Annotated in this window: 47 protein-coding genes (1 of these 47 running past the window's edge); 23 read left to right on the top strand and 24 right to left on the bottom strand. The window is 65.2% G+C overall.

All coding sequences use genetic code 11. The features are described 5' to 3' along the window. From GX414_13760 to GX414_13750, 3 genes are all read right to left on the bottom strand, one after another. On the bottom strand, positions 1 to 642 hold the 5' portion of the coding sequence (locus GX414_13760) for a potassium transporter KefB (protein ID NLI48167.1). Its footprint begins 1,341 nt before the window's first position; 642 of the gene's 1,983 nt are visible here — the first part of the coding sequence; it begins with the start codon at positions 640 to 642; the stop codon falls past the left edge of the window. Positions 643 to 852: 210 nt separating this feature from the next. Continuing rightward, a complete protein-coding gene (locus tag GX414_13755; GenBank protein NLI48166.1) occupies positions 853 to 1,950 on the bottom strand; it encodes a hypothetical protein in 1,098 nt (365 codons plus the stop codon). Beyond that, positions 1,947 to 3,440, bottom strand: a complete 1,494-nt coding sequence (locus tag GX414_13750) for a hypothetical protein (protein NLI48165.1) — start codon at positions 3,438 to 3,440, stop codon at positions 1,947 to 1,949. The genes GX414_13755 and GX414_13750 overlap by 4 nt, the downstream gene beginning before the upstream one ends. 224 nt (positions 3,441 to 3,664) lie before the next feature. On the opposite strand from GX414_13750, the gene GX414_13745 reads away from it, so the two are divergent. From GX414_13745 to katG, 3 genes are all read left to right on the top strand, one after another. Next, positions 3,665 to 4,123 carry a transcriptional repressor gene (locus GX414_13745; protein ID NLI48164.1) on the top strand — a complete coding sequence of 153 codons (459 nt, stop codon included), beginning with the start codon at positions 3,665 to 3,667 and terminating at the stop codon, positions 4,121 to 4,123. Between the two features lie 58 nt (positions 4,124 to 4,181). Continuing rightward, on the top strand, positions 4,182 to 4,853 hold the full coding sequence (locus tag GX414_13740; GenBank protein ID NLI48163.1) for a peroxiredoxin: 672 nt from the start codon (positions 4,182 to 4,184) through the stop codon (positions 4,851 to 4,853). Between the two features lie 118 nt (positions 4,854 to 4,971). After that, positions 4,972 to 7,155, top strand: a complete 2,184-nt coding sequence (katG, locus tag GX414_13735) for a catalase/peroxidase HPI (GenBank protein ID NLI48162.1) — start codon at positions 4,972 to 4,974, stop codon at positions 7,153 to 7,155. 236 nt (positions 7,156 to 7,391) lie between these two features. Here the strand turns inward: katG and GX414_13730 are convergent, their stop codons facing one another. The 10 genes from GX414_13730 to GX414_13685 form a co-directional block, all read right to left on the bottom strand. Then, positions 7,392 to 8,465, bottom strand: coding sequence for a biotin/lipoyl-binding protein (locus GX414_13730; GenBank protein ID NLI48161.1), 1,074 nt, complete (start codon positions 8,463 to 8,465; stop codon positions 7,392 to 7,394). Positions 8,466 to 8,476: 11 nt separating this feature from the next. Next, positions 8,477 to 9,178: an ABC transporter ATP-binding protein gene (locus GX414_13725; protein ID NLI48160.1), complete on the bottom strand. Its 702-nt coding sequence runs from the start codon at positions 9,176 to 9,178 to the stop codon at positions 8,477 to 8,479. Positions 9,179 to 9,194: 16 nt separating this feature from the next. Continuing rightward, entirely contained in the window at positions 9,195 to 10,316 is a 1,122-nt protein-coding gene (locus GX414_13720) for an FtsX-like permease family protein (GenBank protein ID NLI48159.1), read from the bottom strand. Beyond that, a complete protein-coding gene (locus tag GX414_13715) occupies positions 10,309 to 11,364 on the bottom strand; it encodes a cobalamin B12-binding domain-containing protein (protein ID NLI48158.1) in 1,056 nt (351 codons plus the stop codon). Before GX414_13715 ends, GX414_13720 begins: the two co-directional genes overlap by 8 nt. Before the next feature lie 326 nt (positions 11,365 to 11,690). Continuing rightward, positions 11,691 to 12,260 carry a DMP19 family protein gene (locus tag GX414_13710; protein ID NLI48157.1) on the bottom strand — a complete coding sequence of 190 codons (570 nt, stop codon included), beginning with the start codon at positions 12,258 to 12,260 and terminating at the stop codon, positions 11,691 to 11,693. A 590-nt stretch (positions 12,261 to 12,850) separates the two neighbouring features. Further along, a complete protein-coding gene (locus GX414_13705) occupies positions 12,851 to 13,381 on the bottom strand; it encodes a hypothetical protein (GenBank protein ID NLI48156.1) in 531 nt (176 codons plus the stop codon). A 1,215-nt stretch (positions 13,382 to 14,596) separates the two neighbouring features. Further along, complete coding sequence (locus GX414_13700; protein NLI48155.1) at positions 14,597 to 15,712, bottom strand: PQQ-binding-like beta-propeller repeat protein; 1,116 nt, start codon at positions 15,710 to 15,712, stop codon at positions 14,597 to 14,599. 404 nt (positions 15,713 to 16,116) lie between these two features. After that, positions 16,117 to 18,252 (bottom strand): S9 family peptidase, encoded by a 2,136-nt coding sequence (locus tag GX414_13695; GenBank protein NLI48154.1) that lies wholly within the window; start codon positions 18,250 to 18,252, stop codon positions 16,117 to 16,119. A gap of 117 nt (positions 18,253 to 18,369) precedes the next feature. Continuing rightward, positions 18,370 to 19,809, bottom strand: coding sequence for a peptide MFS transporter (locus GX414_13690; GenBank protein ID NLI48153.1), 1,440 nt, complete (start codon positions 19,807 to 19,809; stop codon positions 18,370 to 18,372). Positions 19,810 to 19,813: 4 nt separating this feature from the next. After that, entirely contained in the window at positions 19,814 to 21,058 is a 1,245-nt protein-coding gene (locus tag GX414_13685) for an MFS transporter (protein NLI48152.1), read from the bottom strand. Positions 21,059 to 21,361: 303 nt separating this feature from the next. On the opposite strand from GX414_13685, the gene GX414_13680 reads away from it, so the two are divergent. From GX414_13680 to GX414_13665, 4 genes are all read left to right on the top strand, one after another. Beyond that, complete coding sequence (locus tag GX414_13680; GenBank protein ID NLI48151.1) at positions 21,362 to 22,495, top strand: hypothetical protein; 1,134 nt, start codon at positions 21,362 to 21,364, stop codon at positions 22,493 to 22,495. A gap of 301 nt (positions 22,496 to 22,796) precedes the next feature. After that, positions 22,797 to 25,214 (top strand): transglycosylase SLT domain-containing protein, encoded by a 2,418-nt coding sequence (locus tag GX414_13675; protein NLI48150.1) that lies wholly within the window; start codon positions 22,797 to 22,799, stop codon positions 25,212 to 25,214. A gap of 69 nt (positions 25,215 to 25,283) precedes the next feature. Continuing rightward, the gene (gene asnS / locus GX414_13670; GenBank protein ID NLI48149.1) at positions 25,284 to 26,576 is read left to right on the top strand and encodes an asparagine--tRNA ligase; all 1,293 of its coding nucleotides are present in this window, start codon (positions 25,284 to 25,286) and stop codon (positions 26,574 to 26,576) included. 27 nt (positions 26,577 to 26,603) lie between these two features. Beyond that, positions 26,604 to 29,213 carry a YncE family protein gene (locus tag GX414_13665; GenBank protein ID NLI48148.1) on the top strand — a complete coding sequence of 870 codons (2,610 nt, stop codon included), beginning with the start codon at positions 26,604 to 26,606 and terminating at the stop codon, positions 29,211 to 29,213. On the opposite strand, the gene GX414_13660 is transcribed toward GX414_13665, so the two are convergent. The 4 genes from GX414_13660 to GX414_13645 all read right to left on the bottom strand — a co-directional run bounded on the left by GX414_13660 (position 29,210) and on the right by GX414_13645 (position 33,782). Further along, positions 29,210 to 29,971: a glycerophosphodiester phosphodiesterase gene (locus GX414_13660; protein NLI48147.1), complete on the bottom strand. Its 762-nt coding sequence runs from the start codon at positions 29,969 to 29,971 to the stop codon at positions 29,210 to 29,212. The two genes, GX414_13665 and GX414_13660, sit on opposite strands and share 4 nt — an antisense overlap. Before the next feature lie 77 nt (positions 29,972 to 30,048). Next, on the bottom strand, positions 30,049 to 31,110 hold the full coding sequence (locus GX414_13655; protein ID NLI48146.1) for a DUF481 domain-containing protein: 1,062 nt from the start codon (positions 31,108 to 31,110) through the stop codon (positions 30,049 to 30,051). Between the two features lie 64 nt (positions 31,111 to 31,174). Next, entirely contained in the window at positions 31,175 to 32,224 is a 1,050-nt protein-coding gene (locus GX414_13650; protein NLI48145.1) for an NDP-sugar synthase, read from the bottom strand. 97 nt (positions 32,225 to 32,321) lie between these two features. Next, complete coding sequence (locus GX414_13645) at positions 32,322 to 33,782, bottom strand: radical SAM protein (protein ID NLI48144.1); 1,461 nt, start codon at positions 33,780 to 33,782, stop codon at positions 32,322 to 32,324. Between the two features lie 174 nt (positions 33,783 to 33,956). Here GX414_13645 and GX414_13640 point away from each other — a divergent pair, with 174 nt between their 5' ends. Continuing rightward, entirely contained in the window at positions 33,957 to 35,771 is a 1,815-nt protein-coding gene (locus GX414_13640) for a tetratricopeptide repeat protein (GenBank protein NLI48143.1), read from the top strand. 55 nt (positions 35,772 to 35,826) lie between these two features. Here the strand turns inward: GX414_13640 and thiS are convergent, their stop codons facing one another. Continuing rightward, positions 35,827 to 36,030, bottom strand: coding sequence for a sulfur carrier protein ThiS (thiS, locus tag GX414_13635; protein NLI48142.1), 204 nt, complete (start codon positions 36,028 to 36,030; stop codon positions 35,827 to 35,829). A gap of 147 nt (positions 36,031 to 36,177) precedes the next feature. Between thiS and GX414_13630 the strand changes: the two genes are divergently transcribed. Both GX414_13630 and GX414_13625 read left to right on the top strand, forming a co-directional pair. Beyond that, positions 36,178 to 36,570: a 4Fe-4S binding protein gene (locus tag GX414_13630; protein NLI48141.1), complete on the top strand. Its 393-nt coding sequence runs from the start codon at positions 36,178 to 36,180 to the stop codon at positions 36,568 to 36,570. Positions 36,571 to 36,575: 5 nt separating this feature from the next. Continuing rightward, a complete protein-coding gene (locus GX414_13625; protein NLI48140.1) occupies positions 36,576 to 38,753 on the top strand; it encodes an aldehyde:ferredoxin oxidoreductase in 2,178 nt (725 codons plus the stop codon). Between the two features lie 113 nt (positions 38,754 to 38,866). On the opposite strand, the gene GX414_13620 is transcribed toward GX414_13625, so the two are convergent. Then, positions 38,867 to 39,694 (bottom strand): hypothetical protein, encoded by an 828-nt coding sequence (locus GX414_13620; GenBank protein ID NLI48139.1) that lies wholly within the window; start codon positions 39,692 to 39,694, stop codon positions 38,867 to 38,869. A gap of 132 nt (positions 39,695 to 39,826) precedes the next feature. On the opposite strand from GX414_13620, the gene GX414_13615 reads away from it, so the two are divergent. Then, positions 39,827 to 41,650, top strand: coding sequence for a 4Fe-4S binding protein (locus tag GX414_13615; protein NLI48138.1), 1,824 nt, complete (start codon positions 39,827 to 39,829; stop codon positions 41,648 to 41,650). Beyond that, positions 41,647 to 42,243, top strand: a complete 597-nt coding sequence (locus tag GX414_13610) for a hypothetical protein (GenBank protein ID NLI48137.1) — start codon at positions 41,647 to 41,649, stop codon at positions 42,241 to 42,243. The genes GX414_13615 and GX414_13610 overlap by 4 nt, the downstream gene beginning before the upstream one ends. A gap of 24 nt (positions 42,244 to 42,267) precedes the next feature. Here the strand turns inward: GX414_13610 and GX414_13605 are convergent, their stop codons facing one another. Beyond that, positions 42,268 to 42,438, bottom strand: a complete 171-nt coding sequence (locus tag GX414_13605) for a 4Fe-4S binding protein (GenBank protein NLI48136.1) — start codon at positions 42,436 to 42,438, stop codon at positions 42,268 to 42,270. Between the two features lie 294 nt (positions 42,439 to 42,732). Here GX414_13605 and GX414_13600 point away from each other — a divergent pair, with 294 nt between their 5' ends. Both GX414_13600 and GX414_13595 read left to right on the top strand, forming a co-directional pair. Beyond that, positions 42,733 to 43,326: a sigma-70 family RNA polymerase sigma factor gene (locus tag GX414_13600; protein NLI48135.1), complete on the top strand. Its 594-nt coding sequence runs from the start codon at positions 42,733 to 42,735 to the stop codon at positions 43,324 to 43,326. Positions 43,327 to 43,528: 202 nt separating this feature from the next. Next, positions 43,529 to 44,131 carry a hypothetical protein gene (locus tag GX414_13595; protein ID NLI48134.1) on the top strand — a complete coding sequence of 201 codons (603 nt, stop codon included), beginning with the start codon at positions 43,529 to 43,531 and terminating at the stop codon, positions 44,129 to 44,131. Positions 44,132 to 44,213: 82 nt separating this feature from the next. On the opposite strand, the gene GX414_13590 is transcribed toward GX414_13595, so the two are convergent. The 3 genes from GX414_13590 to GX414_13580 form a co-directional block, all read right to left on the bottom strand. Then, a complete protein-coding gene (locus GX414_13590; protein ID NLI48133.1) occupies positions 44,214 to 44,804 on the bottom strand; it encodes a gliding-motility protein MglA in 591 nt (196 codons plus the stop codon). A 24-nt stretch (positions 44,805 to 44,828) separates the two neighbouring features. After that, positions 44,829 to 45,329: a roadblock/LC7 domain-containing protein gene (locus tag GX414_13585; protein ID NLI48132.1), complete on the bottom strand. Its 501-nt coding sequence runs from the start codon at positions 45,327 to 45,329 to the stop codon at positions 44,829 to 44,831. A gap of 112 nt (positions 45,330 to 45,441) precedes the next feature. Further along, positions 45,442 to 46,491, bottom strand: coding sequence for an FHA domain-containing protein (locus tag GX414_13580; GenBank protein ID NLI48131.1), 1,050 nt, complete (start codon positions 46,489 to 46,491; stop codon positions 45,442 to 45,444). Positions 46,492 to 46,852: 361 nt separating this feature from the next. Here GX414_13580 and GX414_13575 point away from each other — a divergent pair, with 361 nt between their 5' ends. The 9 genes from GX414_13575 to GX414_13535 all read left to right on the top strand — a co-directional run bounded on the left by GX414_13575 (position 46,853) and on the right by GX414_13535 (position 56,195). Next, entirely contained in the window at positions 46,853 to 48,256 is a 1,404-nt protein-coding gene (locus GX414_13575; GenBank protein ID NLI48130.1) for a VWA domain-containing protein, read from the top strand. A gap of 8 nt (positions 48,257 to 48,264) precedes the next feature. Continuing rightward, complete coding sequence (locus GX414_13570) at positions 48,265 to 50,070, top strand: protein BatD (GenBank protein ID NLI48129.1); 1,806 nt, start codon at positions 48,265 to 48,267, stop codon at positions 50,068 to 50,070. Beyond that, complete coding sequence (locus tag GX414_13565; protein NLI48128.1) at positions 50,067 to 50,867, top strand: undecaprenyl-diphosphate phosphatase; 801 nt, start codon at positions 50,067 to 50,069, stop codon at positions 50,865 to 50,867. The genes GX414_13570 and GX414_13565 overlap by 4 nt, the downstream gene beginning before the upstream one ends. Positions 50,868 to 50,873: 6 nt before the next feature. After that, on the top strand, positions 50,874 to 51,626 hold the full coding sequence (locus GX414_13560) for a hypothetical protein (protein ID NLI48127.1): 753 nt from the start codon (positions 50,874 to 50,876) through the stop codon (positions 51,624 to 51,626). A gap of 33 nt (positions 51,627 to 51,659) precedes the next feature. Beyond that, positions 51,660 to 52,364 carry a tRNA (adenosine(37)-N6)-threonylcarbamoyltransferase complex dimerization subunit type 1 TsaB gene (tsaB, locus tag GX414_13555; protein ID NLI48126.1) on the top strand — a complete coding sequence of 235 codons (705 nt, stop codon included), beginning with the start codon at positions 51,660 to 51,662 and terminating at the stop codon, positions 52,362 to 52,364. 7 nt (positions 52,365 to 52,371) lie between these two features. Further along, positions 52,372 to 52,857, top strand: coding sequence for a GNAT family N-acetyltransferase (locus GX414_13550; protein NLI48125.1), 486 nt, complete (start codon positions 52,372 to 52,374; stop codon positions 52,855 to 52,857). A gap of 70 nt (positions 52,858 to 52,927) precedes the next feature. Continuing rightward, a complete protein-coding gene (locus GX414_13545) occupies positions 52,928 to 53,752 on the top strand; it encodes an amino acid ABC transporter substrate-binding protein (GenBank protein NLI48124.1) in 825 nt (274 codons plus the stop codon). Positions 53,753 to 53,821: 69 nt separating this feature from the next. Further along, positions 53,822 to 54,985 (top strand): trypsin-like serine protease, encoded by a 1,164-nt coding sequence (locus tag GX414_13540; protein NLI48123.1) that lies wholly within the window; start codon positions 53,822 to 53,824, stop codon positions 54,983 to 54,985. A gap of 133 nt (positions 54,986 to 55,118) precedes the next feature. Next, positions 55,119 to 56,195: a M48 family metalloprotease gene (locus GX414_13535; protein NLI48122.1), complete on the top strand. Its 1,077-nt coding sequence runs from the start codon at positions 55,119 to 55,121 to the stop codon at positions 56,193 to 56,195. Between the two features lie 88 nt (positions 56,196 to 56,283). On the opposite strand, the gene GX414_13530 is transcribed toward GX414_13535, so the two are convergent. Then, positions 56,284 to 57,579: a M23 family metallopeptidase gene (locus GX414_13530; protein ID NLI48121.1), complete on the bottom strand. Its 1,296-nt coding sequence runs from the start codon at positions 57,577 to 57,579 to the stop codon at positions 56,284 to 56,286. Positions 57,580 to 57,671: the final 92 nt, after the last annotated feature.

Genomic DNA, 57,671 nt, shown 5'->3' with positions numbered 1-57,671 from the left:
TTCGCGGTTTCGGGTGCGCGCCACGAGGTGTAACAACCGGGGCACCGCCCAGCGGGCCGCCAGGCCGGTGACGGCGATGATGGCGGCCCCCTTGGCCAGGAGGGGGGCGATTGCGCCGACGCCGCCGGCATGGCTGGCGGACAGCAACGGCGCGACCAGCATCATGGGCACCGCGATGATGTCCTGGAAGATCAGGATGCCGAGGATCATTCGACCGTGGGGCGTGTCCACTTCGGCCCGTTCCTGCATCAGCTTCAGGACCACCGCGGTGCTGCTCAGCGACACCAGCCAGCCGATGAACACCGCCTCCCCCCAGGGCCGGCCCAGGCCGAGCGCCAGAGCGGCGGCCACGGCGGCGGTCAGCCCCACCTGGAGGGTGCCCCCGAGCAGGACGTAGCGGCGGATGGCCAGCAGCTGGGTCAGGGAAAACTCGACCCCGATGGTGAACAGCAGCAGGATCACGCCCAGCTCGGCGAGATGGTCCACCTCGGTCGTAGTGGGCACCAGCGCCAGACCGCAGGGACCGGCGATCACCCCGGTCATGAGGAAACCCACCACCGCCGGAATGCGCAGACGGTGGCAGATGACTGCCACTGCGATCGCCAGCCCCAGGACGATGAGGCCATCGGCCAAGATGCTCATCCGACAAACTCCAAATCAAACGGATCCAGCCAACCTCAGATTGTGCCTGCAGCATAGCGGCAAACGGCTGCTTTGTCCGCACAAATTTTTGCTTGTCCGCACGGAGCGGCACCCGGGGCCGCCACAGGGTGCGGCGCCCGCACCCCGCCCGGTGGCGCGACGACGAAACGATCCTGTCAGTCAGTTCCGGTCTGGCGCTGGGCGCGCCCGTCACGCTGGATGTGGGGCGGAAAAAAACCGCCGCAGCATCCAGTACAGCACCACCAGGCCGATGACGAACGTCACGAGGAACATGGCGAGCGGGCCCCACTGCGGAATCACGGCCAGGACCGCCGGATCGAATGCGTCGCGCAGGTACACCAGCCGCAGGTGATGCCGCGCCGCCACCATGCATGCCACGCCGAGAAAGACAAGTCCCGAGGCGGCCAGCACGTGTCCGAGCGGGCGCGCCGCGTGCCGGACCCGCCACGCGAGCACTCCCGCCGCGACGTTAAGGACGATGGCGGTGACAAGCGCGTGCAGCGCGGGCGATTCGAGGTACCGGCCCAAAACGGTCCGGTCGATGAGTGCCAGGTAGATCAGGCTCAGGATGGTCGCCTTCACCGCGGCGACCACGAACACCCGGCCGCCCAGCGCCAGCAGGTCGGTCCGCCCCTTCAGCTGCGGATGGAAGAGCGCGAACCAGAGGATCATGATCCCGGCCACCGCGACGGCGCCGGCGATCGAGTGGCCCCAGCGGCAGATGGTCTCCGCCACGTGCGGATTGAGGCTGCCGCCTTCCGGCGACGACCGGTAGAGCCCTGCCCACAGGGCCGGCTTCTCCGCCAGGTCCGAGATCATGGTGAACGTGTAGGAGATGTACACGAAGCCCACCGCCACCGCCGCCAGCAGGCCGCGCCGGACGCCGGCCGACAGGTTTTTCCGCAGCGCCACGATGTAGAGCAGGTAGTATACGACCATCACCACCGGGATCTGGAGGAACCAGTTCCAGCCCGAGATGATGGTGGCGGCGTAGAAGAACTCGCCGTACACCACCTGGGTGAACAGCAGCGGCGCCACCCCCAGGGTGATGGTGGCGGCCATCGCCACCGGGAATATTTTGATGGCGGTCTCTTCCAGGAGCCGCACGGTCGCATGCCGGCGGGCCAGCAGCAGCACCAGCAGCAGGCCGAACAGCAGGTTCATCGCCACCAGGTGCAGGGTGAAGGTGAGCCAGTGGAGCGCGGTGAGCAGCCAGTAGGGCGCCGGCTGGACCAGGGCCGGTCCGGCGGTGGCCAACACCGGTCCGAACGATTGCAGGACGTTCATTGTGCACCTCCGGTCAGGTGGCGGGCCACCTGTTCCTTTTCCTCGTCGGTTCCCGTGAAGGGAGGCATGGAATCGGACATGTCGCCGATGCCGGCAACGATGTCGGCCGCGTCCGCGGGCGTCAGGCCGGTAAAGGCGTCCGCCAGCGGACGGAAATTGCCGGCGAGGGTGTGACAGCCGCCGCAGCGCCGCCTGAATGCAAGCGCATCCTGCGCCGCGGCGCTCAGCCGTCCGTCAACCAGCGGATCGGGTCCGGCCACGGACTTCAGGTAGCGCCCCAGGGCTTCGGCGTCGGCCGTGTTGCCCGGGAACGGCGGCATCTTCTCGCGGTAGAGATGGAGTCGTGGGATGATGCCGGCGATCCAGGCTTCATCGAGACCGGCCACATACTCCCGCAGCGGGTGATAGCTGTCGATGGTGTGGCAGGAGCGGCAGCCGTGGAGATACAGGTCGCGGCCCCGGTCCCCGGTGGAAAAGGTCACCGGCAGCGGGTCGGCGGCCGGCAGCGCGGCCGCGTCGCGCGCCAGCAGATTGTTGCTGTAGAGGAATTCGTGAATGACGTACGGCTTGCGGATGGCCTCGCGGGCCCACTCGAAGCCGCCCATGGAAACAAGCGCCAGTGCCAGCATCACGCCGGCGGCGACGGCGCCGGTTCGTCGGGGGATGAGCAGCAGCAGAACCAGGACCGCCGGTGCCAGCACTCCGGCGGCCGCGAGCATCACCTGCACCGCCAGCGCCGGTACCCGCGCCGACACCAGTTGCTCGGCCGCGACCGGCGGCAGCGTGAGGAAATACCAGTAGCCCGACGGCACGCCCACCGCCAGCGCCCCCAGCGTCAGGGAGCCGTTGAAGCGGAGAATCCGCGTCTTGAGCTCCGCGTTCTGCTCCCGGGCCGCCGAGAGCGAGGCGTAGAGGCCGGCCAGGGCCAGGCAGATGCCGGTGCGGAAAACCATCCCCGGCAGAAAACCGGGGTTGAAGAATCCTTCCCAGAAGCTGCCCGAAGCCAGCCAGCCGCCGGGGGTCAGCATGAAGGTGAGGATGCCGTTGATGATCACCAGCGACAGCCAGGCGGTGACGAAGTAGATCCAGCCGATGGCCAGGTGCAGTTTCGGCGACAGCCGCCGCCAGCCGTACAGGTAAAGCATGGCGGCGGTGATCTCCAGGAAGAACATCACCCACTCCGTGGCCCAGCCCCAGACGAAGTGGTTGATCAGCCACTTGGTGCCCACCGGGTGGATCAGCCCGATGGTCACCCAGATGGCGACGCCGGTCACGGCGCCGAACACCAGGGTGAGCAGAACGAAGAACCGGGAGTACCGTTCCAGGTACGCCAGGTGGGCGGCGTCGTTCCGGCGCCGCGCCCAGATCTCGGCGAGCACCAGGTACAGCCCGCCGCCGATGGCGAAGTGGGACACGAACACGTGGACGATGGCGATCACGCCAATGAGCACGCCGTTGGCGATGTACGGTTCCCAGACGGGGTAATTCATGGTCACCTCATCGAGATCCGGCAATGTTCTTTTTCGATGGGCAGATTAACATAAACCGCCCGGGACGGCATCGGATTTCACCGCCATCGGATCGGTTGCTAGTTCTTATCAGCAATTATTATTTATTGATAATATTTATTGACAAAATCATACTACTACGATAATGTATCTACGTGCTAAAACATACGAAAACGGCTACCGAAGCGACGTCACGGGTTGGACAAATGCTGGCCAGGTTGCGGAGCCGCGGGTTCCGCATCACCCCCCAGCGCCTGGCGGTGATCGAGGCGCTGGCCGCCAGCGAGTGGCACCCCAACGTCGAGATGGTCTACGACGAGGTCCGGGTGCGCTTTCCTACCATCAGCCTGGCCACGATCTACAAGACCATCGGTGTCCTGAAGGAGATCGGCGAGGTGCTGGAACTAGGTTTTGCCGACAGCGGGAATCGCTACGATGGCCACCAGCCGCACCCGCATCCACACCTGATCTGCACGCGGTGCGGGGCCATTCTCGATCCGAACCTGGACAGCCTGGAGGCGCTCACCCGCGAAGTCGCCTGCGAAACCGGTTTTGAGATCGTCACCCATCGGTTGGATTTCTTCGGAATCTGCCTCAACTGCCGGCAATCGACGGCCGGCCGAGTGGGACCACATTCCCCGGTCAAGACTGGATGCCGGCATTGAGCCGCACGTCCAATTATTGATCTGTATACGCCATATATCACAATTTTTGGAGGATGAGATGGAACAAACTGTCAGACTGCCATTGATCGGCGAGAAGGCGCCCGCTTTCAAGGCGGAAACGACCCAGGGTCCCATCAATTTCCCTGACGACTACGCGGGGAAATGGGTGGTGTTTTTTTCCCACCCGGCGGATTTCACGCCGGTGTGCACCACCGAGTTCATGACGTTCGCACACATGCAGCCGGAGTTTGAGAAGTTGAACTGCAAACTCATCGGGCTGTCCATTGACAGCACGTACAGCCACATCGCCTGGCTGCGCACTATCAAGGAGAAAATCGAATATAAGGGCATGAAGGACATCGAAGTCAACTTCCCGGTGATCAGCGATTTGACCATGGAAGTCTCCAAGGCCTTCGGGATGCTGCAGCCGGCGGCCAGCACCACCCAAGCGGTCCGGGCGGTCTTCATCATCGATCCGAACGCCGTGGTCCGGGCTATCCTGTACTACCCGCTCAGCAACGGCCGCAACATGGAAGAAGTCAAGCGGCTGCTGATGGCCATGCAACTGTCGGACCAGCACAAGGTGGCCACTCCGGCAAACTGGCAGCCGGGCGAGGATGTGATCGTTCCACCGCCCGGTTCCTGCGGCGTGGCCAAGCAGCGCGTGGACAAGCCGGACAAGGACATGAAGGTTCTCGACTGGTTCATGGTATTCAAGAAGTGCCCGTGAAGCACCGCCGGACGCGCGTAACGGAACCGCCGGTCCCGGCGGCGCGTGCTGACCAAACCGGTGACATGGAGGGTTGGGGCGAGTCCAGACGGCACATCAACAATGGAGGTACAATCAAATGACTGTAGATAACGATGCACGCGTCCCCCCCCACATGGCTGGCGGCGGGACGACGAACCGGGACTGGTGGCCGAACCAGCTGCGACTTGACATCCTGCACCAGCACTCGTCCAAGTCCAACCCGATGGGCGGGGATTTCAACTACGCGAAGGAGTTTAAAAGCCTCGACCTGGCGGCCGTAAAACAAGATCTCCGCGAGCTGATGACGCAGTCACAGGAGTGGTGGCCCGCGGACTTCGGCCACTACGGCCCCCTGTTCATCCGCATGGCGTGGCATAGCGCCGGCACTTACCGCGTCGGCGACGGCCGCGGCGGCGGCGGCCGGGGCAACCAGCGCTTCGCCCCCCTCAACAGCTGGCCCGACAACGTCAACCTCGACAAGGCGCGCCGGCTGCTCTGGCCCATCAAGCAGAAGTACGGCCGCAAGATCTCCTGGGCCGACCTGATGATCCTCGCCGGTAACGTCGCGCTGGAATCCATGGGGTTCAAGACGTTCGGATTCGCCGGCGGGCGCGAGGACATCTGGGAACCGGAAAAAGATGTTTACTGGGGCGCCGAGACCAAGTGGCTGGACGACCAGCGCTACTCCGGGGACCGGGATCTCGACAATCCCCTCGCCGCCGTGCAGATGGGCCTCATCTATGTCAACCCCGAGGGCCCGAACGGCAAGCCGGACCCGGTCGCCGCGGCGAAGGACATCCGGGACACCTTTGCCCGCATGGCCATGAACGACGAGGAGACGGTGGCCCTCATCGCGGGCGGCCACACCTTCGGCAAGACCCACGGCGCCGGCCCGGCGTCACATCTGGGGCCGGAGCCCGAGGCCGCGGGCATCGAGGAACAGGGCCTCGGCTGGAAGAGCAGCTTCGGCACGGGCAAGGGCGGCGACACCATCACCAGCGGCCTGGAAGTGACCTGGACCACCACGCCGACGAAGTGGACCGGCAACTTCTTCTGGAACCTGTTCGGCTACGAGTGGGAACTGACCAAGAGCCCGGCCGGCGCCTACCAGTGGACGCCGAAGGGCGGCGCGGGCGCCGGCACTGTGCCGGACGCGCACGACCCGACGAAGCGTCATGCGCCCGCCATGCTGACCACCGACCTGTCGCTGCGGTTTGATCCCGCCTATGAAAAAATCTCGCGGCGCTTCATGGAAAACCCGGACGAGTTCGCCGACGCCTTCGCCCGCGCGTGGTTCAAGCTGACCCACCGCGACATGGGACCCCGCGCGCGTTATCTCGGGCCCGAGGTGCCGGCCGAGGAGCTCATCTGGCAGGATCCCATCCCGGCCGTCAATCACAAGCTGATCGACGCCACGGACATCGCCGCCCTGAAGAGCCGGATCCTGGCCGTCGGCCTGTCCGTCTCGGAGCTGGTCTCCACCGCCTGGGCGGCCGCCTCCACCTTCCGCGGCTCCGACAAGCGCGGCGGCGCCAACGGCGCGCGCATCCGCCTGGCGCCGCAAAAGGACTGGGAGGTCAACCAGCCGAAACAGCTGGCGAAAGTGCTCCTGGCGCTGGAGGGCATCCAGAGTGCGTTCAACGCGGCGCGGTCCGACGGCAAGAAGGTTTCGCTGGCCGACCTGATCGTCCTGGCCGGTTGTGCCGGCATCGAGCAGGCGGCTAAGAACGCCGGCCACGCGGTGACGATGCCGTTTGCGCCGGGGCGTATGGACGCCTCTCAAGAGCAGACCGATGCGGCTTCGTTTGCCGTGCTCGAACCGGTTGCAGACGGATTCCGCAACTACCAGAAAGCCCGCTATGCCGCCACCGCCGAAGAGCTGCTGGTGGACAAGGCGCAGCTCCTGACCTTGACCGCGCCCGAAATGACAGTGCTTGTGGGCGGGATGCGCGTGCTGAACACCAACGTCGGCGGGACCCGGCACGGCGTCTTCACTCAGCGGCCGGAGACGCTCACCAACGACTTCTTCGTGAACCTGCTCGACATGGGCACGGAGTGGAAGGCCGTCTCGGACGCCAAGGACCTGTTCGAAGGTCGCGATCGCCAGACGGGCGAATTGAAGTGGACCGCCACGCGGGTGGACCTGGTTTTCGGCTCCAATTCCCAGCTCCGGGCGCTGGCGGAAGTGTACGCCTGTGCCGACTCTGGGGAGAAGTTCCTCCACGACTTCGTGGCGGCGTGGAACAAGGTGATGAACCTGGACCGGTTCGACCTTGCCTGATCGCGGCGGAGTCTCGGCGGCCCGCTCACCGGGAAGCGCCGCTATTGCTGACCAAAACAATGCGGGGCCTGGATACCAGGCCCCGCGCGCTGTTCATGACGACCGGCGGGTTTTCATGAATGGCCGATTCTCGGCCCCGGACCGGCCGAACCAATCAGAGTCCACGCCAACCTGCGCCACCCGCAGAGATCGAGCCGGTCGTCGCAGATGCCGCTGCAGGCGCACGGCGCACGGTATCATTGTCCCGAAAGTGTGCGATCGCACAGCACCAGTTTGCCGAGAGGGATGTCCGTGCTGTTGTCCACGCTCAGAATCGCCTGCGCGTATTTTGTATCCAGGCGTTCCATGGAATCCTCCGTCCGAAAATCCCGGACGCCCACATACTGGGAAACCTCGGTGACGGTTCCCTCGCCGATCCGTTCCAGAGTTTCGCCATCTCGAATCTGAAACCGATCCCCCTGGCGGATCTTGCCAAACCAGTAGCTCTCGACATACATCCGGATCTGTTTCCGCCTTTCGCCCAGCACGATGCGGGCGTAATCCTGGGCGGTCAGCAGCTCGCCGATGCGAACGTCCAGTTTGTACACCATCCCTTCGATGGGTGAAACCAGAGTCAGCTTGTCCAGCTCACGGCGTTTCAATTCCACTTCGGCTTTGGCAGTGGCGATCTGCCGGCGGATGCTTTCGGCCTGCAACTGTTTCTGCTGGAAATCCAATTCCGCTTCCGCTGTCGCGGTGGCGATCTGGCTGCGGATGCTTTTCGCTTCCAGAATCTTCTGGCTGAAATCCTGCTCCGACACCGCTCCGATTTGGGACAACGGCTCCTTGCGTTTCAGCTCATCCAGAACGAGATCCAGCCGGGATTCCAGCTCCCGAACCCGCAGTACCAAAACCTGCAGGGCGTTCTGCATTTCACCGGGGCGGATCTCGGTCAGCGGAACCTCGCGCCTGAGTTCGTCAAGGAGCCTGTCCAGTTGGGATTCCAATTCCAGGACCCGCAAGCGGGCAAGCTGGGCCGCCTGTTGCTCCACATCCGAATCCAACTCCACCAGCACCTGCCCCGGATGGACTTCCATTCCCTCTTTGACCAGGATCTTCGTCACGCGGCGGGGTTGCAGCGGCCCGAGGAACACCTCCCGGTGCAGGGGTTCCACGCGGCCATACAGCCGGACCGGGGCGTTGTCCAGCGAAGGTGTTTTGGCCGGCTCCGGCGGCGCCGCCGCCCGGCGGAGGGATACAACCGTGTAGTAGGATCCGGCGATCACCACAATTACGAAGATCAACCAAATGATCCATTTCGGCAATTTCATGGCGTCATATCCTATTGTCTGACATAATGTTCCATCGTATCTGAGACCACACGGCCATTCTCGATTTTGATGAGGCGGTCGGCGTAGGGGAACACCCGGGCGTCATGCGAGACCACGGCGACGATCCGCTGCTCCTCGATGGCGATGCGCTTGAGAACGCCCATCACCCCTTGTCCGCTCTCGGCATCGAGTGCCGATGTCGGTTCATCGCACAGCAGAACAGCCGGGTCCTTGACCAGGGCCCGAGCGATGGAGGCCCGCTGTTTCATTCCACCGGACAGCAAGCGCGGTTGAAAATGGCCCACGTCATCGAGACCGAGGTTCTTCAGGAGACCGCGGGCCTTCGCCCGCGCGGTTGCCGGCGGACGTCCACCCTGCACCGCCATGGCCAACAAGATATTGTCCATCACGCTGAGACCTTCGATCAGCATCGGCTGCTGAAACACAAAACCATAGTTCCGCAAACGGATATCCGCCGACTGGTTGTCGGACAGGCTCGTGATGTTTTGATCGTTGAGAAACAGCCGGCCTTCGGACGGTCGGAGCACAAGCCCCATGATGGAAAGCAGCGTGGTTTTGCCGCTGCCCGAAGGGCCGGAGACAACCATCAGTTTCCCCGACAACAGCGTCAAATCCGTCGGGAACAGCACCCGGCGGATCTGACGCCCGTCCGAAAAATCCTTCGCGATCCCCTCCAATCGCAACGTCACCATGAGACTGCCCCGTTCATCAGTGGAATACCGCCGCCGGATCGGCCTTGAGCGCCGTGCGCAGAGCGATGGCGGAACCCAGCAGGCTGACGATCAAGGTCCCCGCCGCCAGGACGGGCGGCACAACACCGGGCAGATAGCTGGGGATGGAGGAATTTCCGGTGGTGTTGAGCAAAGCGGCCAGCATCAGGAAACCGGCGAACAGACCGACACCGGTGATGATGAGCGCCTCGACGAACACCACCACGGCGATGTCCCATTTGCGGCCGCCGATGGCGCGCATCACCGCGAAATCCTGCGTTCGGCCCAGCACACTGGTGTACATGGTCAGGGAAATGATCACCACGCCGATCAGGACCGCGATCACCGTGGAGAAGCCGAAGCTGCCGCCGATACCGGTGTTGGTAAAATAATACAGCCGGGTCCGGTGCGCGAGTTCAGCGGTGCTGTACACGCTCGCGAACGACATGATCGTCCGCAACTTGGCCAGTGTGGCCGCAGCGTTGGAACCGTCGACGAAGCGCACCAGAATGACGGAGGCCATCCCCGCCGGCGTGCGGGCGATTTCCCTGACTTTCTCGATGGAGGCAAAGACCAGTGTCCCCTGAAAGCCCCGGGCTCCCTCCGTGACCGCCCGCACGCGGACGCGGCGTTCGCCGATTTCCGTTATCTCCTCGAGACCCGGATTGCCCAGCTTGTCCAGATCCAGGCGGTCCACGGTGACGGATTCCAGGTCCAGCAACGCATCCTCATTCGACTGGGCGAATCGCCACGGCCCGCCTGCAAATCGCGGCCGGCGGCTGCCCACCACCCGAACCGACTCATACGAACCATCCGTGGTTCGGAACAGCCCGTTCCCGATCAGGACCGGCTCGGCCCAGGCGACTTCCGGCAATCCGATGATCCGATCGATGTAGCGATCCGAGATTAAAAACCCGGCATCGGCATTGCGCGCGTTCCGGCTCATGATCCATGCGTCCGCGCCGCTGTGATCCACCAGAACGGACATGTAATTCAACAGCCCGAACAGAATGGACAGCTGCTGCCCGACCAAAAACACGATGGCCACCACGCCGAGAAGCGAACCCGCCGTGGACGACCGATCGTGGATGACCATCCGCAGAGCGGTCAGACTACGCATGATGGCTCACCTGCAGAGCCAGGCGGTGTCCGTGATCAAAATCCCGGGCCACGAAGGCCCCGCGACTTTCCAGCAAGGCCTGTGCGGCCACAGTTCCGCGGCCTCCCACGATCACCTTGCCGTCCGGGTAGTCCCGGCGCAATCCATCCAGAACCGCGAGCAGCTCATCGATCAGAAACAGCATCGTCAGGGTGATGAACAGCACGTCCGGTTCCAGGGCTGTCGCGGCGGCGACAATCTGCCCGACCGGCAGGCTGCCGCCGAGGTTTTTCACCTGCCAGCCTTTCGTCTCGAGATACGCGCTCATGGCCATCGGGATCAGGTCGTGTTCGTCGCCGGGGGCGCACGTGACCAGCGCCGTCCGTCCGATCAGTGGCGCGGCAGCGGCCGGCAGCGCCGGCAGCCGGATCAGGAGGCTTTTGATCGCCTGGGAGGCGAGGTGTTCCTCGTAAATTTCAATCTGGTGTCGCTCCCACCGACTGCCAACCTCGGCCATGGCCGGGAGCAGCATGTCCACGATCCAGCGGTCCGGCGTCGCGACGGATGCTGTGCTCGACAGGAGGCGCTGCTGCGCGTGTTGGACGTCGCCCCGCAACAGATCGTCCATCAGCCGCGGGTCGAAGGCCGGCCGGCCGGTCCCGTCCCCGGCCTCGGCCGTCGCGAACAGGTGGGACAAGTCGTCCCGGAGGGCTTGCAGCGGTGCGGCCAGTTGGTTGCACTCCGGCGTCGGAATCAGCCCTTGAATGCCGACGATCCAGCTGTCAAGAACCAAGGATAACGCATCGTGCCCCCAACCGTGAGCGGCGAACAGATGGACATACCACATGAACTCGTCGCGGAGAGCGTCCAGCAGTCGGTGGCGATAGATGACCCGGAGCAATCGGCCCAGATGACGGGCCGCTTCGATCAGATGCCCGCCGGCTGCATCCAGATGCTGTTCCGGGTGGGCACGCCATTCCAGGTGAATGCGCTGGTCCACAACCGCCAGAATCGACGCATACTCGGAGTCAAAAACAGGAGCCGCCGAATCGGACCATTCGTCACTCATCGTTCACTCCCGTGCCCCGCTGGACTTTTCTGCGGCGCCGCCATTCTGCACGTTCCGTTCTTGCTTGGATCTCATTTTGGGACATCTGCAGACGGAAAAGCAACCGGATTTCGGCCGGTGACGGCCGTGTGCGCGTGCCGCGTTCAGGGGTGGCCGGCCACACGCCAGGCAGGACGGAGGAGCGGATGGAGCCGGTTGGCCGCCGGATGGAACGCGCCGCTGTTGAGCGGGGGATCGCCAGACGCCATTGCGTCCTCCGCCTCCCGCTTCTGCGGTTGACCTCTATCGCTCCCTTCCGGAAGGAAGCTGATTCGTCCAGGGCGCCGTCACGTTCTGCGTTTGATGTACGCCATGGCCAACGCTGCCAGGTCCTCCGCCCCCTCGTAAAACTCCTGGTCGAGGCGCGACAGGTCCTCCGCGCCGCTGCCTTCAAGCGCTGCTTGCAGCCACCCGGCCGTTTGCCCGGCACCGATGGCGAACAGGCACGCGAGAGCTTCCCGGGCACGTGCCGCGCCCTTGTTGCCGAGATACTGGCCAAAGCCGCCGTTGTTCACGTCGGCCTCGAGCTCGCCCACGAGCTGAACCAGACGGTCGTCCGTCGCCAGCTCGCCGCCGTCCGGCGCCAGCCGCTCGTAGCGCCGATAGAACTCGGCCTGCAGTTTGGCGGCCCGTCGCTGCGCCGGGCTGCCCCACGGTTTGCCGACCCGGTAGGACACCGCGGCCACCACCGGCGCCTCGCCCCCCGTGAACCAGATCTCCAGCACCCGCGGCGAGGGGAGCGCCACCCGCCACATGCAGGGGAGCGCGTCGAGCCGCTGGACCGTGTAGCCGTGCGCGGCGAGCGACTCCACCAGCCCCTCACCTGCCGGACGCCTGCCGTTTCGCAGCGCGTCCATCAGCCGGCTCTCGATGGCGTGCTGGATGGGCTCCGCCTCCGGGCTGCCCGGTGTCAGCGCCACCAACGCATCCACCAGGGCCGCAAGGGTTTGCGGTGTCATGCGCTTCCTCCTTTGCCCGACAACCAGCAGCTCAGCCGCGGGCGGGCGAACCGACGCGCTCGGCATATGCCGAAGCGACGTCCGGTGAAAGCCGGCAACCATTGATGCCGCGATCCGCATGTCGGCGGCAGCCGCCGGTGAAATGGCCTGGGTTGAGCATTTACTTTCTTCTCGAGATCGCAATGCTTACCAGGCCGATGATGCCGATCCCAATCGCCCCGGGGGTCGAGTAGTCCCCCTTGACGAATAGAAAAATCAGAATGCAAAAACGATCAGCATCATGCCGACAATGAACCGAGACGCGTTCAACCGGAAACTTGGCATGGTGACCTTCTGAACTAGCCGGCTAACAACCGCTCGCAACGGCGACACCGGCTCGTAGCCGAATGGACATTCGGTACCGCACATTGTCAGTCGTGTATATGTGTGACGTCAGCACTTCGCCTCAGCAGCGGGGTGCGCGGCGCGCGTCCGCCGGGAACGCCCGCTCAGCCGCCCTCGCCCCTCGACCGCACGAACTCGGACAGATAGGGGAGGCCGTATTCAATCACCTTGTCGATGGACTCCTGCACGCGGGGGATCACTTTCTCCTCGGCCGCCGGCGCCGGGATGGGCGCCATCCGGGCCGTCATCTGCTCCACGGTGAGCGCCGGCTCGAACTCCTGGATGACCCACCATTCGTCCTGCCGGGTCCAGAGCTGCGGGAGTCGCGTGAGGTACTCCGGCTGGCTGAATTCCACCCGGTCCGGCGACGGCGATTGGGGAGAAGGGATCACCGAGAGCTCCGGGTACCGCCCCAGCGTCGACCATCCGATCAGGACGGTGAACTCGTCGAAGTCCTTGGGACTGGGGCTGAGCACGATCCAGCACTTCAGCGAGCCGGAGAGCGGCCGGCTGAACGCCCGCTGCCCGGGCCACAGGTACACGGACTGCACCTTTTCCTCTTTGAACTCCGGCAGTCGCTCCTTCATCTGCTTTGAGAAATACTGCCGGAGCGCTTTTCCGTACTCCTTGCGCATGTCATGTCTCCGTCACGTCATTAGCTCGTCCTCAGCCAGTTTGCCTTCAGGAGCGAGCGTATCGGACGCCTCACGGCTGGTGTGATCTTTCCCGTCCGCACAGAACACAAGACGTGATTGCATCGCGCTCCGGAAATCAGATATGGCCATATCGTTATCGTCCTTTACCATCCGAACCCATCCGTGTCAACCCGCTCTGCAGCATCCAAAACATGGCGGCGATAACATGGATAGCGGGAGATCAGAATGGGGGTGGCAGTGGCAGTGTTATTTGGAATGTATCGCCAGGTTAAAGCTGGGGTCTGTTCCGCTCCGGCGTGAGCCGGAGCGACCCGCAGGGCGGGTCGGATATGGGTAGCCCCGGGCGCGAGCCCGGGGTGTGCCGGGTCGGTGGGGGAAGGGTCCGACCCGCAACGCGGGTCGAACATGCGACGGACATCCGCGCCCGTCGTACCCCCGTCACCGACGGACCGGATCCACATTCGACCCGCCTCGCGGGTCATCGCCCTCAATCGGCCGGCCGCCAGCCCACCCCAGGTTTCACTCGGGGCTACCCACATTGGACCGGCCTCGCCGGTCCTCGGCGTCCGGCCCCTCGCCGGATCGTGAGGGGCAGGACGTCTGCCGATCATTTCGTCATGGAACGCACGCATCCGGCCCGGAGGGACGGCGGTCAATAGCCTGGGCCGCAGGCCCAGGGGGGGCGACGCATCGCGAGCCGGCCCGCGCCCTGCAGGGGCGCGAGAAAACACGGGGAGGGCGGTTGCGTCGCAACCGGCAGCGGCATGCAGCCCGGACCCACAGGTCCGGGTCGGCGGAGGGGTGGAGCAATCAGCGCTCCGCGGGAGCGACGGAGACGGGTGAATGGGTTGGACCCTTTCAAATCCGTTCGAACATATTAGCAACGCGTGAATCATCGGGCACTGATCCCGATCCATTCCTGTCGCCGCTGGCGCGGCTCGCCCACGCCGTACGGGATCCGCCCCACCCGGGCCTTTCGGCCCGGGCTACACGCCGCAGTTACTGCGCAGCCGGGCCGCCGGCGCCGCCCGACGCGGAAATCAGTGTCATAAGTCTTAAGTCTTAAGTCTGACGTTTGACGTCTCCCGATTCACCGATTCACCGACTCACCGATTCACCAATTTTCCTCACTGTTCACCGTTCACTGTTCACCGTTCACTGTTCTTGGTAGCCAGGGGCTCGCCGTCACGACCATTATTCCAGGGCATAGACGCTGCCACCGCTTCCAAAAAACACCATGCCGCCATGACAACTCGGGTAATTGACCGCCGCATCAGCCTCAAACCGCCACAGCATCTTGCCGCTCGAAGCGCTGAGCGCATAGAGATGATGATCGCCACCGCCCCAGTAGACCACATCGCCGGCGACGATCGCTTTGGAATACGCTTTACCCTCCTTCCGGACGTCCCAGATCAATCGGCCGCTCTTTGCGTCCAGCGCGTAGAGGTGGCTGAAGAGGGTGGTGAAATACACACATCCGTTGTGAATCGCGGGCTCCTTGCTGATCACGCCGTCGGCCTCAAATCTCCATATCTCCTTGCCGGTGGTTGCGTCCACCGCGTAGGCGAAGTGGTCCTGGCTGCAGAAATACGCAATCCCGTCGGCTATGGCCGGCGCATGATAGACATTCTTCGCGGCTTTGAATCGCCAGATCACGGCACGCGCGCTCACGTCAATCGCAGAGACGTATCCGCTCGCGTTGGCCAGATAGATGACATTGCCGCACCGGGAAGGGCTGCAGCACATGGAGTTCTCGGTCTGGAGCTTGAACTTGATCTCGAGGGAGTCGACATCCAACGCATAGAGACTGTGGTCATGACTGGTAAAGAAAACCATCCCGTCATGAACCAGCGGCGGGAAACAAATCGCCCCATCTCGGTTCTCGAGGCGACCATCAGTCTGAAATCGGCGGAGTTCCTTGCCCGAACGCGGATCCAGCACGTAGAGAATGCCCGCTCCGCAGCCCCAGTAGGCCTTGTCGTTGAAGACGGTGGGGCAGCCGGCGACAGTCTGGCCGGCATTGAATCGCCACCTCTCTTTTCCTGATTGAATATCGACGGCGTGAAACCACCCGGCTCCATCCCCAAAAAACAGACAGCCGCCATAGGCCAGCAGCGGCGACGTGACCAGGTCGGCGCCGGTGTCGTATTTCCATTTCAACCCTTTCAGTTCATGCAGCGGCGGCTCGTCGTAGTAGCCCGTATGCGTGACGCCGCCGTTGTAAGTCACCATCTGGGCTACAGCCGCAGATCCTCCAATTCCGAGGAAGAAAGCCACGATGACTGGTATGTACCGGGTACCGAGCTTCATGCTGTCACCCTCCTGTCGCTCTGCTGGATTCGAACCGCTGCTCCAACGTGTGCGCTGGGCGGCCGTCCGTCAGGGCCGTCCGCTCGAGCGAATGGTATTGAACGCCCGTCTCGCAGGCGGGAGGCCGGCGCTATCGATTATTCGAGATTTGCAGGGTCCAGGTTTGCAGGCGCGAGAAAAATATCGGGCAGAGCGTCCCGGCGGAGCCCTCTGCCCGATTCACCGATTCATTCTAATACAACCGACAGCACGTCCCGCCGGCGGCGGGCCAATCATCTCGACTGTCTGGAAATCGGGAGCATCCCAACTCCCATCTCCTAACTCCTACCTGCCACCTCCTATCTCCTCACTGTTTACTGTTCACTGTTCACCGTTCACTTCCGCAGGCGGGACGCCTGCGCCACCTATTCCCCGACCTTCGGCTTCACCCCCATGTTCCAGAACGTGAACGCCCAGGTGTCCGCCTGAAGGTCGAGGCCCTTGGTGAGCGAAGAGGCGCCGTGGCCGGAGCGCGTCTCGATGCGGATGAGCACCGGGTCCGGGCCGGCCTGGCACGCCTGCAGCGTGGCGATGAACTTGAACGAGTGGGCCGGCACCACGCGGTCGTCGTGATCGGCGGTGGTGACCAGGGTGGCCGGATAGCGCACGCCCGGCTTCAGGTTGTGGAGCGGCGAGTACGCCTTCAGGTAGTTGAACTGGTCGGGGTCGTCGCTGGTGCCATACTCCACGGTCCAGCCCCACCCCACCGTGAACTTGTGGAAGCGGAGCATGTCCATCACGCCCACCGCCGGCAGGGCGACTTTGTACAGCTCGGGGCGCTGGGTCATGCAGGCGCCCACGAGCAGCCCGCCGTTGGAGCCGCCGGCGATGGCCAGCCGCTCCGACGAGGTGTACTTTTCGCGGATCAGGTACTCGGCCGCGGCGATGAAGTCGTCGAACACGTTCTGCTTCTTTTCGCGCATGCCGGCCTGGTGCCAGCTCTCGCCGTACTCGCCGCCGCCCCGCAGGTTGGCCATGGCGTAGACGCCGCCGCTTTCCAGCCAGAGCATCAGCGTGGCGCTGAACGACGGTGTCATGCTGGCGTTGAAGCCACCGTAGCCGTACAAGTAGGTGGGGTTGTCGCCGGTGAGCGCCAGCCCCTTCCTGTGCACGATGAACATGGGGATCTTCGTGCCGTCCTTCGAGGGGTAGAACACCTGCTTCGCCTCGAAGCCGGCCGGGTCGAAGGGGAGCTCGGTGCGGCGGAACAGCTCGCTCCGGCCCGTCTTCAGGTCATACTTGAAGATCACCGGTGGATAGGTGAAGTTGGTGAAGGTATAGAACAGGGTCGTGTCCTTCTTCTTGCCGTAGAATCCGCCCGCCGATCCCAGGCCGGGGAGTTCGATCTCTTTTTCCAGCCTGCCGTTGAGGGCGTGCTGGTAGACGCGGGTGGACACGTCCACGAGGTAGGTGCAGAACAGCTTGCCGCCGGCGGTCGAGGCGCCGCGCAGCACGTCCTTCTTCTCGGCGACGACGGTCTGCCAGTTCTCCGGTTCGGGCCGGCGCGGGTCGATCAGCACCACCCGATAGTTGGGCGCCCCGTGGTCCGTGTGGACGAGGAAGCGATCGCCCACGTTGTCGATGATCGAGTAGTTGTACCGGAAGCCCGGGCAGAGCACCTGGAACTGGCTGCCCTTGCGCTTCAGGTCGCGGACGCGCACCTCGTTGCCGTGGGTCCCCTCGGAGCTGGAGATGATCAGGTAACGCCCGTCCTCGGTCACGCTGGCGCCGTGGTAGCGCAGCGGATGCTCGGGGTCCTCGAAGACGAGGCGGTCCTTGTCCTGGGGGTCGCCCAGCTTGTGGTAGTAAATCTTCTGGTTCTCGTTGCGGGCGGTGAGCTCCTCGCCCGACTTGGGAGCGTCATAGCGGCTGTAGTAGAAGCCGTTGCCCCGCCAGGCCGCGCCGGAAAACTTGACCCACTTCAGGTGGTCCGACAGTTCGCGGCGGCTGGCCACGCCCATGACCTTCAACTCGCCCCAGTCGGAGCCGGCCGCCGAGTAGCGGACCACGACGTAGCGGTCGTCCTCGGAGAAACCGGCCAGGCCGGCCCGCGTGGTGCCGTCCTTCGAGAGCGCATTGGGGTCGAGGAAGACCCGGGGCTCGCCGGTCAGGCCCTTCTGGTAATAGGTCACGCTCTGGTTCTGGAGGCCGTCGTTCTTGCTGAAGAAGTAGTAATCGCCCGCCCGGAACGGCGCGCTGTAGCGGGGATAGTTCATCAGCGTCTCCAGTCGCTTGCGGATGGCGTCGCGGTAAGGGATCTTGTCCAGGTAGCCGAAGGTGAGGGCGTTCTGCTCCTGCACCCAAGCGGCCACGGCCGGGGCCTTGTCGTCTTCGAGCCAGCGGTACGGGTCGGCCACCTTCGTGCCGTGGTAGTCGTCCGTCTGGTCCACCGTGGCCGTCTTGGGATACTGGATCGCCGGCGGATCCGCCGCCGGCACGCCCAGGATGCCGGCGGCCGTCAGGATCGCCGTCAGCAGGATGCCGATGGTCGCGTTGCGCATGTCGCCTCCTCAGTCGGAATAAGGTTCGCGGGCCCGACCAGGCCTCGCGGATATTGTCCCACGTATCTCAAGGTGCGCCGGCGGCCGGGTGTCTGCACCGCCGCCGCGCCCGTCGCGTCAGCCCTTCTCCTCCAGCTTGCCGCTGACCCGCCGGCGGGCCAGGAACAGCGCCACCGGCGTGATCATGGCGACGCCGCCGTACACCAGCCACAAGGTCTGGGGATGGCGCAAGCCATCGATGGGCACGAAGCGGGCCAGGAAGAAGCCGGCGTACAGGCTGGTGAGGATCTTGGTCAGGAACCAGGGGAACTGCCCCACGCCCACGTATTCGCCGGTGCGCCCCGCGGGTGCGATCTGGGTGATGAACTGCAGAAAGCGGGGCGACCACATGGCCTCGCCCACCGACATGATCACGATGTACGCGACCAGCAGATAGACGTTGGTGCCGAGCGACAGCAGGAACGTGGGGGCGGCCATCACCAGCGTGCCCAGCATCATCATGCGGTACACCGGCACCTTCGTGGTGAGCGCGGCCACCAGCGGCGTCAGCACAAAGATGAGCAGCGGGCTGAAGTTGACGAAGAACTCCATGTTGTCCCGGACGCCCTGGCCGAAGCAGCGGTCCACGTACTGGGGCAGGGTCAGCCAGTTGTGGGCGAACAGCGTCTGCACCGGGATCAGGACGAAAACAAAAAAGGTGAACTTGCCGTCCCGCAGCGGATGTTGGCGCAGATACTCGCCCAGCGTGCGCCGGGGCCGGCCGGTCCCCTCCGCCGCGGGGGGCGCGCCGGCGGCCGAGTCGCCGGCCAGGATCCGGCGGGCCCGCTCCACCGCGCGCCGGTTCAGCAGGAGCGCCACCACCAGCAGGCCCACCACGGTCAGGGCCACATATACCCAGTACACCCCGAGGATGCCGTAATGGATCTCGCCGCGGGGTCCGGGGCCGGCGGTGGGCGCGTGGGCCTCGAAGAACGCGTTAGTGGCGGCGCGCACCCGGGGCGACAGCAGCCCGGGGAGGAAGCCGCCCAGGTTGTTCACCGCGTACAGCATGGCGAAGCCCATCGCCGCGGTCTTCTCGTCCGTGAAATGCTTGACGGCGGAGAAAATCGCCGGCTGGTACATCCCCCAGCCCACCACTACGCACAGGATCCCCGCCAGCGACACCAGGAACAGCGGCGATGTCGCGCCGCCGAACCACGGCAGGAACGTGGGACCGGCCGCGAGCAGCGCCCGGCCCACCAGGACGAACGCCATCGCCGCCACCAGCGCCCGGCGGACGCCCCAACGGTCGGGGATGCTGCCGAGGAACAGCATGCCCAGGGTGATGCCGCCTGTGAGCACACCCACCATCCAGTCGGCGGCGTGGTCGTCGAAGCCGAGGAAGTCGTTGTAGTAGATCGCCAGCAGGGCCAGTGTTCCGAAGTAGGCCAGCCCCTCGAGGCAGTAGCTCAGATTGGCCGCCCAGAGGGCCATCGGCGCCTGCACCAGGTTTACGAACGGTTCCACGATCTCGCGCCAGGGGCTCTTCTTCTCGGTGGTCCCGGGGGTTTCCGTCATACCGCTACTCCTTGGGTTGATTGTACGTGGATTTCGGCGCCTGGTTCAGCCCATCGGCCGCGATTGCCTCCTCGGCGCTCACACGCACGAGCAGGGCGGCCGCCGCGGCGGCCAGGGCGGCACCCAAACCGAATGCGGCCGGAGCGCCCCAGGCCTGCCAGACCAGGCCAAAGACGAGGCTGGCGGGCAGCGCGCCCAGCCCCACCACCGCGTGGTACGACCCGAATGCCGCGCCGCGCAGCGCCGTCGGGGCCAGGTCGGCGACCCACGCCTTCTCCACCGGCTCGGTGAGGCCGAAGTAGATTCCGTACACCATGAACGCGGCGACGAGCCCGGGCATGGACGGACCGGCGGCGAAGACCAGGTAGACCGCCGCGTAGACCGCCCAGCCGGCCAGCACCATGCGCCGCCGGCCCAGCCGGTCGGACAGGCGCCCGCCGACATACGTGGCGGCCATCTTCACCACATGGTGGAGCGACCAGAGCACCGCCACCCACGCCTCGGGCACGCCCGACTGCGCCAGTCGCAGCAGCAGGAATGCGTCGGCCGAGTTGCCCAGCGTGAACACCAGCATGGCCAGCAGGAACCGGTGGAACGGGCGCCCGAGGCCACGCCAGTCGCGGCGCACGTCCCATGCGGGCGGCGCGGCGGGCGCGGCGCGCGCCGGCTCCCGAACCCCCGCGACGAGGACGACAAGCACCGCCACGCCGGGGATCGCCGCGAGCAGGAACACCTGGCCCAGCTCCAGTCCGGCGCCCACCAGCAGCGCCGCGGCCGCGAGCGGCCCCACCACTGCGCCGGCGTGGTCCATGGCGCGGTGGAAGCCGAAGGCAGCACCGCGGATTTCCGGCGCGGTCACGTCGGCGATGAGCGCGTCGCGGGGCGAGGTGCGGACGCCCTTGCCCACCCGGTCGGCGAAGCGCATGGCCAGAACAAACGGCCAGGCGCCGGCCAGGCCGATGAGGGGCCGGGCCGCCGCGGAGATCCCGTAGCCGGCCAGCAGCATGGGCTTACGCCGCCGCACCCGGTCGGCCAGGAGGCCGGCGACCAGCTTCAGCGCCGCGGCGGTGGACTCGGCCACCCCCTCGATGAGCCCGATCACCCACGCCCCCGCTCCCATGGTCGTGGCGAGAAACAGCGGCAGCAGCGGGTAGATCATCTCGCTGGACAGGTCGTTGCAGAAGCTCACCACGCCCAGTGCCACCACGGCCGCCGGCAGCCGCTTCAGGTTGGGCGAGGGCTTGTTCATGCGGGACGGGGGCTCCGTAACACGGATTGCAAGATCATCCTCGCGAAGATAATGTCCGGCCGCGGCAAAGTCAAGGCACATCAGAATCGAGGCTAGAGGCTCGAGGCCGGAGGCTCGTTCCCGGCATCGGAACTCGGACTTCGGACTTCGGAAATCGGATTTCTGAGATCGGACCTGGGTCCCGGATTCCAGCATCGCCGGACTCGTATCCAAATGGCCGATCAACCGCTGATTGACATCGGCCGGGTTTTACCATACTTTGAAATGTAAGAAGAAGAATCGCCAACCAGCGGAGGTGACAGGATGAGAATCACGAAAGTGTTGTTCGTCGTGCCCTGTCTGCTGCTCTGGCTGGGCGGCCAGCAACTGAAAGCCAACGAGCGCCAGCGCCTGGTGTTCAACGCGGCGGGCAACATCGGCATGACCGCACTGATCGTCGAATACCAGGGAATCACCTCCGAAAATTCCAACACCATCAACGGCTACATCAACACGGCCATCACCATGCTGAACCAGCTCGCCGACCGGTACTTCGATCCACCCTTCGATTCCGGCCAGATCCGCCGGATCACCGAGTTGCTGCAGCGCTTCCCCCAGGCGACGGAACGCATGAACAACCGGCAGAAGATGGCGTATCTGGAGGGATGCCACTCCAATTTAAAGACGGCGATGTCGACCATCTTCAGGTCCGATCAGGGCTTGCAATCGTTCGCCACCTGCGACACCTACGTCGCCGATCTCGGGTTCCACAGCGGCCAGGCCGTTGCCGCCACCCGGGTAGGGAACAGCTTTCGCCTCGAAATGGCAAGAAGCGGAATCAATCAGGCCCTCACGATGGGACTCACGGTGCGCAACACGCTCGGCTGTTCCTTTCTCACCGAGGATCAGGCGAACAATCTGAATGTTCCAAACCTGAAAACCACTGGGGACTTCAACGCAATGATCAGGACCCTGGAAAACGACGTCCGGCTGGCCAACCTGAACCTGGAACCGGGCTTCGATTCGCCGGCGACAAAGGGAACTTTGGCCGCAAACCAGCGCGTCGATCCGCCGCCGCCGAATCCGCCGACCAATCCAAATGACCTGACCGGCGGCTGGCGGGAGGGCCTGACCGTCATCTCCAGGGAAGGGGGCTATTACGTCGCCCGAAAATATGACGATCACGTTCCGGATTATTACGTGGGGTACCAGAAGGGGATGGTCTTTCTGAAATTCGCCGACCAGCGCAATGCTTCGGGCAATTATTACGGCCAGTTCTTCTGTTTCCGTTACCGCGAACCGGGAATATGGGTCGATGCCGTCATCGAGCACACCTTCAAGCCCGAGAGAGGCCAGGAAACGTTGAAAGTTCATTATCAGCTGGATGGGAAAAAAGCGTGGATCGCCTTCTCGCGTGATCACCGACGAGAAGGGTCGACGCTGGGGAACGCCCCTTAACCGGACATCGGACTTCGGCTATCGAACATCGGAAATCGGAATTCGGACCTGGGTCTCGGGTTCTGAGTCCTGGATCCTGGATTACAGAAACCGGATCTACGTGCCCATCACCAATCCACCCGTTCACCTATTCACCCAGCCATCCATTCACCGATTCAACTGTCCATCGATTCCACCGGTCGCACGACTGGAGGTGGTTGAAGTCCGTGCAAAAAGGGTTGGGCGAAACCGCCGCTTCCATTACAATGAGCGGTTGATCCGGGCGGCTGGTTACAGGCCCGGATCGGTTGATCAATCAATCATGAAAGCACCGGCCGTCCGCTCGTGGATACATTGCCTGTTGTTCCTCGCCCTGCCTTTGGGTGCGGGTGCGTTGCCGCTGCGCGCGTCCATCGGGATTCCCGAAGTGGAGCCGCATGTCCAGGCCGGACGCTGGCCGGAGGCGCTGGCCGAGGTGGCCACCCTGCAGCAGACCGATCCGACTGCGTACCGGCGCGACCGCCTCTACCTGCTGCAGGCCTGGCTGCACGAATCGTCCGGCCAACGCGCGGAGGCAATCGCTCTCTACGCCGCCTGGATCCCCCGCGACTCTCTCTTCGCCGACTACATGCTCGCGGAGCAGGCTCGTCTGCACGACGCGGCGGGGAACCCCGTCGCGGCCCGCAAGTGCTGGTACGCGCTGGTCAAGAGCCAACCGAAGAGCCCCTACAACCCGGACGCCCACTTTCTGCTGGCGGCAAGTTACCGCGACAGCGGCAAGCTCAGCCTGGCGCTGCAGACCTTCCTGAACTGCGCCCACAAGTACAAGTCCCGCCGCGACGAGGCTCGGCTGGCGGCGGCCGGCATCCACGCCCGGCTCAAGCAGTGGGACGCCGCCTGGGGGCTGCTCTGGCCGGCGCTGGCGTCCGGCCGGGCGCGCACCGAGGCGGCCGCGGCGCTGGGTCTGCTCGACAGCGAACCGCTCATGAACCGGGTCCGCCAGTCGGAGGACCGCCTGGCCCGGCTGACGGCGGTGCTGGTGCAGAACCGCGAAGCACGACGGGCGCTCCCGCTGGCCGAGGCGCTCCGCCAACGCTTCCCCCAGTCGGCCAAGCGGCCGCTCTACACCTTCTGGGTGGGCCGCTGTCGCTTTCTCCAGGGCGATTACGCCGCCGCCGCGCAATTCTACGATGAAGCGGGACGCTCCGGCGGCAAGGACCTCCAGGTCCAGAGCCGGCTTGCCCTGGGCCGGACGCTGCTGCTGGCCGGCCGGGAGGCCGAGGCCCTGCCGGTGTACACCGACGGGCTGGAGCTGGCCGACGATGAGGCCACGCGGTCGGATGTCTATGCCGCCCTCTACAACGTCACCCGCCTCACGGGCCCGAGCACGGCGCCGCTCGGCTGGCTGCAGCGGGCTGCCGCCGAATTCAACGGGCGGGAGCGCCGGCGCTTCGAATATCTGGAAGCGCTGTTCCACCTGCGACTAGGGATGCCCAAACAGGCCGTCCCCATCCTCGAGACGCTGCTGCCGCAACTCCCATCCCCCGCCTCCGGCAATCTGCCGGACCGGCTCGAGGCCCGGTTCTTTCTCGGCCTCGCCCTGGAGGGCGCAGGCGATCCGCAGCGGGCGGTGGAGACGTGGACCGCCGAACTGAACCACCGCCACAGCCAGTACGCGTTCCTGTCCATGGACCGGGCGGACGCCGTCCTGGCCAGCCGGCCGGACCTGCGGACGGCGCTCGCCGCCGCGGCCCGCACCCGGGCGGCCGACCTCGCCGCGCAAGGCGACCAGACGGCCGCCTATGAGGAATACGGCCGGCTGTATTTCTTGACCGGCGACGCCGCCGCGTGGCACCGGGGTCTTCAGCAGCTGCCTCGGTACCGGGCGGTGATCACTGCGCTGGCGGACATCCCGTCGCTTCCGACCGATGCCATGACCCCGCCCGCCCCTTCGGCCGTCGACACGCCGGCAGGACGGCTGTTCCGCGCGCGGACCTTCCAACGGCTGGGGCTGGCAGAGCCGGCCGCCCTCGAGTACAGCCGCACGCCGCTGGTGCTCGTGGCGCGGCATACCGGCGACTCCGAACACGACCCGGCCATCCGGCGCGCTGTGACGCTGGCCCGCCTGTTTGAGCGGGCCGGCGCCCCACACCAGGCGTACCGCTGGTCCTACCTGGCTCTGGAGCGCTATCCCGAGGGCACGCCGCTGGCGATGATCAACCCGGAGCTGCTCCGCCTCAGCTACCCGGCGCCCTACCAGGAGGACGTCCGCGCCGCCAACCGCGAGGCGGGTGTCGACCCCAGCCTCATCTACAGCATCATCCACCAGGAGAGCCGGTTCAACCCCCGCGCCCACTCTCCGGTCTCCGCCCGCGGGCTCATGCAGCTCATGCCCGACACGGCCCGTACGGTGGCGGCTCAGAGCGGCATCGAGCTGCCCGACGCCGGTGCCGCCCTGTACCAGCCGGGGCTGAACATCCGGCTCGGCGTCCGCTACCTGCGCCAGCTGCTGGACCGCCTCCAGTCCCCCGCCGCCGCGGCCGCCGCTTACAACGCCGGCCTCGGCCAGGCGGCGTACTGGACGCGCCTGGCCGGCCAGCCGGCCGACCTGTACCTGCCGCCGGAGATCCACTTCCACCAGACCCGCGGCTACGTGAACCACGTGATGGCCAATATGCGGCTCTACCGCCTGGTCCACCCCGAGCTCGCCCGCCTCGCGGAACCCGCCGCCGAGCGCTGATCGGCCATTGTCTTTTGGCGCGTCTTTGATTATCATCGGTGAAATCAGTCACCCCTGCCGGAGGTACCCATGTCCGCGTTCACCATCGAAACCGCCGCCCGGTTCGTCGACCAGACGGTTACTCTCAAGGGCTGGCTGTACAATCGCCGTTCCAGCGGCAAGATCCTGTTCCTGATCGTGCGTGACGGTACAGGCATCATGCAGTGCGTGATGGCCAAAAACAACGTCGCCCCGGACGTGTTCGCGCAGGCTGAGGCGATCGGCCTGGAATCAAGCTTGATCGTCACCGGTCGCGTCCGCGCCGAGGCCCGCGCCGCCGGCGGACACGAGATGGACGTCACCGGCTTGGAGGTGGTCCAGGCGGTCGCCGACTACCCCATCACCAAGAAGGAGCACGGAACCGCGTTCCTCATGGAGAACCGCCACCTCTGGCTGCGTTCTCGCCGCCAGCACGCGGTGATCCGGGTCCGCCACGCCATCATCAAGGCCTGCCGCGACTACCTGGACGCCAACGGCTTCACCCTGGTGGACACGCCCATCTTCACGCCCAACGCCTGCGAGGGCACCACCACCCTGTTCGAAACCCAGTACTTCGACGACACGGCCTATCTCACCCAGAGCGGCCAGCTCTACAACGAGGCGACGGCCATGGCGTTCGGCAAGGTGTACTGTTTCGGCCCCACCTTCCGGGCCGAAAAATCGAAGACCCGCCGCCACCTGATGGAGTTTTGGATGATCGAGCCGGAGATGGCCTGGGCCACCCTCGACGACGTGATGGAACTGGCTGAGAACTTCATCAGCCACATCGTCGCCTTCGTCTTGGACACACGCCGTGAGGAGCTCAAGGTGCTGGAACGAGACACCTCCAAGCTGGAGAACGTCCGGACGCCGTTTCCCCGCCTGGCGTACGACGACGCCGCCAAGATGCTCGAGGGGAAAGGCACCGAATTTGTGTACGGCGGTGACTTCGGCGGCACCGACGAGACCCTGGTCAGCGAGGGGTTCGACCGGCCGGTGATGGTCCACCGCTATCCGGCCGCGGTCAAGGCGTTCTACATGGAGACCGACCCGGCCGACCCCGGCAAGGCCCTCTGCGTGGACGTGCTGGCCCCCGAGGGCTACGGCGAGGTGATCGGCGGCGGCCAGCGCCTGGCGGATCTGGACAAGCTGCGGGCGCGCATCCGCGAGCACGGCCTGCCCGAGGCGGCGTTCCAGTGGTACCTGGACCTGCGCCGCTACGGCACCTGTCCCCACGGCGGCTTCGGCATGGGCATCGAGCGGTGCGTCGCCTGGTTGTGCGGCCTGGAGCACATCCGGGAAACCATCGCCTTCCCCCGCATGCTGTACAAGATCTATCCCTGACGTCGAGACAACCGGGAGGTCAGCGCCATGAACCGTCAACGTGCCCTGATCGGACTGATTCTCATCGCCGGTCTCACCGCCGCGGCGGCGGCCCAGATCCTGATGGGCGAAGTCGTCGCCGGCGACGAGGATTTCGGCTTCTACAACAACGCCGTGTTCACAGCCGACGGGCTGCTGGGGCTGGTCACCGATCCCCAGAACTCGCGGGTGATCGTTTTCGATCCCTACCGCTGGACCGACAACATCATCGCCTACGTCGCCACCGGCCAGGAGCCGGCCGGCATCTACCTGACTCCCGACGGCCTGCACGCCTGCGTGCTGAACATCGACAGCGACACGGTGACCATCATCCGCCTCGCCGACTTCCAGACCGCCACCTACACGCCGCCGGTCCTCTCCGACTTCGCCTACTACAACAACATCGCCTTCAGCTCGACCGGCCTCTACGGCTTCGTCTGCGACGCCCGGACCACCGTCAACCAGCTCTACGTGTTCCGGGTGACCACCACGCCGGGTGATCTGCATCACGCGACGCTGTGGGCCAACATGGGCACCGGTCCCGCCCGGACCTATGTCACCCCCGACGGCCAGCGCGCGTTCGTGCTCTGCAACGGACGGACCGACGACGACCAGATCAGCGTCATCGACCTGTTCAATGAGCCCACCTTCGCCGTCCAGCACACGTTCGTGGTGGTGGATGCCGACTTCGACCGCACGGGCTCCGACTTCCTCTGCCTCAACAACATCGTCTTCTCCCCCGACAGCCGGTGGGGGTACGTCTGCGACCCCCAGTACAACGACGTGGTCGCCTTCGAGATCGGCAACTACGCCAACCAGCCGTACCTGGACATCCCGGGCGAGGCCACGCCGGATGCCAGCCTCAGCCGGATCGCCATCACGCCCGACGGCGCCCGCCTGGTCGCGTCGTCGATCGTGCTCAACCGCCTCTACGTGGTCGACGCCGGCTCGCTGGAACTCCTCCGCACCATTACCGACGCCATGGGCTTCGCCGACTTCGACGGGTACAACAACATCGCCGTGCTGTCGGACAACCGGACGGGCCTGATCCACTCGGTGGGCAGCGACGAACTGATGATCTTCGACTGCCTGACCGGCGGGTACGCCTTCCGCGACACCGGTCCGGCGCCGGAGGATCTGGCCGTCTCACCCGACGAACAGTTCCTGGCCGGGCTCAACGTGGGCCGCGCCCTGGGCGAGGACAGCACCTCCATCTTCTGCCTGACGCCCGCCATCATCGACTTTCCGTTCTTCCGCACCGGCACCGGCGAGTTCACCGGCTACGGGGTGAGCAATCCCGTGAACGGCTCGCAGAGCCTGCTGATCTACGGCTACGACAACGACGGCGACCTGCTCGCCGGCACCAACAACGGCGCCGCCCAGCTCATGGAGCCCCTGACCCAGTTCTCGTTCATCGGCGACATCCAGCTCGGCCTGCCGGCCGGCACCCACACCGGCTGGCTCCGATTGGTCAGCAACAGCCTCACCGCCCGGGCGTTCTTCCTGAACACCAATCTGACCGGTGATTACATGGACGGCACGATCGCCACCGACGGCGTGTTCGAGGACTACACCGTCACCCACGTCCAGGAGCATTTCAGCGGCGGCGTCTACACCGTGCAGACCGAGCTGTTCATCCTCAACCCATACGACGACACGATCCACGTGGAGCTCTCGCTCCGGAACGCCGCCGGGACGCAGATCGGCTTCATGGAAACGGATCTGGAAGGCCGGCACATGCTGACGGGCACGATGCACGATCTCTTCTTCCGCAACGAGAGCTTCCTGAACCTGCCCGACGGCTATCTCGTGGGGACCACCGACGACGGATACGGCGTGGTGGGCTTCGCCATGATCCGCCACCTGAACGCCGAGGGCGGGGTCGTCACCGTCCATTCGGTCCCGCTGCAGTGGGATCCGAACGTGAACACGCTGTACAGCGCCCACGTGGCCAGCGGCGGGGAGCAGCCGGGGTTCATCAATCCGTACGATACCGTTTTCCACGTGATCAACACGGCGGCGGAGACGGCCGAGGTGACCCTTGCCTTCACCGACGACGCCCACGTCGCCAGCACCACGGCCAACTACACGCTCACTGCCGGGCAGCAGCTCGTCGTCCCCGCCTGGCAGGCCTTCGGCCTGACGGACCCCGCGACCCGGCCGCCCTACGTGACCGGCAACGTGAAAATCACGTCCGACCGCACCGGCCTCCTCGGCGACGTGGTGTTCGGCGACGGCCTGAATGCCCTGCCGGCCTTCGAATCCTGTCTGGCCCTGGAGACCGCCCCGGCGCGGCAGGCCGTCTTCAGCCACGTGGCGCACGGCCCGGTGGGCGACGGAACGCTGATGTACTTCAACGGCATCAGCGTGTGCAATTTCAACACCTACCCCGTGGACGCCACCGTCTGGATCTACCGTCAGGACGGCACGCTCACCGGCACGCACGTCCTGCACCTGGAGGCCGACAGCCGCTACCTCGGGCTGCTCAGCAACATCATCCCGGCGGCGTGGCCGCAACTGGGCGGCTACGTGGTCCTGGATGCCACGGGACCCGTCGTGGCGTTTGAGCTGTTCCTGGATAACAATTCCCGGCTGCTGTCGGCCGTGCCGCGGAATTAGCGGTCCGCCCCCCGGCGCTCCCGGCGCCACGCCAGCAGAGCGTCCGGGACGTCGGTGATGAGCGCCCAGGCGCCGAGATCGGCCAGACGGCCGGCTTCGGCCGGATCGTTGACCGTCCAGGCCAGCCAGGGCAACGACGGGGCGCCCCCTCCCCCGGCCGTGCCGGCAACGACCAGGCGGTGGTTGACGATCAGGCACGCCGGACGGCCAAACAGCCCGGCCAGCGGTCCGGCCGTCAGCCCCGCCAGCGTCCGCCATCCGCCTGGGACCGCGCGTCCCACGATCCAGCCGCGCGGCAGCGCGGGAAACATCCGCCGCACGATCCGCAGCGCCCGACGGGAAAACGAGGAGAGCAGGAAGGAGTCCGGCGGCAGCAGCCGGGCAGCCGTCGCGGCGGCGGCGGCGGCTGCGACCGGGTCCTTGATCTCGATGTCCACCAGGATCCGGCCGGCACAGATGCCCAGCGCCTCGTCCAGCGTCGGGATGTCGATGCCCTGGCGCGCCGCCGCGCCGCGGGCTTCGGCCGCGGTCACCGCCGCGACCGCCCGACCGCCGATGGCGGCGTCATGGAACACGAGGAGCTCGCCGTCCGCGGTGCGGCGGACGTCGAGCTCCACGAGGTCACACCCCAGCTCGATGGCCCGCCGGAAGGCCGCCGGCGTGTTCTCGGGGCGCCCGCCGTCGTGGGCGCCCCGGTGGGCGCCGATCAGCGGTGACGTATCCGGCTGGCGCCGGAACAGCGGCGGTGGCTGCGTCATCCGTTCCCTCCGCCCGACGGCGCGGTGTTACGGCCGGACCCGGTCCGGACCGCGGCCCGCGGTGCACCCGCCCGCCGTCAGAAGATCCAGCCGACTCCCGTGAACATGGTGAAATCGTTGTGCTCCACGTCGGGGAGCGGCCGTGAATCGTACCGGTTGAGCATGCCGATGTTGAATTTGAACATGCGATTCACGGTCAGGTTCAGCGTGGCGTCCAGGACTGTCCGGTACCGCGAGTCGCCGGTCAGGTATGGAATGACCAGCAGGTTCTGGGTGAACGCGACCCGGTCATTCAGCTTCCAGTTCAGATGTCCCTCAAGCAGGGTACTGCCGTCGCTCCGGTTGGACAGGCTGGGATAGATCTCCTGGAGAAAGCCAATGCCGGTGCCCACGTCCAGGCTCAGCGCCGGCCGGGTGACCAGGCTGTAGCCGACGCCCGCGTTCCATGTGTGGCGCAGGTCGATCCCCTCCACCTCATCGTACTCCCCGCTCACCGAGCCGAACACGAAATACCGCTTCGGCAGCTTGTAGTCGTACCGGAACGAGCCATACACCTCATCGCGCGACGTGGTGTCGGCCAGCACGCCGTAAAGCGTATGGGCGCTGGCGGAAAACGTGTCGCGCTGCCGCGCGTAGCGTGCGGAGGTCCGCAGGTACAGATCGTCGGACGACGCGTTGCCCCGCGCCAGGGTGTAGCCGAAATTGACCGCGCCGCTCCAGCGTTTCGGCCGGACTTCGTCCAGCCCGTCCACCCGGGCCGCGATCGCGCGGAGATCCGTCGCCGGTTCAGCCGCCTCCGGCTCCAGCTCGATGCCCCGGACCCGGGCCGAGGCGAGGTTGAACGTCCGATCGCCGCTGGTCAGACGGAACACGCCGTCCGCCCAGCCCGTCAGCGTGGTCCGCAGCGTGGTGTCGTCGTCGAGCCACAGCCGGACGGCGGCGCTGCTCGTCACCTCGGCCACTCGTTCCAGCGGCAGGCCCAGCAACGGCGCGTAGTCGGTCCGGAGCACCGCCTGCGAGACGTCCAGCGCCACGAGGGTGCCGGACAAAACGTCCCCATTCTTCATCTTGACGCGAACCACCTGGCCAGACGCCCCGGCGGTCAGCACCAGCAGCCCGATAACGAGCATCCACGACATGCGGCCTCTCACAGCAGCCTCAACCTCCCAAGACAAGTTGTTCCAGCACCGGCAGCGGATCCACTCATCCCCCGGCCGGCCCGTCGGCTCCGGTACCCGGATCAGCCGCCGCATCGAGCGGATGCGCCATCAGCTCCATTGTCGGCCCCGCCGGTCGACCGGTTCCGTAGGCCAGCAGCGCGCGGCGCCATGCGCCCGGCGGCACGTCCACGCCCGGCGCCACGATGCAGTCCTCCACTGTCGCCCCGGCACTCACCGAGTTGCGGCCCAGCAGCAGGCTGCGCGCCACCGCGGCGCCGGCGTCCACGATCACGTGTTCGCCGAACACGGCCTCGCGCACCCTGGCGGCCGGATCGAGCATCACGTTCCAGGTGGTCCAATTGTCCAGCCCTCCCGCCCGCAGCAGTTCCAGGCTGTTGCGCAGGTACCGGCCGGGGGTGGAGAATTCCAGCCAGTCGCCGTCCGCGACAAATCCGCGCACCGGGTGGCCGGCCGCCGCCAGTGCGGGGTAAAGGTGCCGGATGGTGTCGAAGGGCTGGCCGTCGGGGATGAAATCCAGCACCCGCGGCTCCAGCAGATGGATGCCGGTGAACGCCAGAAGCGGGTCCACCCGCCCGTCCGCCTCGGCGAACGGCACGTAGCCGCCGATGCAGCCATCAGCGTCCAGCCGCACGTGGGTGAACGGATCGCGCCGCCGGTTCGGTGTCAGGATCATCGTGGCCAGGCTGCCGGCGGCCCGGTGGGCGGCTAGCGCCGGGGCCAAGTCGATCGTGGTGATGATTTTCGCGTTGACCAGCAGGAACGTGCCACCGCCGGTGAAACAGCCGCGCAGCGGCGCCAGCGCGCCGGCAGTGAGCAGGATCGGCCCCTGCTCCTCGGAGAAACGGAACCTGAAGGGGCGGCCGTCGTAGGCGGTCACCGCCCGACGCACCGCGTCGGGCAGGTGATGGAGGTTGACGGCCACATCCTGTACACCCCACCGGCCCAGCCAATCGAACAGGTGATGAACCAGCGGCCGGCCGAGCACCGGCAGACAGGCCTTGGGGATCTCGTCGCTGAGGGGGCGCAGCCGCGTGGCGTAGCCGGCCGCAAGAATCATCGCCGCTGCGATCATGTTGGAGGCTGTCTCCCCGCCAACGGTGCCGCCGCCATCGACGCCTGCCGGTCCGGATCATCAGGCGGCGGACACCACCCCGCGACCGCCCGGCGGATCACCGGTCCGCGGATGCGATTTCGGGTGTCGCCGCGGTCAGCCGCTCCCACAATTCGGTGTTGAGCATGCAGCCCGGATCGCCGGCCAGAATATCGCCCGTGTAGGCATCCGCGCGGGCGCGGCAGCCGCCGCACACGGGGCGGTAGTCGCATACGCCGCAGTGGTCGCCCAGGAGTTCCCGATCCGTCAGTTTCTCAAAGTAGACGTTGGTCTGCCAGATCTCACGGAGGCTCTGGTGCCGAACGTTGCCCACCACACGGTGGGGGATATAGACGCACGGCGTGACGTCACCGTTGGGCTGCAGGGAACAGTAGCACCGGGCCGCGCCGCAGCCGCCGATGTATTTGGCCAGGACGCGGGTCTTGGCCCCGGGGCCCGAACCGGCGTGGCCGAGCGCCATGCGGCTCTCCGTGTCGGCGTACATGAAGCAGGCTCGGCCGAACTGCGGCGCCGTGCTCATGATGCTGATCTCCTTCTGCTGCAGCCGTCGCTCCAGTATCCGGAGCACCTGCTCGCGCTGGACCGGGTCCAGGTCCTGGATGTCGTTCCGCGTTCCCCGGCCCACCGGAATGTAGTTGAAATGGACGAAGGTGGAGCAACCTTTATCGATGGCCAGCTGGATGATCTGGTCCGTTTCCTCGACATTCATGCGGGAGATGCAGGTGGCCATCCCGACGCGCAGCCCCGGTGTGCGCGCCCCGTTTTCGATCCCGTTCACGGCGCGGCGCCAGGCGCCGGGAATGCCGCGGAACGCGTCGTGTTTGTCCGGATCCACCGAGTCCAGGCTGACCTCGACATACTTGACGCCGTGTTGCACCAGCCGGGCGGTCACGTCCGGAGTCAGCATCGTGCCGTTGGAAGCGATGGTGACGTGGATTCCCCATTGCCGGCACCGCTCGAGCACCTCCCAGAAGTACCGGCCCATGAGCGGCTCGCCGCCGGCCAGCGCCAGGAAGGGGACGTACGCCCGGCCCATTTCGTCCACGACCTTCAACTTCTGCTCCAGATCCAGCTCGTCGGGGAGCGGCCGGCTGCAGGCATCCTGATAGCAATGGACGCACTTCAGATTACAGGCCTGGGTGAAGTTCCAGACGATCATCAGGGGCATCTGGAATTTCTGCGGCACGGTCAGACCATAGGCATGGATGCTGCGAAACGTGTTCACCAGCGCCCGCAGTGTGGGCCGGTGGTGGAACAGCTTGAACTTCACCATATCGGCGTTGGCGCCGCGGGTCCGGATGAAGTGCTCGAACACCATGTGCAGGGGATAGAACAGCAGCCGGTCGGACCGGGGCGCCGATGCGTTGTCGTATGAATACATTATCCGCTCGAACAGCGTCCGTCGATCGCCGTCTCCGCGGCTCAAGAAGCCGGCCACGCGCTGGACCCGCGGATCGAGCAGGAATTTCTCGATCTCGTTCTGTTGGGTCTTCAGGATCTCGTGATTCGTGTCGCTCATGGTGGATGCTCGCAGCGAGAACCGAAAAATTTTTCGGCGCCATTTTAGCGGAACAACTTCGACAAATCAATGTCAAGTGATGTCTGGCGTCGGCGTCGGCCCGCGCGAACTCTCCCGTCCGCTGCCGACGAGCCTGTGCTATACTGCCTCTTTTTCAGATCATGGAGGTGCCGCATGGTGCGACTGGTCGTGATCGGAGTGCTGGTGGCGGTTCTCGCCACCGCCGGCATGGCCCAACCGGCGGAAGCGGGAAACGAGTCCGGGGACCAGATCAACCGGCTGATCCGGGAACACCGGTTGGCGGAGGCGGAGACGCTGGCCGCGCAGTGGGCGGAACGGGAGCCGGGCCCCGCGTCGTACTACGCGCTGGGCATGGTTCTGTTCGAAAAGCGCGACTACATGCAGGCGTACACGGTCCTCAACAAAGCCCTCCAGGGCGCCGTCAGCGCGCCGGTCATGGCCCGGACGTTCACCATGCTGGGTTTGATCGACTACCAGTTCGGCAACTACCAGGCCGCGCTGCGCTGGTTCGCCCAGGCACGCCGGCTGCCGCGGCTCCCCGCGGCGCAATTGCGTCAGATCGAGGAACTGTTCGCCAAGATCTCGCTGGAGAAGGAACTCGCCGGCTGGCGGACACGGCCGACCTCCCAGATCGTATTCCATTATCCGGAACAGGCCGACCTCGAACCGGTGGTGGATCGACTCCAGCGGGACTACACGGCCCTCGTTCAATCCTTCTGCCGGGAGCACAAGCTGCCGGAGGATCCCCGGATCCACTTCTACTATTATCCCGACGAGACGCTGTTCCGTCGTCTGCAACCCGACGCCCCCCACACGTTCATCCTGCTCCAGGAGCAGGTCATCCACGGGTGGCCGGAGGCCCGCCTGCGCCACGAGTTCATGCATCTGCTGGTCTGGCGGATCAATCGGCGCAACTACCCGTCGTTTCTGATCACCGAAGGCCTCACCGAATACCTCAACCGGCGGGAGCAGCCGGAGCGGTGGCATCAGCCGGCCGCACGGATCGTCCAGAGCCGGGAACTACCGACTCTGGCCGAACTGGAGCGGATCGACTGCTACCGGAACAACCCGTGGGTGTTCGACCTGGTCTGCTCCTTCACGGCGTTTCTGGTGGATCAGGTCGGCTGGGCCAAGTATCTGGAATTCTGGCATCGCGGCCAGGGCCTCGACAAGGATTTCCCCGCCTGCTTCGGCGCCCCGCTGGCGGAGCTGTGGACCCGGTGGGCGGCGAGCCTGCAGCAAGTCCCCGTGAGCGAGTTCTCGGTCTGGGGAAACTTCCGGGACGAGATTCTGGCCCCCGGTCTCTACGCCGATGGCGTGCGGATGTTGGAGTCGCGCACCGATCTGTCGCCCCTGGGGCGGCTCATGCTGGCCCGGGTTCTGGCCGGCGCCGACCGGCCGGCGGACGCGCGGGCTGCGGTCCGGGACTTCGCCGACCGCCCGGAGTCACTCCGCGCGATGCTGCCCGCCGCCGCCTGGGCCGACGGCCTGCTCCTGGCGGGGCAGCTGTGGGATGTCGCCGGCGAGCGTGACCGGGCCTTGCAGTTCTACGACGCCGTCACCGACCTGCCCGATTGTCCGGAAACGGTCCGGGCCGCCGCGGCCACGCACCGCCTCACGCCCTGCCAGCCGCAGGACTTCCGCTCCCGGCCGGAGCCGAACGCGGTGGACCGCGCCGACCATCTGATCCGATTCTGGATCCAGGCCGGCCTGTCAACCGACCACCTGGCAGCCGCCATCAGCCAAGGTCTGGACGACGAGAAGATGGAACGCCTCGGCCACAACCTGGGTCTGGCGCCCCCGGGCGCGCTGCGGGACGCCGTCCGGCAACACCTGACCGGCAAGATTCCCGAAGATTGCCTGCGCCAGGTGCTGGCGGCCGGCATCTCCGTCATCGATGTCTGGGAGTGCCTGGAACGGAACGGCCTGCCTGTCCGGTTCCCACCCGCGACGGGCGACCGGCCCTGAAACGCTGCGACACGCGCGGGGGCGGCCGGAAGACCGGGTGTCCCGGGCAACCGCCTTATCCTCCGCCCATCAGGTGGATGGCGTCCACGCGGTCTCCGTCCCGAATCACGAACGAGTCATACTGGTCTTTCCGGATCACATCACCGTTGACCCGAACGAAAATCATCGGGAAGGTGTACTTCATCTGCTGCAGCATCTGGCGGACGGTGAGCTGGCTGCCCGTCAGATCGGTTTCCCGGTTGTTGATGATGAGCCGCATGCCGCACCTCTCACGCATCCTGTCCCGGTGATTATAACCGCCGGCCGAGTGCGGGCGCAAGAGGCCGAAACGAAGCGGAAATCCGGTTGACTTATTACACCGTGGCCGATAATATGAAGTGCCACTATAAATGGAGGTCCTGCCCCCATGAAGTATCTCAAAACCTATGACGAGAAATGCATCGGCTGCAACCAGTGCATGACGGCCTGTTCCATGGCGTTCTTCAAAGAGGACAACCCCGCCAAATCGGCCATCCAGGTCATCGAGAAGCCCGACGGGGGGTTCCATCTGGTGGTCTGCGACCAGCAGTACCGCAAGTGCGTCGACGAGTGTCCCACCCAGGCCATCACCGTCAACAAGCAGGGCGTGGTGATGATCAACAAGAAACTGTGCATCAGCTGTTTCGCCTGCGTGGCCGTCTGTCCCATCGACGCCATGCGGCGGTGTGACGGCGTGTTGAATCCCTTCAAGTGCGTGGCTTGCGGCGTCTGCGTCAAGGGCTGCCCCACCCAGGCGATCGAGATCGTGACCGAGGAGTAGCGAACATGAACAACACCAAGATCCACACCGACGTCGACGCCCTGAAGGCCCGGCACGTTCTGCTCAAGGAATTCCGCTACAAGCTCCGGCCGGTGGTGCGCGGCTATAACATGCGCACACTGTATGTGAACGTCTCGTCGCACGAGATCCGGGAAAAACCGGTTTCCGAGGAAATGAAACAGAAGTTCACCGGGGGCAAGGGTTTCGGCCTGAAACTGCTTTGGGACGCCATCTCCGACACCACGCGCTGGAACGACCCCGAGAACGAGATCAACATCGGCATGGGGCCGATCTGCGGCAATACCAACTACCCGGGTTCGGGAAAATCGCTGGTGGTGTCCATCTCGCCACTTACCGACATCCCCATCGACAGTAACGTGGGCGGCTACTTCGGCCCCTACCTGAAGTTCTCCGGCTTCGACGCAATCGAAATCCAGGGCAAGGCCGAGCGCGACGTCATCGTGTATATCGACGGCAACCAGGGGCTGGTTCAGATCTTCGAGGCCCCCGGTGAAGCGGTGGACAGCCACATTCTGGCCGAGCAGATGGTGGAGATGTTCGCCGACAACGAGCTGGAGAAGATGCACATCTCCTCGGTCAGCGCCGGCCGCGGCGCCGAGCACGCCCTGATCGGGTGCCTGAACTTTTCCTTCTATGACCGGCGCCGCAAGGTGGCGCGGCTCAAGCAGGCCGGCCGCGGAGGCATCGGCACGGTGTTCCGCGACAAGAAGATCAAGGCGGTTGTGGTCAAGTATTCGGGCCTGTCGGGCAAGTCCAACGATCCCGCCGACCTGGACAAGCTCCAGCACACCGGCCTGAAGCTCCATAAGGAGATCATCGCCCTGGACGACCAGCAGTGCCGAATGCGCCAGATCGGCACCGCCCACCTCGTCGAGATCATGGACGAATACGACCTGCTGCCCACGCACAATTTCAAGTTCGGCCGGCACGTGGACACGCCCAAAATCAATTCGCACGCCTTTTACAAGTATGTCACCCACGGGCTGCCCGACGGCTGCTGGTTCGGTTGCACCATGGCCTGCGCCAAGGCGGCGGACGGCTTCGAGTTGCTGACCGGTCCCTACAAGGGGCATCGCGTCACCGTCGACGGCCCCGAGTACGAGACCGTGGGCGGCTGCGGTTCCAACATCGGCGTCTTCGATGCCCGCGCGGTTCTCGAGATCAACTTCTACTGCGACACCTACGGCCTGGATACCATCTCCTTCGGCACCATGACCGCCTTCATCATGGAATGCTGGGAGAAGGGCGTGCTCAACGCCGAGCGCACGGGCGGCCTGGATTTCACTTGGGGGAACTGGCGGGACACGCTGGAAATGATGCACCAGATCGCCCGAGGCGAAGGCTTCGGCCTCATCGCCGGACTGGGTACCCGGAAGATGAAGGAGTATTTCATCGATCATTTCGATGCCGATCCCCAGCTCATGCAGGACATCGGCTGCGAGTGCAAGGGTCTCGAGTACTCCCAGTACGTCTCCAAGGAGTCGCTGGCCCAGCAGGGCGGTTACAGCATGGCGCTCAAGGGCCCGCAGCACGACGAAGCTTGGTTGATCTTCATGGACATGGTCAACAACCAGATCCCCACCTTTGAAGACAAGGCGGAGGCGCTCCACTACTTTCCCATGTTCCGGACCTGGTTCGGATTGCAGGGACTGTGCAAACTGCCATGGAACGACGTGGAACCCGCCGACAACGCCCAAACCGCCGAACCGGCCAAGGTCCCGGAACATGTTCAGAACTACGTCGACATTTACAACGCCATCACCGGCGGGAACCTCGACAAGAAGGAACTGATTCTGCAATCGGAGCGGGTGTACAACTTCCAGAAAGTCCTCTGCATGCGCCTCGGGCGCGGCCGGCGCAGCGACGACATCCCGCCGTTCCGGATGGTGGGCCCGGTCACCGTCGAGGAGTATGAATCACGGCAGGACCGGTACGATCAGCAACTGCGCGAGAAAGTGGGCGTCGATCCCGCCGGCAAGAGCAGCGAGGAAAAACTCAGGATCCTGCGCCATTACCGGGAGGAGCAATACCAGCATCTGTTGAACGCCGTCTACGCACGCAAGGGCTGGACGCCCGAAGGCGTGCCCACGCCCGAACATCTCCGCAAGATCGGCATGGACCTGCCTGAGGTCCTGGCTGTGGTGGAGCGTCACCTGCGTTGATCCCTTTGCCGCGGCAGGAATCACAGGGCGGCTGCACCGGCCGCCCTGTTTTTTTGTGCACGACCACCGGCTGCAGCCGGCGCCCGGCGGTCAGGTACCGGTCGCGTGACGGCTCACCCCACATCGTACGCGTGGAGAAACTCTTCCAGCCGATCCCACGCTCCCCGGGGCAGCAGCACGTGGAACTGGTCCCGGTGGGCCGGACGGGCGCCGATGCCGATGCTGAGTCCGCCGGCTGATTCGGCGATGACACACAGCTCCGTCTCGTCGGCGTTGTGGCCGACCACGAGCGGCGCGCGCCAGCCATGGCGCACCGCTACCGTCTCGAAGGCCGCCGCCTTGTCCCGCGGCCCATGGCGGATCGGCGGCGCCAGGCCGGCGAACCGGTCGTTCCGCCAGATGATCCGGTTCCCCTCGAGAAAGCGGAACGGGATTGGGTTCCCGCCCTCAGCCAGCGCCGCGGTGAGGCCGTCGAGCAGGCAGTCGAGACCCAGCGAGATGACGCCGACGGGCCGCCGCTCGGCCAGGCGGCGCAGGCAGGACCGCACCTCCGGGTAGACGCACCGCCACACGTCCGGCATGACCCGGTGGAACGCGGCGCGCTCGACGCCCCGGAGCGCGCGCCCGTACAGGGTGTGGAGGCGGAGGTTCTTGCGGACCGGGTCACCGGGCAGCAGCTTGAGGCCGTACAGGCAGGCTCCCAGTGCGACCAGCCGCCCGATGCGGACGGCGCGCGCCCCGGCCGGGCCACCGCCGCTCAGCGCGTCCCGCAACAGGCGGTGACCGAGGGCGATCTGGGCGAAGCCGGGCATCATGCACTCGTCCACGTCCAGGACGGCGACGTCCGCCGCGGTGAGGCGGCGCCTGAGTTCGGCGGCGTCCAACCGGCTCCGGACGCCGGGCATCATGTCCCGGTAAGTTGCGGTCAGATCTCGGTGCATGGTCGATCCGCAGGTATGATAGCGGGGGGACGGAACCGCGACAATATTTTTCTTTGTTTGAGCTCAGCGTTCTGTTTTAATGAGGTTTCCTGCATGCCTTGACTGTTTCAGATCATCTTTCAGGAGCCACCGATGCCGGATCAGCGTGTTCTCATGGGTAACGAGGCGGTCGCCTGGGGACTGGTGACCGGCGGCTGTCAGGTGGTCACCTCGTACCCGGGCACGCCCAGCTCCGAGATCCTCCCGGCTGTTCTCGCCATCCGCTCCGAACTGGGCGCCGCGGTCGCCGTCGAGTGGTCACTCAACGAGATGGTCGCCTTCCAGGTGGCATTGGGGGCTTCCTTAGCGGGCAAGCGCAGCGCCACGATCATGAAGCAGGTGGGGCTCAACGTCGCCGCCGATGCGCTCATGAGCTCGGCGTACACCGGGTGCAAAGGCGGCTTCGTGATCGTGAGCGCCGACGATCCCGGCCCCTACTCGTCCCAGACCGAACAGGACACGCGCGCCTTCGCCCAGTTCGCCAAGGTGCCGGTCTTCGATCCGGCCACGCCGCAGGAAGCCTGCGCCTACGCGAAGCTGGCGGTGGCCCTGTCGGAGCGCTTCGAGATCCCGGTGATCCTGCGCCCGTCGCTGCGGGTGTGCCACGCCCGCCAGTCCGTATCGCTGGACGCGGCGATCGACGCCTGCCCGCCCGCTGCATTCGTCAAGAATCCCAACCGCTGGGCCGCCACGCCGAAGTACCGCCTGGAGCTGCACCGGGAGCTGAACCGGAAGCTGGAGGCAATCCGCGCCCACGTCGAGGCTGAGCGGGCGCTCACCTGGGCCGACCCGGGCGAGGGCGTTTGCGGCATCATCGCCGGCGGGGTCCTCCGCGGCATGATCCAGGACTGGGCGGCGAGCCGCGGCCTGACGCTGCCACTGCTCCACGTGGGCTGCGCCTTCCCGTTTCCCGCCGGACCGGTGGCGGCGTTCATCGGCCGGCACGAGCGGGTGCTGGTCCTGGAGGAGACCGGTCCGGTGATCGAACAGCAGATCGCCGACCGCGGCCATGTGTCCGGCCGCCTCAACGGCCAGGTGCCCGCCGAAGGGGAGATCGACGGCCAGCGGCTCGACGACATTCTGTGCCGGTTCCTCGAGCAGCCCGCTATTTCGATCACGGTCCCGGAGAACCCGGCCCCGGCGACGGTCCGGCGGCCGACGCTCTGCCCGGCCTGCCCCCACCGCAACTCGTTCCACGTCATCCGCAAGGCGCTCCCCAAGGGCATCTACACCGGGGACATCGGCTGCTACACTCTGGGCGTCAACATGAAGGCGGTGGACACGGTGCTGGTCATGGGCGCCTCCATCGGCCTGGCCATGGGCATCCACCAGGCCTACCGCCAGGACGGCCGGGAACAACCCGTCGTGGCCACCATCGGCGATTCGACGTTCCTGCATTCCGGCCTGCCGCAGCTGGCCAACGCGGTGTACAACGACAGCCGGATCATCGTGGTCATCCTGGACAATGAGGTGACGGCGATGACCGGCATGCAGCCCGCCGTCTCCACCGGCGTGCGGATCGACGGCACGCCGGGCCGGCCGGTCCGGCTCGAGGAGGCCGTCCGGGGCTGCGGCGTGCGCTTCCTGGAAATCCGCGACCCCTATACAATGGACGCGTGCATCGAGGCGCTGCGGGCGGCGCACGCATTCACCCGTCAGCCCGACGGCGGCGTCGCCGTGCTGATCTTCCGGCATCCGTGCGTGCTCAACGATCCCAGGGGCGGTGTGCCCGTGAAACGCCCGGTGAGGGTCGACCCGGCCGCCTGCACCGGTTGCAAGGTCTGCATGAACGTGTTCCAGTGCCCGGCGATCATCGCCACCCCCGACGGCAAGGCGGCCATAGACCGCCGGATCTGCGCCCAATGCGGGAACTGCATCACCGTCTGCCCGTCCGGGGCGATCCGGGAGCAGCCATGAACACGCCGGTTCTCAAGGAGGCGCGGGTGGACCACCAGATTCTCATTGCCGGCCTGGGCGGACAAGGCGTGCTCTTCCTGAGCCGGCTCCTGTACACCGCCGCCCAGATCCAGCGCCGGCCCGTCTTCACGTACGAGATCCACGGGATGAGTCAGCGTGGCGGCTCGGTGTACAGCTCGTTGAAGATCGGCGCCTTCCGCTCCCCCGTGCTGTTCCCAGGCAGCGTGGACACCCTATTCGTGCTGGAACGCTCCGAACTGTACACCCACCTGCGGCAGCTGCGAGCCGACGGGCAGGTGGTGCTGAATCACCCGGATCCGGATGCACCGGAGATCCGCCGACTGGCGGCCGTTGGTTACCGCGTGTTTGTCCACGATGCCGACGCCGTCGCCCTGCGGCTCGGCCAGCCGCGCATCGCCAACCTGGTTCTGCTGGGCCGGTTCATGAACGCGCACCCGTTCGTGCTGGCGCGCGAGGACATCCGGCAGGCGTTGCGACAGATCGTGAAGCCGGCGCTGCTGGCGGTCAACGAAGCGGCATTCCTGGGGGAGTCTCAGGGGGAAAAAAAACAGGGGCCTGACGGCCCCCGTTGATGGTGGCAGGTGAACAGACGGCGGCTATTCGCCCGGGGAGATGGCGCCCACGGGGCAGACTTCGGCGCACGCGCCGCAATCCGTGCAGATATCGGGATCGATCTTGTAGATGTCGCCTTCGCTGATCGCATCCACCGGGCATTCCGGCTGGCAAGTTCCACAAGCCGTGCATTCGTCACTGATAACGTGTGCCATGCGAACCTCCTAACGCAGTTTTGCGGGCTCAGTGTAATCGGCGACCGAAGCGGGTGTCAAGATGAATCTGATCCCGTCTCGAAAAAAGCGTAATACATTCTATCAATTGATTTTAAGTTGTTTGCCGTCTGTGCCGCCCGGTGCGCCGATTTCATGCCTTCCGATCGATGTCTGCCCGGGTGAGGGACGGTGTAAAAAAATTTGTTGACAGGCTCCCAATAGTGAAGTAGATTATACAAGTATTTGATCTCTGAAATCACTGGACATAAGATTTACATTCTTCGAGGTGGGGCCATGAAGAAAGTGAACCCGGATCGCATCTATGTGGACAGACTTCTCCAGGGCGACGCGACCGCCCTCGAGGAGATCATGGAGACTTACAACTCCAAGATTTACAACACCGCCTACAACATCGTCAAGAACCATAACGACGCACAGGAAATCGTCCAGGATGTGTTTTTCACCATCTACCGGAAGATCCACACGTTCAAAGGCAACTCGTCGTTCTATACCTGGATATATCGCATCACCGTCAACTACGCCTTCATGAAACTCCGCTCCCGGCGGAAGGAGAAGCACATACCCATCGAGGAATTCAGCCGGCCCGACGGGGATGAGGCGCTGCTCACCGCCATCATTCCGGACAAGCGGAAATTCGCCGATGAATCGGTGATCGAGCGGGAGTTCATGGACAAGGTGCTCCAGTCCATGGAGCAGCTCCCCGACAAATACCGTGAGGTCTTTCAGCTCCGCGACCTCAAGCAGTATTCCAACGAAGAGGTCAGCGAGATGCTCAACCTCAGTGTGGCGGCGATCAAATCCCGCATCCACCGGGCCCGGCTCTTCCTGCGGGACCAGATCCGGGAGTACGCCACCCCGAGCAACTGATCGTGCGGACATCCGCCGGTTTTCGAGGCTGCCGCACCACGGCAGCCTCTTTTTTTCCAACAACCAGCGGGCGTGATATACTGAGGGGCAGTCACAAACACTGTCGGTGATCGGCCATGAGCGGCATTGCACACTCGCACCCGGCAACACCGTTGCGGTCCGCACGTATACTCAGCAGGGATTAACTTTCAAGGAGGTCTTCATGAACGAGGAAGTGTCCTCGCCCGGCGTAGCGAAAACGTTCGGGATCATCCATCTCGTCTTTGCCGGCCTGGGCGCCGTCATGCTGATCTTCGGCGTCATCAGCCTGGCCACCGGCGGCAGCGGCATGTCGTTCGGCGGCGATGCTCCCGGCGCCGAGGAAATTCAGCAGATTCAACATGACCTGATGGCCTTGCCCGCGATGAAGGCGAACATGTACATCGGCATTGTCGTCGGTGTGCTCATGACCGTCCTGCTCGTGGTTGCCGGACTTCACCTGCTCAAGCGCCAGTCGTCCGGGCGCACGCTCTCGCTGGCGTATGCCGGCATCGGCATCGCCTACACCATCATCTCCGTCGCCTTCAACTACCTGGCCATCATGCCGGCCGAAATGGATCTCTACATGGCCAGCGGCCTGGACGAGAATATGGTCAACGCCATGGTGATGACCGCGAAATTCAAGCCGGCTTTTGGCCTCTGCTGCGGCTTGCCCTATCCCGTGATCATCCTCATCTTCATGCTGCCCGAAAAATTCGCCCGCAGCCTGACGGGGAGCGCCGCTGTGACGGCGCCCGAAGTGATTCCGCCGCCCAAAATCGACTGATCGGCGGCCGTGCTCCGAAAATGCGAATCGCCCGGCGCGCCGGGCGATTTTTTTATTGACAGGAACGGGCGGGTCGGCCGGCCTACTTGCTGCCCCGCTTGAGTTCCATGATCACCTGCTTGGCCACCGCCTTGAGCGTTTCCATCACGCCGATACCCTTGATGGCCACCGCCTCGAAGATGGGTTCATCCCGGACCTTGAGCTCCTTCACCATGTCGTCGATGTTCGTGATGTTGGGCAGGTCGCGTTTGTTGAGCTGCAGGACGTATGGGATGGCGTTGATGTCGAACCCGTTCTCCACGAGGTTGATCTTCAGGTTCGAGATGCTCTCGATATTGGCGTCCATCCGCTCGTCCTGCGAGTCGGCGACGAAGACGATGCCGTCGACGCCCTTCAGGATGAGCTTGCGCGACGCATCGTAGAACACCTGGCCCGGCACGGTGTACAGGTGAAAGCGGGTCTTGAAGCCGCGGATGGTGCCCAGGTCCAGCGGCAGGAAATCGAAGAAGAGGGTGCGGTCGGTTTCGGTTGCCAGCGAGATGAGCTTGCCCTTGGAGTCGGAATTGGTGGTGTCGTAGATGTACTGGATATTGGTGGTCTTCCCGCCCAAGCCGGGGCCGTAATAGACAATTTTACAATTGATTTCCCGCGAAGCGTAGTTGATGAAAGTCAAAGTCGGTCCCTTTTACCCGCAAAATCAACTGGAAAACAGGTTGTCGATGTCCTCGTCCGTGATCTCGGCGAACGGTGAGGCGGTGCCGGTCTCCTGAGCCTGACGCTCCATCTCCACCTTCTTGACGATCGTGTCAAAGACCCGCTCCAGCTCGATCGAGGCGCGCTTGACCCGCAGCCGGACCAGGCCCAGCGAGGACCGCTCGTCGAAGATGATCACCAGGATTACGCGCTTGCCCACCAGGGAGATGTGGATGTTGTCGCGCTCGCCTTCGTGGAACAGGATGGAGAATTCCTTCTCGCCGATGAGCTTGGCCAGGCCGTCGGTGGCCGCGACGTTGCCGGCGGTGAGGGACGCGAGCGAGGTCGTGTCGAGGTTCTCGATCTCACCGCAGGCCGCGATCTGCTGGCCGTTCTTGTCCACGAGGAACACCACCCGGGCATTGGCCTCCTGGTTGAGGCGGCCCAGGATGGTCTTGATCTGCTGGTATTCCTCTTCGTACAGGACGATGTTCGAATGTCCCATCCGCGACTCCTCATCCCGTCTGACTCATTCGACAGGATCATCTTACACGATGCAATTCAGCCATTTCAACAAATAAATGGCCTTCGCCCGATCGGTCCGCTACCCAATCGGCTCACTCCTCGCCGGCGGCGGCCTTCTTCTTTTTGATCCGCTCCATGGGATCGTCGAAAATGAAACGCATTGAGCCGATCTGCAGGCAATCGCCGTCCCGAAGGATGGTCTCCCGGATCCGGACGTCGTTCACATACGTTCCGTTGGCGCTGTCATGATCCTTCAAGACGTACTGGTACTTGTGGTAGCCGATGCTGCAGTGACGCCGGCTGATGAACTCCTCGTCGGGGAACGCCAGCGTGTTGTCGAGGCCGCGCCCGATGGTGCTGTCACCGATGTTCAAGTTGTACGTCTTTTCCCCGGTCTGCCCCTGTTCCGGCTGCAGCCGGAGCATGGCGGGCGTGAATAGCGTGGTTTCCTTGAGGATCTGGGGCACGGGGTGGTGGGCCAGGCGTTGGGTGTCCGCCTGGTCGGGCCGCTCCACCAGGACCGATCCGAGCGCGGTCTGCGCCGCGGGCTCCGGAACCGCCGCTTCAGGCTCCAGTTCCGCCGGCAACCGCGTGCTCTCGATCAGGTTGCCGCACGACTCGCAGTGGGTCAGTCCCACCCGGCTGTTCTTGAGGCAGAACGGGCACTGGATGAATCCAGCCGGTTCGCCCGGCACCTCTTCGGCCTGAATCTCGAACTCGGCGGGCGGCACCTCCAGGATCTGCGGGGGGACATCTCCCACCGGCACGGCTGGCGGCGCGGCCTCGGGCCGCGGGGAAGCTTCTGTTCCAACGGGTTTCGGCGCCGGCGCCACCGTCGCCTGAGCTTCGGCCGCTGCCGCAGGCCGCGGGACCTCCGCCGGGACTGCTGCCGGCGGCGCCGGGAGGACGGGTTCGACGGCCGGCGGCGCCGCAGGCTGCGGCGTCGGTGCGGGTTTGTCGGCGATCACCACCGGCGGCGGGACGGGTGCCTCGGTGCGCCGCGGCGGCTCAGGTTCGGACGGAACTTGCGCCGGCTCGGGTCGGGTGGCGGCAGCCGGCTGGGTGGGCGGAGTGGCCACTCCCTGAGGCGCTTGCCCGATCCCGAGCGTGATGATGGTTTTCTTGCGTTTGCTGAACAGCATGGGCTGCCTCCCACCCAACGAATGTTGCCGCCGTGTCATTCAGAAGTGTCATTTTTATAGACCACCTTAACGCCTCTGTCAAGCCTGTGCCGCAAGCGGTGTCGGATGGATCGGTGGCCGGCCGACTCTCGACCGGGGCGGGAAGTCCGTTGGTCGGAGTCCGGGGGGTATGTTATATTGGGAAGGATCTGAAGGATCACCCATGGTGTTTCGGAACACATACCTGCTGAGTTTGGCGTGGCTGGCGCTGGCCGTCGGGCTGGCCTGGCTGTACTGGCAGTGGCGGCGGTCCGACGCGGAGCGCCGCCGCTTCCTGCCGCAGACACCGGGCCGGCGGCGCACGGGGATCGGGTGGGCCTGGTTGATCCCGGCCGCGGCCGTCGCCATCCTGATCGCTCTGGCTGGACCCAGCTGGGGCGACGAGGTTCAGGTCGTTTACACGAGCGGGCTGGATATCTACTTCGTCCTCGACTGTTCCTACAGCATGACCGCGCGCGACGTGCCGCCGTCCCGTCTCAAGGCGGCTTCCTTCCTCGCGCTGAGCCTCCTCAAGGAGCTGCCCGGAGCGCGCGCAGGTCTGATCGCATTCGCCGGCGGCGCATTCCCCGTCTGCCCCATGACTGCGGACATGGACATCATCGGCCGGCTGCTGACCCAGATCAGCCCCGAGGTGCTCAACCGCCAGGGGACCAACTTCGACGCCCCGATGGACACGCTGTCGCGGATGATCGCCAAGCGGGAATCGGGCCGCCAGCTGGCGGTCGTCTTCCTTTCGGACGGGGAGTCCTTCAAATCGCCGGCGCCCCGTGTCATCGACGCCCTGCGCCGGGAAGCCGTCAACCTGATCGTGGTCGGTATCGGCACCACCGACGGCGCGTTCATTGAGGACCCCCGCACCCGCTTCCAGAGCTGGATCAAGGACCGCGACGGCCGGTACGTCCGCTCCCGCCTTCAGGAAGCGCACCTCACGGCTCTGGCCCAGTCCCTCGCCGGCGATTACCACCGGCTGGAAACCGTCGGGGTCACCGCGCGGGAAATTCTGGACAAGAACCTGAAAAACCAGGTGTCCGGCACCTTCGGTAAAGCCCGGCGGGCCCGTGACCGCTCCCCTTGGGCCGCCGGACTCGCCCTGCTCATCCTCGGGGCCTTGCTCGTGCTGCGAGACCGCGAGTTCCGAGTGCCGACGGCGGCAGTGGCGATCCTGGTCATCCTCCTGCCCGCCGCCCTGGGCGGTTGTCGCGACGCAAGCCGTTGGGCCGGGCAGATCGAGACGGGTAACGCCTTTTACCGCAGCGGCGATTATGACCGGGCGGCGGCCGCCTACCGCGCCTGCCTGGAGGCAGCACCCGCCGGCAGCGAACCGTACACGCTGGCCGCCGCCAACCTGTCCGCGGCGCTGGCCATGGGCGGCCGGCTCAACGCGGCCGTCAACGTTCTGGAGGCGGCCGTCCGTCGGAATGGATCGGGCTCCCGCGCCGGTGACTTGCAGTACAACCTGGGCTGCTGCCGCCATCTGCAGGGACGCTCCGAGCCGGCTGCGGCCGCCTACCGGCTCGCCCTGGAGCACACGCCCGCCGATTTCGGGGCCCGCTGGAACCTGGAGCTGTTGCTCCGCCACCGGGAGCCGCCGACGCCGCCCACGTCACAGCCTCGCCCGCCGGACGAGCCGCTCGACCGGCTACTGGATTCCCTGCGGGACCAAGAACAGACCCGCATGCCCCAGTCGCGCCATCTCCCGCTGGACACCAGCGGCCCATACTGGTGAACGGATCCATGCGCACCCGGTTGTCGATCCCCCTGCTGTTGCTCGTCCTGACCGTCATCACCGGTTGGCTGCGGGCCGACGTTGCCGCCGAGGCCAAACCCGACGTGCGCCTGACCATCAGCAAGATTACGCTGACACCGTCGGACACGCTGAACGTCACCCTGCAGATCAAGGGCGTCAACCTGGCGGCCCTGTCCTCACCCCAGTGGCCGAAGATCCCGGGTTGCATCCTGGTGGATCAGACCAGCTCCGTCGTCCCCTTCGGGATCGGCGGCAAAACGGTCACCCTGTTCCGCTTCGTGGCGTCCTACGTGCCGATGGAGAGCGGCGTCACCACGGTGCCCGTCATCGAGGTCCGGCTACCCACTTTTCAATTCCGGTCCAAACCCATCGACATCAAGATCCTGAACGCCGACGGCACGGAAAATTCGCGGCGTCTGGCGGCGGCGGCCGCCACCCCCACGATGCCGTCAGCCCAGCGGCGGGTGGACATCCAGCCCGGCGCTGAGATCAAGCTCAGCGTCGAAGCCAGCACGACATCGCCCTATCTGGGCGAACAGATCCTGGTCACCTACAAGCTGCTCACCAGCCGAGGACTCGGACGCAAGGCGGTCCAGGTGAAAAAACCCGATTTCAAGCATTTCTGGGCCGAGCAGCTGCCCATGCAGGCGGACAACCCGCTTGAGACGGTCGTCCGGCAGGGAGTCACCTATCACCAGCTTATCCTGGAACGGGTCGTGCTTTTCCCGCTGGAGACGGGCCAGTTCACCGTGGAGCCCGCCAGCTGGAAAATCCTCGGCGAATCGTCCGCGCCCGGCGCCGCGGCGGCTGAGGACCGGACCCTGAGCACCGAGCCGCTCCAGTTCAACGTCCGGCCGCTACCCGCACCGCCCGGGGCCGCCCGCGCCCGTACCGAGGTGGGCGTCTACCAATTGGCGCTCAATTATGCCTCCGCCAAAATCAAACTCGGTCAGGCTTTCCCCCTGTACCTGACCATCAAGGGCTCCGGCAACATCCGCGGTCTGATGCCGCCGGAGATGCCGCTGGACAACCCGGATTTCAACATCGTTTCGGTGCGCGCGGTTCATGCAAGCTTCCAGCCGTTCGTGGACCAGTCCCACAATCCGCCACGGACGCGGTTCGGCGGCGAAAAGATCTGGGAAATCCTCCTGTACCCGAAGCGGCTCGGGCAGATCCAATTCCCCGCGGTGGCGTTCGTGACATTCGACACCGACCGCCAGGAGTATGTGCAGCGGGCGACGGAGCCGGTGCGCTTCAACGTGCTGGAGTTGGACAACCCGGCCGCTTCGCTGGCCGATACCCAGGCGCCGGCCCGGAGGGCGGCGGCGCCCGCTCCCGTGCTTGTCGGCATCCTCATCGTTCTGGCCGCCACTCTGGCGGTGATGGTCGGTGCCGGCGTCTGGCTCAGCCGCCGTTCGCCCACGGTCAAGGCGCTCAAGCGGCGGCCGCCGTCGGTGGACGCCGTGCTCAAGGAGGCCGAGGAGGTGGCCGCCCATCGGGGGGCGGATTCACTGTGGGACCTGCTGTCGGACGCGCTCATCCGGTCCATCCAGGAAACCGCCGGCGTAGCGCCCGCCGCCCTGGTTCAGGATGAGTTGCGGGATGTCCTCCGGCGCCGCGGCGTCGACGCCGAGGGCGTTGACAGCGTTTTTCAGGTCCTGAACAACTGCGACGAGGCCCGGTTCGCCGGTGTGAAGTACGACGTGCCCGAACGTACCCGGATGCTGAACCAGGTGAAACGCCTCCACACGCAACTCAAACAGGCCAAGAGCACGCCGGAGAACGCCTCATGATCTCACTTGCCGCCGCCATGATTTTGGGCTTCGTCGAAGGACTGACCGAGTTCCTGCCCGTGTCCTCCACGGGCCACCTCATCCTGGCCGGTTACCTCCTCGATTTCAAGGGACCCAAGGCCGCCACGTTCGAGATCGTCATCCAGATGGGAGCGATTCTCTCGGTGGTTGTGATCTACTGGCGGCGTTTCACGGGGCTGCTCCGCACTGATCCCGCCCGCCGGTTTTCCGGTTGGCGGGGACTGCTGCTGCTCGCCGCCACGTCGGCGCCGGCCGCCCTGCTAGGTCTGCTGGTCCATCGGCTGATCAAGACGCACCTGTTCACGCCCCTGACCGTGGCCGGGGCCCTGGCTGTGGGCGCCGTGGCCATTCTGGCCATCGAGGCCCGACCGCCCGCCCCGCACATCGCCAGCCTCGACGAGCTGGATTTCAAAGCGGCGCTCGGCATCGGCCTGTTCCAGTGCCTGTCCCTCTGGCCCGGCTTTTCCCGGTCCGCCGCCACCATCATGGGTGCCATGATCCTGGGCGCCGGCCGCCGCCTGGCGGCTGAGTACTCGTTCATCGCCGCCGTGCCGCTCCTGTTGGCGGCCGGCTGCTTCGAGCTGGCCGGCAGTTGGGCCGAGCTGTCCGCTGGCGACCTGTTGTTTCTCCTTGTCGGCTTCGTGATCGCGTTCGCCTCGGCGTGGCTGGCGGTCAAAGGTTTCATTCACCTGCTCAGCCGCGCGACGCTCCGGCCGTTCGCCTGGTACCGCCTGGCGCTCGTGCCGCTGATTCTGATCTTCTGGCCGAAGGATTGACGCCTCATGAAGAGAACCTGCCGCGTCATCACGGGGTTGTTGCTGGGGATCTGGATGGGAACAACCGGGTTCCCGCAGGAGCCGGCCGAAGAGGTCCCCCTGGCCGTTCAGGACATCTACGAGTGTATGCCGCCCACACTGGACAAACCGGACGATTTTTATCAGGTCAACCCCACCCTCCGCGAGCAGTACTACGAGTATATGTCCCGCTCACTGGCCCCTCTGATCGGCGCCAACTCGCACGAACCGGAGATGGCGGAGAGCGACCGGCTGATCTTTCGCGGGCGGTTCCGGATCTACATCAACGATCTGCTCAGCACGAACGCCAAGCTGGTCACCACCGCCCGGGAAGTGCTCTATCTTCGTTTATCGCCGCCCGAGCGGTACAAGGAATACCCCGTGAGCGGCATATTCGACGATATCGACAAGATCAGCGGCGGCTTGGCCAACCGCCTCAGCTTCCTCCTGCCGATGCAACTCGACGACCAGTTTGACCAGAAAAAGATCCGGCGCCGCTACAGCGAGATGGCACGCAAGGGACAACATCATGCCATGATCACGCTCATGCTGCACCGGCTCAGCGCATTCGAGCGACGATTCTGCAACCTCCTGTTTCCGCAGACCCACACCGTCTCCATCGACGAGCTGGCTGAGCACGGCACGCCGTTGACTGATATTCAGGAAATCCGCGAGATCGCCCGCGCGCTGCGCCGAGCGTTCCCGAACAAAGGCTTTCCGGCGGGTTTCCACACCCATTGACCGGGCGCCCGCAGGCGCCCCCCAGGCGGACCGATGCACATCGCGCCATCGTTGCGGATTCTGGCCCTCGACACCACAACGCCCGTCCAGGCGCTGGCCACGGCTGAAGGCTCGATGCTCCACCGGCGGCTGGAACTTCGCGATAACTCCCCGCATGCCGAGACGCTGCTGGTCAGCGTCGACCGTGTGCTGGCTCTCAGCGGTTGGCGCCTGGTGGAGCTGGGGGCTGTCGCCGTGGTCACGGGTCCGGGCTCGTTCACCGGCATCCGGATCGGCATTGCCACCGCACTGGGGCTGGCGGACACGCTGGGCATCCCGGTTGTCGGACGCAATGCCATGGAGTTGCTGGCCCGGCACCCGTCGCTGCCCGACGGCCCGGTGGGTGTCTTTCTGGACGCCCGCCGCGGCCGCATCTACGGCGCGGTGTTTCACCGGGACGGCGGGCGGCTGACCTTGCATGCGCCGTATGGCGAGCGCGACCTCGACGGGACGCGGGCGGTATTGGCGGCGCATCCGGGCGCGGCGCTGATCGGTTCCGCCCTTCCGTTGCTGCAGGAAACAAACGCGCCGGACACTCCAGCCGCATTCGTCCCGGCCGGCCAACACCCGCTGGGGCCGGTCGACATCCTCGCCGTGGAGATCGGCCGGGCCGGACCGGCGGCGCTCGCCGGAGCGAAGGCGCCGGAGGCGTTTTATATCCGGCCGCCGGACATCCGCCGGCCGATCCCCACCGGTTGATCCGATCATGCTGGCCCACCGGTTTCACCGCGCCCTGGACGTATTTGCCGCTGCCGGCATCCACCGGATCGCGGTTCGAACCGGGCTGACGCCCCCCACGCTCAGTCAGATCCACGCCCTGTGGCGCCGTCCGGCCACCCGCGTCCGCCTGCTGCTGGTCCCCCCGCTGGCGCGGCATCCGGTGGGATTCATCCTGTATCAGGTGATCCCGCCCGAGGCCGAGATCCTCGACATGGGCGTTTTGCCGGAATTCACGCGGCGCGGCTTCGGCGGCTGCCTCCTACGCGGCGCCTTGGCCGGCCTCCCTTCCGCCGGCGTCTCGGTCTGCCATCTGGAAGTCCGCGTCTCCAACCGTGCGGCGATCGCGCTGTACACCCACCACGGGTTCACCCCGAATCGGGTCCGGCGCGGGTATTACGCCGCGCCGCCCGAGGACGCCCTGTGCATGTCCTGTCGGTTGCCCGGGACACCGGCGGAGGCATTTTTGACTTGATTTTGCCCCGGCGGCGAGAGTATGTTACATCTTACCTTCTGATTCGAGTCGGGATGTCGAGGAGGACAACTTGAAAAAGCTCGCAATCATAGCCCCTGTTTTGATTTTGGCCCTGTTGGTCCTCATGGCCGCCTGCGGTCCCGGGGCGCCCAAAAACACCCTGGAAAAGATCAAGAAAGAAGGCAAGCTGATCATCGCGACGCACCCGGTCAATCCGCCCTTCGAATTCGGTTCAGGCACCGGCGTGGCCGGCTTCGACTACGAACTGGCTGAAGCGGTGGCCAGAGAAATGGGCGTCAAAACCCAGTGGATCAAGAAGCAGTTCGAACAGTGCTTCGAGTACCTGCAGACCAATGAGGTGGACATGGTGGTCAACGCCGTGACCATCACCCCGGAGCGGACCAAGACATTCCTGTTTTCCATCCCGTACTACACCACCGGCCAGATCATCGCCGTCCGGAAGGAAAATGAGGACATCAAGTCGGCGACTGACCTGAAGGGCAAGAAGGTCGGCGTGCAGAAGGAAACCACCGCCGAGCAGTTCCTGATGAAGATGGGTCCCGGCGAGCTCCAGATCGTCCAGTTCGACTCTCCCGACGACGCCCTGTTCGAGCTGAATCGGAAGCTGCTGGATGCGGTCGTCGGCGACGCCCCCACCGTCCAGTTCGACATCCGGATGCTCACCAATCTGAAGCTCGTGGGCGGGCTGCTGACCCAGGAGGAATACGGGGTGGTGTTCCGGCCGAACGACGTCGAGCTCAAGACGGAAGTGGACCGGATCATCCAGAAGCTCAAGGACAGCGGTGAGCTCGACGAGCTGATCAAGAAATGGAAGCTCGACCTGCCGGTCGAGGCGCAGGCTCCGGCGGAGCCAGCCGCGCCGGCCCCCAAATAGCTTCGCCGCCTAACGGACTTTGAACGGGCCAGTGTATGCTGGCCCTTTTTTTTGTGGAGAGAAGCCGTCATGACCAAACGCTCCGTGCTGGCCATCCTGGTGCTCGGCTGCCTCATCGGCGGCGCACTCACCGGTTTGCTGTTTTACCATCTGGGCGGACCCGCAACCCCGGCGGCTCCCGGACCCACCCAGCCGCCCCGCCTGGCTGAAGCCACGGCTGCCGCACCGCCAACTCCGGACGAAGCCACGGGCATCCGCATCTATGAGCAGCTCAGCCCGTCGGTGGTCAACATCACCACCATCGAGGTGTCATATGACTTCTTCTTCGAACCGTACCGCGAGTCGGGCACCGGCTCGGGTTCGATCCTGGATACCGACGGTCACATCCTGACCAACCACCACGTGATCGAGAAAGCCGACCAGATCCTCGTCAGCCTGACGGACAAGTTGAAGTATCCCGCCGAGGTGGTGGGCTTTGATGAAATTGACGATCTGGCGGTGATCCGGATCAAGGCCCCGGCCAGCCAGCTCAAACCGCTGCCCATGGGGACGTCGGCCGATCTGAAGGTGGGCCAGCACGTGTTCGCCATCGGCAATCCGTTCGGGCTCACCCGCACCATGAGCCACGGGATCATTTCCTCCCTGGGCCGGAGCATCAAGTCCCGGGCCGGATACATCATCGACAACGTCATCCAGACCGATGCCGCCATCAACCCGGGCAATTCCGGCGGCCCGCTGATCGACGCCGCCGGCCGGCTGATCGGCGTGAACACCTCCATTTTCACCACCAGCGGCGGGAGCATCGGTATCGGTTTCGCCGTGCCGGCTGACACCGTCCGGCGGGTGGTCGCCGACCTGATCCAGTACGGCAAGGTCCGCCGGCCCTGGGTGGGCGTCTACGGGCAGGACATCGATCCCCAGCTCGCCGGCTACCTGAAGCTGCCCGAGGAGATCGGCGTGCTGGTCGCCTATGTGGAACCCGGAAGCAGCGCCAGCCAGGCGGGCATCCAGGGCGGCACGCAGCGTGTGCGACTGGGCTTCTCCCGGCTGATCATCGGCGGTGATTTCATCGTTGCCGTGGACGACCGCGCGGTCACCGGTCAGGCCGATTTCACCAGCTACATGCTCAACAAGAACCTGGGCGAAACCGTCACCGTCACCCTGTACCGCGACGGCCGGAAAATCCGGCTGCCGGTGAAACTGATCGGCAAGGAACGGGGCTACCAGATGTGAAGCGGCCGCTCCGGTTGCCGCAAACATGTCGCCGCCGCCTGCGTACACTCTGGCAGGCCACCGGAGCGCCTCTCGTGAACCTTTCTGCGAAACGGCTCATCTCTACCGGTGACGACCACCTCAGGAGGTGGATATGCGCATGTTGACACTCGCCTTGATCCTGGCTCTGACGGCCGGCGCCGCGCCGGCGGCGCCCGGCGCGGACGAAACCCAGCTGCCGCCGTGGGAGATGGCCAAGGATTGCTCCTACCCCGACGTGGAGAACATCGGCGCCCGGGACATCAACGGCCGCGTCTACCTGCTGTTTCCCAATTTCATCTCCTACGAACGGGAGATCCAGATCGGCGCCCAGTACGCGGCCCAGATCGATCAGAGTGCCCGGCTCTTGAACATGTCCGAAGTGAACGATTACGTGAATGGGTTGGTCCAGGAGTTGGTCCGCCATAGCGACGCCAAGGTGCCGTTCCACGTGAAGGTGCTCGATTCGGACGAGGTGAACGCCTTCGCTCTGCCCGGCGGCTACCTGTTCATCAACAAAGGCCTGCTCCAGGCGGCCGACACCGAGGACGAACTGGTGGGGGTGATCACCCACGAAATCGCGCACGTAGCCGCCCGGCACGCCACCGAACGCCTGACAAAAATGGAGCTGCTCCAGTGGGCGTCGATCCCCTCGATCTTCGTGGGCGGCGTGGGCGGGATCGCGCTGCGCAACGCCCTCGGCCTGTCGCTGAATCTGCAGATCCTCGGCATCACCCGCGGGTCCGAAAAGGAAGCCGACATCCTGGGCACCCAGTACGCTTGGCACGCCGGCTACGACCCCAACGGCTACCTGTCGTTCTTCGAGAAGATGATGGCCATGGAGAAGAAGCAGCCGGGCCGCTTTGCGAGCTGGTTCCGCACCCATCCGCCCACGCCGGATCGCATCGATTACGTTCAGAAGGAGATTGCCGACTGCCTGCCGCCCAAGCCCAAGTACATCGTCACCTCATCCACCTTCGACGAGATCAAGGCTCGGCTGAAGGCGTACGACAACGCCCTGTTGGCCCAGTCCGGCCAAACCGGCGGTGCCGGCGATGATGGCAAGAAAGAAGGCGGGAAACCCACCCTGAAGCGCAGCACCGACACCGACGTCCCCTCCGGCACCGAAGACCCCGATGCGGCGCCGTCCAAACCCACCCTCAAAAAGGACGACGATAAGGACAAGTCCTGAGGGGACTTATGAGATAAGAGTCAAGTTCAGAATTTTCCGAAACCTGCTGACTCACACCCCCGATCGCCTCACTGTTATCTGTTCACTATCACCTTGCCGCCTGGCGGGCCCAGAACGGGTCCTCATCCGTCGGCCACAGCCGCGCCAGATAGTACTGCTGGAGTTCGCCCTCCACCCCGAGGACGCGGCCGTACGCGACCACCAAGCGCTGGAACTCCGGCAGCCGGTCGGCCGGCAGCGGTTCGGCCCGTTGAAACTGAGTTCTGACGGGATTGACGTAGGCGTTGTTCTGCTTGATCCGGTAGTCGAGGTGCGGTCCCGTGGATTCGCCCGACGAGCCCACATAGCCGATGACCTGCCCCTGACGAACGCGCGCGCCCGGCCGGATCCCCGCAGCGTAACGCGACAGATGAAGGTACTGGGTGGTGAACCGGTGGGCATGCCGGACCTCGACCATCCGCCCGGCCTGGCCGCGGTAGCCCGCGAACGCGACGGTGCCGTCGCCCGCCGCGTGGACCGGTGTGCCCACGGGCGCCGCGATGTCGATCCCGAAGTGCGGTCGGTAGATTTTGAGCGTGGGGTGGCGGCGGCGGTGCGAGAACCGCGAGGTGAGCCGGCCCATCTTGAGCGGTGATTTGAGCAGCTCCTTGCGCACCGACTCGCCCGCCGGCGTGTAGTATTCAGTCCTGCCGTCGGCATGGACATACCGGAAGGCGCGGTAGGCCTGCCCCTGGTTGACGAACTCCGCGGCCAGGATCGGCCCGTAGCCGGTCGGCTGCCCGTTCAGGAGCCGTTTCTGGAACAGGATCCGGAACGAGTCGCCTTCGCGCAAATCGGCGTAAAAATCCACGTCCCAGGCAAAGAGTTCGGCCAGTGCCACCGCCAGTTGCGGCTGCTCACCCAGGTCCGCAACGGCGCCGAACAAATGGTCGGTGATCACCCCGGCGGCGCAGCAGTCGGTGAACATGTACGGGTGGGGCTTCCGAACCGCCATCCAGCCCGACTCGGTGCGATCCACCTGCAGGAAACCGTCGGCGTCGATGCCGTAACGGAAACTATCCAGCCGTCCGTCGCCGGTCAGTTGAAAATCGAGGAAATGGCCGGCGCGGATCATGGTCAGGTCATACACCGGACGGACGGCGCCGAGCAGGAGCTCCACTTCGGTCGGCGTGACGCCATAACGGCCCAGGTAGTCTCCGATCACCGTGCGTGGCGCGATCGCTTCCCGCACCGTCCGCGGACGTGATTCCGCCGCCGGCGGCGCCGCCGGCGCAACAACCCGGGCCCGATCACCACCGGCGCCGGTCCGCTGAACCAGCATGCCCAGCGCCCCGGTCAGCACCAGGGTGAGCGCCAGCAGCAGCGCGATCCGTTTCAACGTCATGGATCATCCTTTGCATTCGGTTTGCGCCGCCAGCGGCCCAACCACGCCATTGCCCGGAGTCCCGCGCCTTCCCGGATCCCGATGGCATCGTG

The organism is Acidobacteriota bacterium, assembly GCA_012517875.1.
Taxonomy (GTDB): domain Bacteria; phylum Acidobacteriota; class JAAYUB01; order JAAYUB01; family JAAYUB01; genus JAAYUB01.
The sequence above is the reverse complement of the archived record's forward strand: the minus strand, read 5'-3'. Positions and strand labels throughout refer to the sequence as shown.

Coding starts and splice junctions, on each gene's coding strand:
- GX414_13755 (NLI48166.1), bottom strand. CDS start 1,950: ATGAACGTCCTGCAATCGTTCGGACCGGTGTTGGCCACCGCCGGACCG.
- GX414_13750 (NLI48165.1), bottom strand. CDS start 3,440: ATGAATTACCCCGTCTGGGAACCGTACATCGCCAACGGCGTGCTCATT.
- GX414_13745 (NLI48164.1), top strand. CDS start 3,665: ATGCTGGCCAGGTTGCGGAGCCGCGGGTTCCGCATCACCCCCCAGCGC.
- GX414_13740 (NLI48163.1), top strand. CDS start 4,182: ATGGAACAAACTGTCAGACTGCCATTGATCGGCGAGAAGGCGCCCGCT.
- katG (NLI48162.1), top strand. CDS start 4,972: ATGACTGTAGATAACGATGCACGCGTCCCCCCCCACATGGCTGGCGGC.
- GX414_13730 (NLI48161.1), bottom strand. CDS start 8,465: ATGAAATTGCCGAAATGGATCATTTGGTTGATCTTCGTAATTGTGGTG.
- GX414_13725 (NLI48160.1), bottom strand. CDS start 9,178: ATGGTGACGTTGCGATTGGAGGGGATCGCGAAGGATTTTTCGGACGGG.
- GX414_13720 (NLI48159.1), bottom strand. CDS start 10,316: ATGCGTAGTCTGACCGCTCTGCGGATGGTCATCCACGATCGGTCGTCC.
- GX414_13715 (NLI48158.1), bottom strand. CDS start 11,364: ATGAGTGACGAATGGTCCGATTCGGCGGCTCCTGTTTTTGACTCCGAG.
- GX414_13710 (NLI48157.1), bottom strand. CDS start 12,260: ATGGACGCGCTGCGAAACGGCAGGCGTCCGGCAGGTGAGGGGCTGGTG.
- GX414_13705 (NLI48156.1), bottom strand. CDS start 13,381: ATGCGCAAGGAGTACGGAAAAGCGCTCCGGCAGTATTTCTCAAAGCAG.
- GX414_13700 (NLI48155.1), bottom strand. CDS start 15,712: ATGAAGCTCGGTACCCGGTACATACCAGTCATCGTGGCTTTCTTCCTC.
- GX414_13695 (NLI48154.1), bottom strand. CDS start 18,252: ATGCGCAACGCGACCATCGGCATCCTGCTGACGGCGATCCTGACGGCC.
- GX414_13690 (NLI48153.1), bottom strand. CDS start 19,809: ATGACGGAAACCCCCGGGACCACCGAGAAGAAGAGCCCCTGGCGCGAG.
- GX414_13685 (NLI48152.1), bottom strand. CDS start 21,058: ATGAACAAGCCCTCGCCCAACCTGAAGCGGCTGCCGGCGGCCGTGGTG.
- GX414_13680 (NLI48151.1), top strand. CDS start 21,362: ATGAGAATCACGAAAGTGTTGTTCGTCGTGCCCTGTCTGCTGCTCTGG.
- GX414_13675 (NLI48150.1), top strand. CDS start 22,797: ATGAAAGCACCGGCCGTCCGCTCGTGGATACATTGCCTGTTGTTCCTC.
- asnS (NLI48149.1), top strand. CDS start 25,284: ATGTCCGCGTTCACCATCGAAACCGCCGCCCGGTTCGTCGACCAGACG.
- GX414_13665 (NLI48148.1), top strand. CDS start 26,604: ATGAACCGTCAACGTGCCCTGATCGGACTGATTCTCATCGCCGGTCTC.
- GX414_13660 (NLI48147.1), bottom strand. CDS start 29,971: ATGACGCAGCCACCGCCGCTGTTCCGGCGCCAGCCGGATACGTCACCG.
- GX414_13655 (NLI48146.1), bottom strand. CDS start 31,110: ATGTCGTGGATGCTCGTTATCGGGCTGCTGGTGCTGACCGCCGGGGCG.
- GX414_13650 (NLI48145.1), bottom strand. CDS start 32,224: ATGATCGCAGCGGCGATGATTCTTGCGGCCGGCTACGCCACGCGGCTG.
- GX414_13645 (NLI48144.1), bottom strand. CDS start 33,782: ATGAGCGACACGAATCACGAGATCCTGAAGACCCAACAGAACGAGATC.
- GX414_13640 (NLI48143.1), top strand. CDS start 33,957: ATGGTGCGACTGGTCGTGATCGGAGTGCTGGTGGCGGTTCTCGCCACC.
- thiS (NLI48142.1), bottom strand. CDS start 36,030: ATGCGGCTCATCATCAACAACCGGGAAACCGATCTGACGGGCAGCCAG.
- GX414_13630 (NLI48141.1), top strand. CDS start 36,178: ATGAAGTATCTCAAAACCTATGACGAGAAATGCATCGGCTGCAACCAG.
- GX414_13625 (NLI48140.1), top strand. CDS start 36,576: ATGAACAACACCAAGATCCACACCGACGTCGACGCCCTGAAGGCCCGG.
- GX414_13620 (NLI48139.1), bottom strand. CDS start 39,694: ATGCACCGAGATCTGACCGCAACTTACCGGGACATGATGCCCGGCGTC.
- GX414_13615 (NLI48138.1), top strand. CDS start 39,827: ATGCCGGATCAGCGTGTTCTCATGGGTAACGAGGCGGTCGCCTGGGGA.
- GX414_13610 (NLI48137.1), top strand. CDS start 41,647: ATGAACACGCCGGTTCTCAAGGAGGCGCGGGTGGACCACCAGATTCTC.
- GX414_13605 (NLI48136.1), bottom strand. CDS start 42,438: ATGGCACACGTTATCAGTGACGAATGCACGGCTTGTGGAACTTGCCAG.
- GX414_13600 (NLI48135.1), top strand. CDS start 42,733: ATGAAGAAAGTGAACCCGGATCGCATCTATGTGGACAGACTTCTCCAG.
- GX414_13595 (NLI48134.1), top strand. CDS start 43,529: ATGAACGAGGAAGTGTCCTCGCCCGGCGTAGCGAAAACGTTCGGGATC.
- GX414_13585 (NLI48132.1), bottom strand. CDS start 45,329: ATGGGACATTCGAACATCGTCCTGTACGAAGAGGAATACCAGCAGATC.
- GX414_13580 (NLI48131.1), bottom strand. CDS start 46,491: ATGCTGTTCAGCAAACGCAAGAAAACCATCATCACGCTCGGGATCGGG.
- GX414_13570 (NLI48129.1), top strand. CDS start 48,265: ATGCGCACCCGGTTGTCGATCCCCCTGCTGTTGCTCGTCCTGACCGTC.
- GX414_13565 (NLI48128.1), top strand. CDS start 50,067: ATGATCTCACTTGCCGCCGCCATGATTTTGGGCTTCGTCGAAGGACTG.
- GX414_13560 (NLI48127.1), top strand. CDS start 50,874: ATGAAGAGAACCTGCCGCGTCATCACGGGGTTGTTGCTGGGGATCTGG.
- tsaB (NLI48126.1), top strand. CDS start 51,660: ATGCACATCGCGCCATCGTTGCGGATTCTGGCCCTCGACACCACAACG.
- GX414_13550 (NLI48125.1), top strand. CDS start 52,372: ATGCTGGCCCACCGGTTTCACCGCGCCCTGGACGTATTTGCCGCTGCC.
- GX414_13540 (NLI48123.1), top strand. CDS start 53,822: ATGACCAAACGCTCCGTGCTGGCCATCCTGGTGCTCGGCTGCCTCATC.
- GX414_13535 (NLI48122.1), top strand. CDS start 55,119: ATGCGCATGTTGACACTCGCCTTGATCCTGGCTCTGACGGCCGGCGCC.
- GX414_13530 (NLI48121.1), bottom strand. CDS start 57,579: ATGACGTTGAAACGGATCGCGCTGCTGCTGGCGCTCACCCTGGTGCTG.